This is a genomic window from Acinetobacter sp. UBA991, assembly GCF_002292065.1.
GTDB classification, from domain to species: domain Bacteria; phylum Pseudomonadota; class Gammaproteobacteria; order Pseudomonadales; family Moraxellaceae; genus Acinetobacter; species Acinetobacter higginsii.
The window spans coordinates 115,344-169,101 of the sequence record NZ_DBBF01000024.1 but is presented as its reverse complement, the minus strand read 5'-3'; the positions used below and the strand labels follow the sequence as shown (position 1 = coordinate 169,101).

General features: G+C 39.4%; 57 protein-coding genes and 2 pseudogenes (1 of these 59 running past the window's edge). 25 read left to right on the top strand and 34 right to left on the bottom strand.

Going from position 1 to position 53,758, the window contains the following annotated elements; genetic code table 11:
* Positions 1–156: 156 nt before the first annotated feature.
* The 6 genes from B2727_RS10415 to B2727_RS10390 are packed head-to-tail and all read left to right on the top strand — an operon-like array spanning position 157 to position 5,950.
* The gene (locus tag B2727_RS10415; RefSeq protein ID WP_033134510.1) at positions 157–792 is read left to right on the top strand and encodes a CDP-alcohol phosphatidyltransferase family protein; all 636 of its coding nucleotides are present in this window, start codon (positions 157–159) and stop codon (positions 790–792) included.
* 10 nt (positions 793–802) lie between these two features.
* On the top strand, positions 803–2,551 hold the full coding sequence (locus tag B2727_RS10410; protein ID WP_033134509.1) for a bifunctional alpha/beta hydrolase/class I SAM-dependent methyltransferase: 1,749 nt from the start codon (positions 803–805) through the stop codon (positions 2,549–2,551).
* A gap of 13 nt (positions 2,552–2,564) precedes the next feature.
* Positions 2,565–3,932, top strand: a complete 1,368-nt coding sequence (locus B2727_RS10405) for a phosphatase PAP2/dual specificity phosphatase family protein (protein WP_033134508.1) — start codon at positions 2,565–2,567, stop codon at positions 3,930–3,932.
* Positions 3,929–4,351, top strand: coding sequence for a hypothetical protein (locus B2727_RS10400; RefSeq protein ID WP_033134507.1), 423 nt, complete (start codon positions 3,929–3,931; stop codon positions 4,349–4,351). The genes B2727_RS10405 and B2727_RS10400 overlap by 4 nt, the downstream gene beginning before the upstream one ends.
* Positions 4,352–4,358: 7 nt before the next feature.
* Entirely contained in the window at positions 4,359–5,009 is a 651-nt protein-coding gene (locus tag B2727_RS10395) for a lysophospholipid acyltransferase family protein (protein ID WP_004807180.1), read from the top strand.
* Positions 5,006–5,950: a phosphatidate cytidylyltransferase gene (locus tag B2727_RS10390; protein ID WP_033134506.1), complete on the top strand. Its 945-nt coding sequence runs from the start codon at positions 5,006–5,008 to the stop codon at positions 5,948–5,950. Before B2727_RS10395 ends, B2727_RS10390 begins: the two co-directional genes overlap by 4 nt.
* A gap of 3 nt (positions 5,951–5,953) precedes the next feature.
* On the opposite strand, the gene B2727_RS10385 is transcribed toward B2727_RS10390, so the two are convergent.
* Positions 5,954–6,979, bottom strand: a complete 1,026-nt coding sequence (locus B2727_RS10385; protein ID WP_033134505.1) for an AraC family transcriptional regulator — start codon at positions 6,977–6,979, stop codon at positions 5,954–5,956.
* Positions 6,980–7,108: 129 nt separating this feature from the next.
* Between B2727_RS10385 and B2727_RS10380 the strand changes: the two genes are divergently transcribed.
* Positions 7,109–7,807, top strand: coding sequence for an NAD(P)H-dependent oxidoreductase (locus B2727_RS10380; protein ID WP_033134504.1), 699 nt, complete (start codon positions 7,109–7,111; stop codon positions 7,805–7,807).
* Between the two features lie 46 nt (positions 7,808–7,853).
* Here the strand turns inward: B2727_RS10380 and B2727_RS10375 are convergent, their stop codons facing one another.
* From B2727_RS10375 to B2727_RS10355, 5 genes are all read right to left on the bottom strand, one after another.
* On the bottom strand, positions 7,854–10,544 hold the full coding sequence (locus B2727_RS10375) for a TonB-dependent receptor (RefSeq protein WP_033134503.1): 2,691 nt from the start codon (positions 10,542–10,544) through the stop codon (positions 7,854–7,856).
* 71 nt (positions 10,545–10,615) lie between these two features.
* Entirely contained in the window at positions 10,616–11,086 is a 471-nt protein-coding gene (locus B2727_RS10370; protein WP_033134502.1) for a YbaN family protein, read from the bottom strand.
* A gap of 11 nt (positions 11,087–11,097) precedes the next feature.
* A complete protein-coding gene (locus B2727_RS10365) occupies positions 11,098–11,676 on the bottom strand; it encodes a biliverdin-producing heme oxygenase (protein WP_033134501.1) in 579 nt (192 codons plus the stop codon).
* Positions 11,677–11,747: 71 nt separating this feature from the next.
* Positions 11,748–12,716: a FecR domain-containing protein gene (locus B2727_RS10360; protein WP_033134500.1), complete on the bottom strand. Its 969-nt coding sequence runs from the start codon at positions 12,714–12,716 to the stop codon at positions 11,748–11,750.
* A 7-nt stretch (positions 12,717–12,723) separates the two neighbouring features.
* Positions 12,724–13,209 carry a sigma-70 family RNA polymerase sigma factor gene (locus B2727_RS10355; protein ID WP_033134499.1) on the bottom strand — a complete coding sequence of 162 codons (486 nt, stop codon included), beginning with the start codon at positions 13,207–13,209 and terminating at the stop codon, positions 12,724–12,726.
* Positions 13,210–13,498: 289 nt separating this feature from the next.
* On the opposite strand from B2727_RS10355, the gene B2727_RS10350 reads away from it, so the two are divergent.
* Positions 13,499–13,723, top strand: a complete 225-nt coding sequence (locus tag B2727_RS10350; RefSeq protein ID WP_033134498.1) for a hypothetical protein — start codon at positions 13,499–13,501, stop codon at positions 13,721–13,723.
* Positions 13,724–13,753: 30 nt separating this feature from the next.
* A complete protein-coding gene (locus B2727_RS10345) occupies positions 13,754–15,982 on the top strand; it encodes a phosphocholine-specific phospholipase C (protein ID WP_033134497.1) in 2,229 nt (742 codons plus the stop codon).
* Between the two features lie 103 nt (positions 15,983–16,085).
* On the opposite strand, the gene B2727_RS10340 is transcribed toward B2727_RS10345, so the two are convergent.
* Positions 16,086–16,832, bottom strand: a complete 747-nt coding sequence (locus tag B2727_RS10340) for a TenA family transcriptional regulator (RefSeq protein WP_033134496.1) — start codon at positions 16,830–16,832, stop codon at positions 16,086–16,088.
* A 294-nt stretch (positions 16,833–17,126) separates the two neighbouring features.
* On the opposite strand from B2727_RS10340, the gene B2727_RS10335 reads away from it, so the two are divergent.
* Positions 17,127–18,356 (top strand): GGDEF domain-containing protein, encoded by a 1,230-nt coding sequence (locus B2727_RS10335; RefSeq protein WP_005315547.1) that lies wholly within the window; start codon positions 17,127–17,129, stop codon positions 18,354–18,356.
* Between the two features lie 107 nt (positions 18,357–18,463).
* Here B2727_RS10335 and aroC read toward each other — a convergent pair whose 3' ends face one another.
* From aroC to B2727_RS10300, 7 genes are all read right to left on the bottom strand, one after another.
* Positions 18,464–19,555: a chorismate synthase gene (gene aroC, locus B2727_RS10330; protein WP_033134495.1), complete on the bottom strand. Its 1,092-nt coding sequence runs from the start codon at positions 19,553–19,555 to the stop codon at positions 18,464–18,466.
* 11 nt (positions 19,556–19,566) lie between these two features.
* Positions 19,567–20,577 (bottom strand): 50S ribosomal protein L3 N(5)-glutamine methyltransferase, encoded by a 1,011-nt coding sequence (gene prmB, locus B2727_RS10325; RefSeq protein WP_033134494.1) that lies wholly within the window; start codon positions 20,575–20,577, stop codon positions 19,567–19,569.
* Positions 20,578–20,703: 126 nt separating this feature from the next.
* Positions 20,704–21,909 carry a tryptophan synthase subunit beta gene (gene trpB / locus B2727_RS10320; protein WP_033134493.1) on the bottom strand — a complete coding sequence of 402 codons (1,206 nt, stop codon included), beginning with the start codon at positions 21,907–21,909 and terminating at the stop codon, positions 20,704–20,706.
* A gap of 37 nt (positions 21,910–21,946) precedes the next feature.
* On the bottom strand, positions 21,947–23,134 hold the full coding sequence (locus B2727_RS10315) for a vWA domain-containing protein (protein WP_004653418.1): 1,188 nt from the start codon (positions 23,132–23,134) through the stop codon (positions 21,947–21,949).
* A 12-nt stretch (positions 23,135–23,146) separates the two neighbouring features.
* Complete coding sequence (locus B2727_RS10310; RefSeq protein WP_033134492.1) at positions 23,147–23,998, bottom strand: AAA family ATPase; 852 nt, start codon at positions 23,996–23,998, stop codon at positions 23,147–23,149.
* A 35-nt stretch (positions 23,999–24,033) separates the two neighbouring features.
* The gene (locus B2727_RS10305; RefSeq protein WP_005203531.1) at positions 24,034–24,420 is read right to left on the bottom strand and encodes a hypothetical protein; all 387 of its coding nucleotides are present in this window, start codon (positions 24,418–24,420) and stop codon (positions 24,034–24,036) included.
* Complete coding sequence (locus tag B2727_RS10300) at positions 24,413–24,718, bottom strand: YcgL domain-containing protein (RefSeq protein WP_004653415.1); 306 nt, start codon at positions 24,716–24,718, stop codon at positions 24,413–24,415. Before B2727_RS10300 ends, B2727_RS10305 begins: the two co-directional genes overlap by 8 nt.
* 170 nt (positions 24,719–24,888) lie before the next feature.
* Between B2727_RS10300 and B2727_RS10295 the strand changes: the two genes are divergently transcribed.
* Positions 24,889–25,623, top strand: coding sequence for a class I SAM-dependent methyltransferase (locus tag B2727_RS10295; RefSeq protein WP_033134491.1), 735 nt, complete (start codon positions 24,889–24,891; stop codon positions 25,621–25,623).
* Between the two features lie 20 nt (positions 25,624–25,643).
* Here B2727_RS10295 and B2727_RS10290 read toward each other — a convergent pair whose 3' ends face one another.
* The 4 genes from B2727_RS10290 to B2727_RS10275 form a co-directional block, all read right to left on the bottom strand.
* The gene (locus B2727_RS10290; protein ID WP_005203529.1) at positions 25,644–26,786 is read right to left on the bottom strand and encodes a ribonuclease D; all 1,143 of its coding nucleotides are present in this window, start codon (positions 26,784–26,786) and stop codon (positions 25,644–25,646) included.
* A gap of 286 nt (positions 26,787–27,072) precedes the next feature.
* The gene (gene recR / locus B2727_RS10285; RefSeq protein WP_004653413.1) at positions 27,073–27,669 is read right to left on the bottom strand and encodes a recombination mediator RecR; all 597 of its coding nucleotides are present in this window, start codon (positions 27,667–27,669) and stop codon (positions 27,073–27,075) included.
* An 82-nt stretch (positions 27,670–27,751) separates the two neighbouring features.
* Positions 27,752–28,081: a YbaB/EbfC family nucleoid-associated protein gene (locus tag B2727_RS10280; protein WP_004653412.1), complete on the bottom strand. Its 330-nt coding sequence runs from the start codon at positions 28,079–28,081 to the stop codon at positions 27,752–27,754.
* A gap of 12 nt (positions 28,082–28,093) precedes the next feature.
* Positions 28,094–29,281: an O-succinylhomoserine sulfhydrylase gene (locus B2727_RS10275; protein WP_033134490.1), complete on the bottom strand. Its 1,188-nt coding sequence runs from the start codon at positions 29,279–29,281 to the stop codon at positions 28,094–28,096.
* A gap of 135 nt (positions 29,282–29,416) precedes the next feature.
* On the opposite strand from B2727_RS10275, the gene B2727_RS10270 reads away from it, so the two are divergent.
* Both B2727_RS10270 and B2727_RS10265 read left to right on the top strand, forming a co-directional pair.
* Complete coding sequence (locus B2727_RS10270; RefSeq protein ID WP_005315584.1) at positions 29,417–30,502, top strand: alpha/beta fold hydrolase; 1,086 nt, start codon at positions 29,417–29,419, stop codon at positions 30,500–30,502.
* A 3-nt stretch (positions 30,503–30,505) separates the two neighbouring features.
* Complete coding sequence (locus B2727_RS10265) at positions 30,506–31,378, top strand: NAD(P)-dependent oxidoreductase (RefSeq protein WP_033134489.1); 873 nt, start codon at positions 30,506–30,508, stop codon at positions 31,376–31,378.
* Between the two features lie 97 nt (positions 31,379–31,475).
* Here B2727_RS10265 and B2727_RS10260 read toward each other — a convergent pair whose 3' ends face one another.
* The 6 genes and pseudogenes from B2727_RS10260 to B2727_RS10240 form a co-directional block, all read right to left on the bottom strand.
* Positions 31,476–32,033 (bottom strand): isochorismatase family protein, encoded by a 558-nt coding sequence (locus B2727_RS10260; protein WP_033134488.1) that lies wholly within the window; start codon positions 32,031–32,033, stop codon positions 31,476–31,478.
* Positions 32,034–32,077: 44 nt separating this feature from the next.
* Positions 32,078–32,283: pseudogene (locus tag B2727_RS19990) on the bottom strand (hypothetical protein); the annotation flags it as partial.
* An 88-nt stretch (positions 32,284–32,371) separates the two neighbouring features.
* The gene (locus B2727_RS10255; RefSeq protein WP_005203520.1) at positions 32,372–32,674 is read right to left on the bottom strand and encodes a TM2 domain-containing protein; all 303 of its coding nucleotides are present in this window, start codon (positions 32,672–32,674) and stop codon (positions 32,372–32,374) included.
* A 177-nt stretch (positions 32,675–32,851) separates the two neighbouring features.
* Positions 32,852–33,640, bottom strand: coding sequence for a DUF4882 family protein (locus B2727_RS10250; RefSeq protein ID WP_033134487.1), 789 nt, complete (start codon positions 33,638–33,640; stop codon positions 32,852–32,854).
* Between the two features lie 163 nt (positions 33,641–33,803).
* Positions 33,804–34,013, bottom strand: coding sequence for a hypothetical protein (locus tag B2727_RS10245; RefSeq protein ID WP_033134486.1), 210 nt, complete (start codon positions 34,011–34,013; stop codon positions 33,804–33,806).
* A gap of 48 nt (positions 34,014–34,061) precedes the next feature.
* A complete protein-coding gene (locus B2727_RS10240; RefSeq protein WP_033134485.1) occupies positions 34,062–34,655 on the bottom strand; it encodes a LysE family translocator in 594 nt (197 codons plus the stop codon).
* A 365-nt stretch (positions 34,656–35,020) separates the two neighbouring features.
* Between B2727_RS10240 and B2727_RS10235 the strand changes: the two genes are divergently transcribed.
* On the top strand, positions 35,021–35,464 hold the full coding sequence (locus tag B2727_RS10235) for a BLUF domain-containing protein (RefSeq protein WP_026057554.1): 444 nt from the start codon (positions 35,021–35,023) through the stop codon (positions 35,462–35,464).
* Between the two features lie 199 nt (positions 35,465–35,663).
* The gene (locus tag B2727_RS10230) at positions 35,664–35,981 is read left to right on the top strand and encodes a DMT family transporter (protein ID WP_004807239.1); all 318 of its coding nucleotides are present in this window, start codon (positions 35,664–35,666) and stop codon (positions 35,979–35,981) included.
* A 307-nt stretch (positions 35,982–36,288) separates the two neighbouring features.
* On the opposite strand, the gene B2727_RS10225 is transcribed toward B2727_RS10230, so the two are convergent.
* The 3 genes from B2727_RS10225 to B2727_RS10215 form a co-directional block, all read right to left on the bottom strand.
* A complete protein-coding gene (locus B2727_RS10225) occupies positions 36,289–36,876 on the bottom strand; it encodes a lysozyme (protein WP_033134484.1) in 588 nt (195 codons plus the stop codon).
* A gap of 918 nt (positions 36,877–37,794) precedes the next feature.
* On the bottom strand, positions 37,795–38,256 hold the full coding sequence (locus tag B2727_RS10220) for a hypothetical protein (RefSeq protein WP_033134483.1): 462 nt from the start codon (positions 38,254–38,256) through the stop codon (positions 37,795–37,797).
* Between the two features lie 92 nt (positions 38,257–38,348).
* Complete coding sequence (locus B2727_RS10215) at positions 38,349–38,630, bottom strand: hypothetical protein (RefSeq protein WP_241345099.1); 282 nt, start codon at positions 38,628–38,630, stop codon at positions 38,349–38,351.
* A gap of 829 nt (positions 38,631–39,459) precedes the next feature.
* On the opposite strand from B2727_RS10215, the gene B2727_RS10210 reads away from it, so the two are divergent.
* The 3 genes from B2727_RS10210 to B2727_RS10200 all read left to right on the top strand — a co-directional run bounded on the left by B2727_RS10210 (position 39,460) and on the right by B2727_RS10200 (position 41,595).
* Complete coding sequence (locus B2727_RS10210) at positions 39,460–39,729, top strand: YARHG domain-containing protein (RefSeq protein ID WP_004807247.1); 270 nt, start codon at positions 39,460–39,462, stop codon at positions 39,727–39,729.
* 97 nt (positions 39,730–39,826) lie between these two features.
* Positions 39,827–40,240 carry an HIT family protein gene (locus B2727_RS10205; RefSeq protein ID WP_005203514.1) on the top strand — a complete coding sequence of 138 codons (414 nt, stop codon included), beginning with the start codon at positions 39,827–39,829 and terminating at the stop codon, positions 40,238–40,240.
* A 254-nt stretch (positions 40,241–40,494) separates the two neighbouring features.
* Positions 40,495–41,595 carry a porin gene (locus B2727_RS10200; RefSeq protein WP_005203512.1) on the top strand — a complete coding sequence of 367 codons (1,101 nt, stop codon included), beginning with the start codon at positions 40,495–40,497 and terminating at the stop codon, positions 41,593–41,595.
* A 107-nt stretch (positions 41,596–41,702) separates the two neighbouring features.
* On the opposite strand, the gene B2727_RS10195 is transcribed toward B2727_RS10200, so the two are convergent.
* Complete coding sequence (locus B2727_RS10195; protein WP_004807253.1) at positions 41,703–42,581, bottom strand: LysR family transcriptional regulator; 879 nt, start codon at positions 42,579–42,581, stop codon at positions 41,703–41,705.
* A 146-nt stretch (positions 42,582–42,727) separates the two neighbouring features.
* On the opposite strand from B2727_RS10195, the gene speB reads away from it, so the two are divergent.
* Genes speB through B2727_RS10180 form a run of 3 tightly spaced genes read left to right on the top strand, consistent with a single transcriptional unit; the run spans position 42,728 to position 46,628 of the window.
* Positions 42,728–43,690: an agmatinase gene (gene speB / locus B2727_RS10190; RefSeq protein ID WP_033133105.1), complete on the top strand. Its 963-nt coding sequence runs from the start codon at positions 42,728–42,730 to the stop codon at positions 43,688–43,690.
* 52 nt (positions 43,691–43,742) lie between these two features.
* On the top strand, positions 43,743–45,059 hold the full coding sequence (locus B2727_RS10185) for an MFS transporter (RefSeq protein ID WP_033133104.1): 1,317 nt from the start codon (positions 43,743–43,745) through the stop codon (positions 45,057–45,059).
* 57 nt (positions 45,060–45,116) lie between these two features.
* Positions 45,117–46,628, top strand: a complete 1,512-nt coding sequence (locus B2727_RS10180) for a purine-cytosine permease family protein (protein WP_033133103.1) — start codon at positions 45,117–45,119, stop codon at positions 46,626–46,628.
* A 62-nt stretch (positions 46,629–46,690) separates the two neighbouring features.
* Here B2727_RS10180 and B2727_RS10175 read toward each other — a convergent pair whose 3' ends face one another.
* On the bottom strand, positions 46,691–47,305 hold the full coding sequence (locus tag B2727_RS10175) for a YidB family protein (RefSeq protein WP_004653391.1): 615 nt from the start codon (positions 47,303–47,305) through the stop codon (positions 46,691–46,693).
* Between the two features lie 118 nt (positions 47,306–47,423).
* Positions 47,424–47,885: a DUF6231 family protein gene (locus tag B2727_RS10170; protein ID WP_016540206.1), complete on the bottom strand. Its 462-nt coding sequence runs from the start codon at positions 47,883–47,885 to the stop codon at positions 47,424–47,426.
* 37 nt (positions 47,886–47,922) lie between these two features.
* Here B2727_RS10170 and B2727_RS10165 point away from each other — a divergent pair, with 37 nt between their 5' ends.
* Complete coding sequence (locus tag B2727_RS10165; RefSeq protein WP_004653389.1) at positions 47,923–48,792, top strand: DUF2797 domain-containing protein; 870 nt, start codon at positions 47,923–47,925, stop codon at positions 48,790–48,792.
* Between the two features lie 43 nt (positions 48,793–48,835).
* Here B2727_RS10165 and lpxB read toward each other — a convergent pair whose 3' ends face one another.
* The gene (gene lpxB, locus B2727_RS10160; RefSeq protein WP_162180563.1) at positions 48,836–50,014 is read right to left on the bottom strand and encodes a lipid-A-disaccharide synthase; all 1,179 of its coding nucleotides are present in this window, start codon (positions 50,012–50,014) and stop codon (positions 48,836–48,838) included.
* A 248-nt stretch (positions 50,015–50,262) separates the two neighbouring features.
* Between lpxB and B2727_RS10155 the strand changes: the two genes are divergently transcribed.
* The 3 genes from B2727_RS10155 to B2727_RS10145 are packed head-to-tail and all read left to right on the top strand — an operon-like array spanning position 50,263 to position 52,387.
* Entirely contained in the window at positions 50,263–50,556 is a 294-nt protein-coding gene (locus B2727_RS10155) for a hypothetical protein (protein ID WP_033133101.1), read from the top strand.
* 2 nt (positions 50,557–50,558) lie between these two features.
* The gene (locus tag B2727_RS10150) at positions 50,559–52,118 is read left to right on the top strand and encodes a PepSY-associated TM helix domain-containing protein (RefSeq protein ID WP_033133100.1); all 1,560 of its coding nucleotides are present in this window, start codon (positions 50,559–50,561) and stop codon (positions 52,116–52,118) included.
* On the top strand, positions 52,115–52,387 hold the full coding sequence (locus tag B2727_RS10145; protein ID WP_033133099.1) for a hypothetical protein: 273 nt from the start codon (positions 52,115–52,117) through the stop codon (positions 52,385–52,387). The genes B2727_RS10150 and B2727_RS10145 overlap by 4 nt, the downstream gene beginning before the upstream one ends.
* Positions 52,388–52,435: 48 nt before the next feature.
* On the opposite strand, the gene B2727_RS10140 is transcribed toward B2727_RS10145, so the two are convergent.
* The 3 genes and pseudogenes from B2727_RS10140 to B2727_RS10130 form a co-directional block, all read right to left on the bottom strand.
* The gene (locus B2727_RS10140; RefSeq protein ID WP_033133098.1) at positions 52,436–52,825 is read right to left on the bottom strand and encodes a hypothetical protein; all 390 of its coding nucleotides are present in this window, start codon (positions 52,823–52,825) and stop codon (positions 52,436–52,438) included.
* Between the two features lie 412 nt (positions 52,826–53,237).
* Complete coding sequence (locus tag B2727_RS10135) at positions 53,238–53,429, bottom strand: hypothetical protein (protein WP_005188714.1); 192 nt, start codon at positions 53,427–53,429, stop codon at positions 53,238–53,240.
* A gap of 35 nt (positions 53,430–53,464) precedes the next feature.
* Positions 53,465–53,758 (bottom strand): annotated as a pseudogene (locus B2727_RS10130) (hypothetical protein) (it continues 80 nt past the right edge of the window).

The window sequence follows — 53,758 nt, the reverse complement described above, 5'->3', positions numbered from 1 at the left end:
AATCTAGAGATTATGCGAAATAATTTAATTATCAATAATATGATGCTTAGCAACTAATGTAATTACCATTTTCCAGCTATCCCAATGTCTGTTGACATACATTAGAAAGTTACACACAATGCTATTCACTATATAAATATGCATATATCAATAAAAATGCCTTCGATTTATCAGTTAAAACCAGCATTTCAGAATTTACTTCGCCCATTTGTACAATGGCTTTACTCTAAAAAGATTACAGCGAATCAAGTTACGCTTTTAGCAATGTTAATCTCTGTCGCTTTAGCAATTGCACTTTACAGTCTGCATCTTTACCAACAACCTTTAATCCTATTTTTATTCTTTCCTATATGGATGTTGGTTCGCATGGGTTTTAATGCAATTGATGGCATGCTCGCGCGTGAATTTAATCAACAATCAAAACTTGGCGCATATTTAAATGAAATCTGTGATGTCATCTCCGATTCAGCGCTTTATCTATGTTTTTTAGGTTTAGCTTTCATCAACCCATTCCTGTTGGGTTTAGTTGTCTTTCTAGCGATTCTGAGTGAATATGCTGGTGTTATGGCGCCATTAATTGGTCAGGAACGCCGTTATGATGGTCCTATGGGTAAAAGTGATCGTGCATTTTGGTTTAGTTTAATTGCTTTATGTGTCAGTTTCAGCCCTTATTTAATAGAAAATAATTACACAAATTCAATAATTTACTTCTGCAATGGGCTGCTTGTTCTTATTGCAACGCTATTGGTTTTGACAATTTATAACCGTATTAAAAATAGTATTCAACTTTAAGGAAAATTAGATGAAAAGCTCACAAAAACATGTATTTACCAGTCATGATGATACCCAATTAGCCTATCAACATTGGCCAGCAGCTACAGAAAAAGAGACAAAAAAAGCAATTATCTTATTTCATCGTGGTCATGAACACTCTGGACGTATGGCACATTTGGTCAATGAACTCAATCTACCAGAATTTGATTTCTTTGCATGGGATGCTCGTGGGCATGGCCAATCACCAGGTTTACGTGGCGATGCACCAAGTTTCTCTGCATGTGTGAAAGATATTCAATATTTTGTACAACATATTGAATCGACATATAACATCGTATCAACCAATATCGCCGTCATTGGTCAAAGCGTTGGCGCAGTTTTAGCAGCCACATGGGTACATGATTATGCACCAAAAATCAGAGCCTTATGCTTAGCTTCACCCGCGTTTGATATCAAACTTTATGTCCCATTTGCAAAAGCAGGTTTAACTGTTTTAAGCAAACTCAAAGGTAATTTCTTTATTACCAGTTATGTAAAAGCCAATATGCTGACACATGATGCTGAACGCGCGAAAACTTATGATACAGATCCTCAAATTGCCAAAGCCATTTCTGTACGAATGCTTTTGGGCTTATATGCAGCATCTGAACGTATCGTCAATGATGCACAAAATATCTTTGTTCCTACTCAAGTTTTAAGTTCTGGGTCGGACTTTGTGGTATTTCGAAAACCACAACAGCAGTTTTATGCAAAGCTTCCTCATCCACGAAAAGAGTTCCATGTACTAGATGGTTTTTATCACGATACTTTAGGTGAAAAAGACCGCTATATTGCAATCGAAAAAATCCGTCGTTTTATCTTACAAAGCTTTGCTGAAGATTATCAGGCACCAGATGTACTCAATGCCGATAAAATTGGTACAAGTTGTGCGACGGCTGAACAACTGAGTAGCCCACTTCCCGCTTCTTCCATCAAAAATCTATTCTGGAATTTAACCAAACGTAATTTAAAGCTCGGTAGTAAATTCTCACATGGCTTAAAAATTGGTGAAGATACGGGTTATGACTCAGGCAGCACTTTAGATTTTGTTTATCGAAATCAGGGTGAAAGTAAAAATATTCTTGGAAATATTATCGATCAGCAATATTTAAATGCGATTGGTTGGCGTGGAATTCGTGTGCGTAAACAACATATTGAGCAGTTATTGGCAAAATATGCGAAAGCACTGACCAAGCAACGAAAAGATGTTCGCATCCTTGATATTGCAGCGGGTCATGGCCGTTATATTCTAGATGCTGTAAGTGAACTTGCAACACCACCAAAATCAGTGCTCTTAAGAGATTATAGTCAATTAAATGTTGATTCTGGTTCTGCATTAATTCAGCAAAGAAATCTTGAAAACATTGCTCAGTTTGAATTAGGTGATGCCTTTGATACAGCATCACTAGCCAAAGTTAAACCAAAACCAAATTTAGTCATTGTTTCCGGGCTTTATGAACTATTTAGCGATAACGATTTATTAAGACAATCACTCTCTGGTATTCATCAAGCGATGCTACAAGGTGGCTTCCTGATTTACACGGGACAAATTTGGCATCCACAACAAGAGTTTATTGCACGTGCGCTTACCTCACATCGTCAAGGTGATGCTTGGGTGATGCGGTTACGCTCGCAAGCCGAAATGGATGCACTTGTTGAACAAGCAGGCTTTAAAAAAGTGGACCAATGTATTGATGAATTTGGAATTTTTACAGTTTCGGTTGCTCAAAAAATTTAAATAAAGACTTTGTATGCAAAATAATATTCTAGATCGTCAACCAGGTACTTGGAAATGGGGACTACTCTGCCTAGTCCTTTTAGCGCCCTTTTTCTTTTTAACCTATGGTTTTGCAAATCAATATGCATCCAGCCTCAGCAATGTTCCAAGTATAGTGTTTGCTTGGGAACATCATATCCCGCTTTGGGCATGGACCATTGTGCCGTATTGGTCGATTGACCTTTTTTATGGTTTGTCGTTATTGTTATGTTGGAATAGATTTGAATTAAAACAACATTCGCTTAGGCTATTTGCAGCCCAGATTATTTCGATCAGTTGTTTTTTAATCTTTCCGTTAAAATTCAGTTTTGAACGTGCTGAATTACATGGTTTCTTTGGATTATGGTTTGATGTATTGATGGGTTTTGATAAACCCTTTAATCAAGCACCTTCATTACACATTGTTTTATTAGTCATTCTCTGGGATTTTTACCGTCGGCATATCAAAGCAAACTACCGTTGGCTGGTAAATCTGTGGTCTTTTCTGATAGGACTCTCTGTCTTAACCACATGGCAACATCACTTTATTGATATTCCTTTGGGGCTATTGGTTGGTGCATTCTGTTTATGGCTATTTCCACTCACGGTTAAAGCACCTTATCAAAAAAATGGCTTACAACAATTGACGAGCAAACATTTAAAATTAGGGTGTTTTTATTTGATTGGAGCCTTAGTTTGTATAACCCCCGCATTTTTATTCAAAGGTACGTGGCTATGGATGTTATATCCAGCGATCAGTCTTTTCTTAGTCGCTTTAGCATACTTTTTGGTTAGACCACATTTTTTCCAAAAGCAAGAGAACGGTCAATTGACTGTCGCTGCATGGTTATTGTTTGCACCTTATTCTCTAGTCGCATGGATAAATAGTCGTGTTTGGACCTATCAACATCCTGAAGACTCATTGATTTTGCAACTCAACGGCGTTGATCTCTATCTCGGCCGTATCCCAACAACTGAGCATAGTAAGCAATATCATGGTGTATTTGATTGTTGCGCTGAACTGCCGGCAAACAACGTTCATCATTATGAAAAATATAGTACGCTTGATTTAATTCCGATCCAAAGCGCACAATTATTAGAAGCAACAAAAAAGTTTGATCACTTTATTCAACCTTTAATACAGGCAAATGAACCACAACAAGTATTGATTTTTTGTGCGCTTGGCTATTCACGCAGTTGTAGTGTATTGATTGCATGGCTATTACAACACGGCTATGTGAATACCTCAGAGGAAGCTGTTGGCTTGATTCAAAAGTCACGACCTTGGATCGTTTTGAGTGAGACACATATTGCTGAAATTAAACATTTCCAACAGCTGCTCACTCAGGAGAAGCAGCTATGAGAATGAATTTTGTCGTAGTGAGCCAATTGCTCAAGCAAAGTCAGAGTATTTTAAAGTCAGGATATTTAGCCTTTGTTTTATCAATCATTACCTTATCTTTATTTTCGAAAATGCAAATATTGATTCCTCTTTTACTTGTTACTGGGCTACTGGCGATTCACCATTATCTATTTATTCGGATTGAATTTGATCGTGGCCTGTTACAGCATATGGTTGACCAACCTGAGGACGTAGAAAGTCTTACTCAGCAATTGGATCAATCATTGTTAAATTTAAAGTTGATTCCATCTAGTAAAACGGGTCGTGATTGGTCGATACGCTTCAAAGGCTGTTTAAGACTGTTAAAAATACAGATCGTCATTGTCTTAATACAGTATTCTGTATTTATTGTACTTTTTTATAAATTAGCGCATAGATGAAGGTTGAATGAAAAAGAATATAATTACGCAATCCGTTGCTCGTTTTATCGCATTTCTTACCCGTCGTGGTGCACGCTTGTTAACTGGCGCACGAAGTTTATGGGTCGGCTGTGAACCTGAACTTAAGCAACGGATCTATTATGCCAACCATAATAGCCATATTGATTTCATTTTATTATGGTCTTCTTTACCCACTCACATCCGTCGCAAAACACGACCAATTGCAGCATCAGATTATTGGCTTAAAGATGGACTTAGACGCTTTTTGATTCAAGATACTTTTTCAGGTGTTACCATTCAACGTAACCGTAGTGATCAGCAAGATCCATTACAGCCAGTAAAAGATGTCTTGGCAGAAGGCTATTCCATTATTTTCTTCCCTGAAGGGACACGTAATTTAAATGATGATGTCGAAATGCTGCAATTTAAAAGTGGTCTTTATCATCTCAGCCAACAATTCCCTGACGTTGAAGTTGTGCCAGTTTGGATTTCTAATTTAAAACGAGTCATGCCTAAAGGCGCATTTATCCCCTTGCCTCTACTCTCGACGGTCATCTTTGGTGAACCCTTAGCACTTGATCAACTCACGGGCAAAGATCAATTCTTGCAGCATGCTCAGCAGCAATTATTGAAATTAAAAGAGGCCGAGAACCAATGAGTTTAGACAACCTACAACAAACTTATCTATTGTTTGGCATCTTTGCAGTCATTTTGATTATTGCCTCAAGTATTGGCTTTATCCTCAAACAAAAGGCAGGTGCAACCCCTTCTCCTGTTATTGATAACCTGAATGCGCGTATCAATGCGTGGTGGATCATGCTAATAGTCTTGGCAGCCGCCATTCTATTGGGAAAAACTGCTTTTATTGTCTTGTTTGGCCTTATTTCATTTTTTGCATTACGTGAATTTATTAGTTTACTACCAACACGGCGTGGCGACTATCTGCCATTGCTGATTGCGTTCTACTTTGTTATTCCCTATCAATACTATTTGGTCTATACCAATTGGTATGGGTTGTTTTCGATTTTCATTCCGCTGTATGTGTTCTTGCTCATCCCCATCGCCAGTTTAAAGCTGGAAGATACCACACACTTCTTGGAACGCAGTGCCAAAATCCAATGGGGGCTTATGGTGAGTGTGTTCTGTATCTCACATGTCCCAGCCCTGTTAAATCTGGATTTACCCCAATTTAAAGGGGAAAAAATTTGGTTGGCGATTTGGCTAATTATGGTGGTGCAAGCCTCGGATGTGCTGCAATATGTATGCGGCAAACTTTTTGGAAAGCATAAAGTAGCCCCTACGCTTTCCCCATCAAAAACCGTAGAAGGACTGATTGGCGGTATTGTTCTCGCAACCGCACTCGGTGTATTAATGTCATCCCTAACCCCATTTAATTACTGGCAAGCGGCTCTGATTGGCTTGATTGTTTGTATTTTTGGTTTCTTTGGTGGACTGGTCATGTCTGCGATCAAACGCGATCGTGGCGTGAAAGATTGGGGACAGCTTATTCAAGGTCACGGCGGTATGTTAGATCGTATCGACTCGATCTGTTTCTCTGCGCCAATTTTTTTCCATATCCTTCGATATTGGTGGAGCTAATCTCTATGAAGAAAGTCGACCAATGCTGACTTCACGGAAAAACTTAGGCGTTACATTGGTCCACTTTTTAAATGCCCGTGAAAAATGGGAAATATCGGCATAGCCTAAACGCTCTGCAATTTGCTCAATCGAAAGCTTGGGCTGTTTTAATAACTGCTCCGCCTGATTCCTGCGTACTTCGGCCACAAGACTCTGGAAAGACGTTTGTTTATTGCTTAACTGTCGCTGTAGGGTACGCTCCGAGAGATGGAGTTTTTCAGCAACCTGTTTCAGCGATAAGAAGCCAACATCTTCATCATATAGCAAGGCTTTGACCTGTGAATCCAAGCGATTTTTTTGATCCCTTTTCAGCGCAAGCTTATCAGCATCTTGCTCACATTGTTGTTTGCTGAGCCGAGCTAATAATGCATCTGCAGTTTTTAGTGGAAGTGATAGCAATGCCTTATGGAAGCTTAAACAATCTTTTTCACACTCAAAACTGATATTTGAATGATTGAATTTTTGAGTGTTCTTATAAAAATCTGGTTTGTCTTGTTGGAACTTAAAGAGGATTCCAAGTTTATTTTGGGCTAAATTTTCCAAAATTTGTGAAAAACCCAAGATCAAAAACATCATTCCATGTCGATTTAACTTGAATTTTTGCGAAGGTTGGTTGAAATACAAATAAGCCAAGTCACCTTCTATCTTTAATTTAGGTTTAAACACAGAACAATGTAAGCCAATAAATTGCTCTAGAATCTTGATTGCATCACCTAATGTTTCAGAAGCAGTTGCAGCAATGCCGACATGACCATAGCAAGAGACTCGCATTTCCTCTGCAAGATAAAGACTAATCGCAGGTTCATGCGTCAGTAAAGCTGCTTTATCCAATAAATGATTGAAGATATCGAAATCTACATACCAAAACGGCGCATTTAAAGTATGTGCAGAAATCCCTGTTCCAGACAAAAGTTGTTCTGAAGATACATTCCATTTTTGTATGACATCTACTAATAGATTGACATAAGTACCGGGTAATTCTGGATTCATGCAGTCTCCATGAAACAGTGAAAATTTGGCGTAAAATGGTAAATATTGGCGGTTAATGAACTATGACATCTTTCTCGGTTTAAGCATAGTAGCTCTATCAAAAAACTCAGATTTTAAACTGGTGAAATCATGCATATTTTGATCGTTCATGCACATCCTGAACAGCAGTCATTTACCTCTGCGCTTAAGAATACAGCACAGCAAACCTTTGAACAGCAAGGTCATACTGTCGAGGTTTCCGATCTCTATGAAATGAACTTTAACCCTGTTGCTTCTAAAGATGATTTTGGCAGCCTGAACCAACCGGATTATTTTAATTATGCTTTGGAACAGCGTCATGCATTTAAACAGCAGCAATTTTCAGCAGATATTCAAGCGGAAATTGAAAAAGTTCAACGTGCTGATCTGGTTATTTTTAGCTTTCCTTTGTATTGGACCTCTGTACCAGCCATTTTAAAGGGTTGGATTGACCGTGTATTTGTCTCTGGTCTCTTTTACGGCGGCAAACGTTTTTATAACCATGGTGGTATGACAGGAAAAAAAGCCATGTTATGTTTAACACTCGGTGGCCGTGAACATATGTTTGGTGAAGGTTCTGTACATGGGCCGATAGAGCATTATTTATCATCGTTGCAACGTGGCACACTTGCCTATGTCGGCTTTGAGGTACTGCCTCCATTTATTGCTTATCATGTGCCTTATATCAGCCAACAAGATAGACAAAAGATTGTGATTGATTTCGAACATTACTTGCAAAACATAGATGATTTACAAGCCTTAGCATTCCCGTTACTGGAAAATTTTGACGATAGAATGAATCCACTGTAATAAAAAACGATAAGGCTCTAGACTAAGAACCTTATCGTTTTATCTGTTAGAACTTCATTTCAATGCCTGCTTTGATGGTACGTCCTGGGATCGGCATACCAATTACCGTACCAGGATCAAAGTTATAGCGATTTGTTAAGTTATCGACATTAAATGACAAGGCAACATTTGGACTCCACTTATAGCTTGCAAACAGATCAATTAAAGTTTCAGAAGAAATTTCAGTCACAGCTCGTCCACTTACACCTGTACCGGCCAACCAACCTTTAGGGTTTGTCTTTTCCGAGTGGTACTTAGCACGAGCACCGACCACAAGTTTATTTTCAAATAGGTTTTTGCCTACCGTAATATTAAAAATCTTTCGCGGTGGCAGACGGGTAGAAATCAGACTCCAAGAATCACCCACTTCATTACACTCTGATTTATTTGCAGGACAGACTTTAGGTGCTTGATACAAGGTTCCATTCAAACTGGCAAAGAAACTCGGATGATTATAGGAAAGATCAAACTCCAAGCCCTTCATTACAACTTGATTGTAATTGACGAATGTATAAGAGCTTGTATAGGGAAGAATAAAGTCAGGTGTAATTGGGTTCGGAATATCCTTTCTTTGCACGCCCTGTGTCAGAAAATCTTTCGTCTGATTACGGAAATAATTCAGGTTAAATTTCAAATGGTCATCTTGAGCAAACACGTTGTCACGCTCACCGATAAATCCTAACTCAATAAGACGTGAATTTTCAGGTTTAACCGGCAGGTCTGGATCATAACTAAAGGTTTGACCTGAAACAGTTGATTCAAACAGACTTGGGCTACGATGTGTATTGGAGAGTTTTCCATAAAGATCAATACCGTCCCATAACTTATAGTTGAGTTGGGACATCCAATCGATATTTCCTCCAAAGTCACGTACAGCATAACCCTTGTTATTTAAATCTGAATGCGCCACAGGTGTCATTGGTCGATACTGATCACCATAGTCTTCCACTTTGGCTTTATGCCATTTACTCCCTAAACTTAAACTAAAGTCATTAAAAACATAGTCGCCATTGAGGAAAACTGAGGACTCTTTGCGTAATCCATCCCGTGCAATTTCATGATCAACTAGATGGCGCGGCTTCATACGCTGTTCATCGTAGGTTAAGCCATAATTCAATGTGACCTGATCAAATTTACTGGTATTTTCTAGATTCAGACCACTACGATAATCTTGGAAACTCCCCCAGTATTGATCTCCATAACTGGAATTCTTCATCCCAATCATGCCATTGTGCTGGCGATATTTAGCGTTGGTATGCCAAACACCTAATTCGAGATCTACCAAAGAGTTATGTTTCGGCTTATAAGTATAACTGGTACTGAATGCATTAACGGCTGCTGAACCTAAAGACCACTGCGGCATGGTATAAGCACCTTCTATATATTTAGGCTCAACATACTCGTCATCGATATATCCATATGGTGGTGAGTTAGGGTCAATCACTTTAGATCGATTCCAATAAAAAGCCATGACTTCACCCGCTTTTTGGACATGACGACGTAAATTTACTTCGACACGATGTTCATCAGTGATATTCATTCCAGCTTTAATAATGCCTGAATCACTTTGATAACTGGTATTCACCACCTCTTGACCTGGACCAACATCGACAATATCCCGCTTTTCGTAATACTCAATGCCATGTTTTCCAGCATAGTAATTACCAACTTCTCGCTTACTATAAGCAGCGACTAAGTCAAACATATCGTTCCGATAAGCCAGTGCCAATGTGCCAGCACCATTTTGAAAATTGTTAGATGAAATTTTATTGTGCAGCAAATAAGACATTTGCTCCTTTTCATTGTCTGAGGTTTGTGGTGTTCTGTTATTGTTATAAAAGCTTCCTTTGAGCATGACACCGGCATTTTGATTTGGCAATAAAATATCATTGGCACTTAGGGTTCGCATTTTTACAATCCCTCCAATTCCACCTACGCTAAACTTAGCCCGAGATGCACCTTTTTCAACCTCGATTTGGCTGATCAAATCCATATCGATATAAGTACGGTCACTCTCGCCCTGATAACCTCGGAAGGTATGACTGGACTGTAAACTACCGTCAATGATCACTGGAACACGCCCTTCACCCTGCATGCCACGGATTCCAATATCTATTGCACCTGCCTCATTACGTAAGCTGTTGACCTGTACACCTGCAATATCGGAAAACACATCCCCATTACCCGTTCCTCTAAATCGGCTAATCTGTTCTCGATCAAGATGAGTGGTATTTACCTTTTGGTTTTGTTGTTCGGCATTCACTTTTATTTCTGGCATGACCACAATAGCTTTAGCATCCTGCTCTAAGTGTGAATGCGTATTTGCATGAGAAGTCAGTGTTTCCGCATGGCTGAGCATGGAACTGTTTTTGGGAACTAAGAGATAGGTTTGCCCTTGTTTGATGACTTGATAAGGTTGATCCGCCAAGAGATAGTCAAAACCTTGCTGAACTGAATACTTTCCTGATATTCCCTTACTTTTCAGACCTTTTAACTGCTCAGAATCATAACTTAAGACGATACCAGACTGCGCTGCAAAACTTGACAGCACGTAGCCCAATGGGTTCTCTGCAATTTGATAGGTTCTCTCTACAGCTGGCTTGTCTAATACCTGAATAGAGGTATGTATTTCTGCATAAGCCCCACTGATACAAAAACAGTGTATGAGTATTGCTAATGTTTGCTTTTTAAATTTCATTGGAAGATCCACACTGAGTAATGATTTTCATTTTCAATAATCATTACCCAGTGATTTCCAAAAATATGACATTAAATTTCAATTTTTTCTGCTCGGCTCCATATCCACAGTACGAAAACAAATAAAATAAACATGAAAGTTAACTTGATGTGCAAATGCAAAGATGAAAGTATCAAGCTGATCAAAATTAAAACAATCGTTAATGTCATCATATATTTACGTAAACGGGAAATGGATTTAAATCCACCCGTATATTGGGTAAGCAGCAGATGGATGTAACGATTTTGATGAATCCAGCAATGCAATTTTGCAGAACCTTTAGCAGCAAAAAAGGTAGCGAGGAATAAGAAATCAAAAGTAGGCACGCCAGGTAATACGATACCCAGCACTGCCAAAATTAGACAAATAATGGTTAGAGCGATATACACTCCACGCATGATGATCGATGCATGGAGTTTTTCTTTTTGCGGTGCGTGTAAAGTATCTACATCACTGCAATCTGTACTTTTCGCCTTATACCTTATAGAAGCATTTTTTGGCATAGGGTTGCTGCTTAATCAATATTTTTCAGCAAGCTGCCAAAGTAATCAAATGCCTGTTTGGCTCCTAAAATAACTTGATCTTGTTCACTCTCACTCAATTGAGCAGTATCCAATTCAGTAATGAAGTGCTTCCATACCCTTGCTCGACCTTCTGGATATGCAGCCAAATTACGTGCCCCAAACTCAGCAGTTAGTCCTAAAAGCTGTTGTGCTTGTTTAAATAAAAATGCTGCACCTAAAGTTGAACCTTCCGAGACATAAATCCAGCCTAAAGCTTCAGGAAAGCCAACCTTTTCAGTAAGTAATTCTTGAGCTTCAGGTTTGAGCTGTAGGTCATAAAGATCCAATAAGGCTGCTTGAGATCGCCCTCTGATATCCAAATCTGAAATAAGCGCTGAAACCTCAGGGTGCCGGAATAAATATTCTACATTTTGCTGAAAATAATATTGAGCCAAGGTAAATTTTGCATAACGCTCTGTATCAGCAAATACTTGAGCTTTCTCCATCAAAAGATGCATCTGTTGATGCTGGCTGGCGGTTTCAATTTTTAACCGTGATGCAAGCTGATTGAGGACGAATGAAGTTGCCATAAGATTTCTCCAGTTATTTAGGTTTAACTGTATTACCCGTCCAAAGCCAAAAAGCTGACAGCAATTTTCAATTATTTTTCTGCTTTTTCATTTTTAGCCTGAATTGTAATGACATGATCGCCAAAATGTCGTTGCATACGAATCGGATAGCTTAATTCCAAAGCGGACTGCAACTGCGTCAAGTTATTGACAGGATAAGAACCAGAGACCTTTAATGATTTCAATTGAGGGTCGAGATCAACATATTGATGCTGATAACGCCCAATCTCTTGCAATAACTGCTCTATAGGCATTTCAAATGCCATAATCATCTGATTTTTCCAAACCAATACATTCGGATCAAGCTGCCCCAATGCTTTAAAGTCTGTTCTATCAAAACATAACTGCTCACCTGCCCGCACAACTGTCATTTTTTTAGATTGATTCAAAGTAACCTTGACCGCACTTTCAATCACAGCTAAACAGGTTTGCAGTTGTTTATTTTTGAGGTACTGCACATTAAAAATTGTTCCCAGTGCTTGTAAATGCGCATTTTCAGTCTCGACAAAAAAGGGACGATGGTTTTGAGTCTCTTTCGCAGTATGAATCTGTATTTCGCCATAGTGTAATTTTAGCGTCCGTTGATGTGGTGTATAGCGAACATCAAGTGCTGTATCTGTATTTAATTGAAGTTCTGTTCCATCCTCAAGTGTCACATTCTTCTGTTGACCAATGGCCGTACTGTAATCTGAAAACCACAAATATTTATAATCAGAATTCCATGCAATGATACTGCCCAGACACGCAATACAGGCCACGACAAGATGTTTGCTCCACTGAAACTGTGCAGCTTGATTGCCTTTTTTTATGATTTCATGGCCATTTTCAGGAAAATACTCAAAACTGCTCAGTAAATACTCAGCTTTAAGCCATGCGGTTTGATGTGCTTCGCTTTGATTTTTCCACGCTTCAAATTTGACCTGTTGAGCCTCGGTTAATGCTGATGCCTGAATCAGCACAATCCATTCAGCGGCCTCTTTTAAGATTTGTGTTTGAGACATGTCAATCTCAATCCATGATCGCTAAACATTGAGTCAGTACTGCAACCAAATCTCGCATAACCGTTCGTGTACAAATATTCAAACGATTCGCAATCTCTTGCTGGGTAAGCCCTTCAAGTTGTGACCAGATAAACACCTGCTGTTGACGTTCAGGCATTTGATTTAACAGTTGGTTGATCAAGCATAATGATTCAATTGCAGATATTTTTTGTTCAGGACTAATCTCATCATACTCAGGTCGACTACTTAGTGCTTCCAAATAAGCTTTTTCTATCGACTTGCGCTGGTACCAATTAATTAATATACCTTTGGCAACTGTGGTTAACAACGCACGCGGCTGATCAAAATACAATTGATCTTTACGTTTCAAAATACGAATAAATGTATCGTGAGCTAAATCTGCAGCATCTTCACTTTGATTGAGACGTCGTTTCAACCATTGATACAACCAAGAATGATGTTGACGATAGAGCGTATTGATTGGATCAGACATTTTCAAAGGATAATGAGAATCATTAATAATATGTTAACAAAAAATAAGAAAATGATCACCTCTGTTTTGCACCGTAATCTCTATACATCTGATGATTAATTGAATTTTTAAAACTAATTTTTACAATACTCAAAAGACAGCCACGCCGCTTCTTCTTCATCCTTAAAACCAGTCTCGCTTATCCTTCGACAATTACAGCATTTCCTCTAAGCGTTTCAGGCCTCAACAAAACACGGCTATGCAAACGTTTTCTTGCCTGCATTACGGCCCATTTTCATATGAAACGTCAATGAATCGTCATAAAGATGACACTGAGCTGTCACACGGTCTGTCTAGTGTGTTGACATCTTTGTTATGGATGAAGCAAATGTTGAAAAAAACCAAACGATGGTTGGCATGTGTTTATGTTTTCCCCTTTCTATTCGCACTCACCGCGTGTAATGACTCAAACAACGATCAGGTCGCAGCGAAACCTGATGACAGCAAAAAACCAGTCATGCGCTGTGCACCATAAGCATAAGAACAACTAGATAGGGAAAATATCGTGATTAATCGTCGTCAATTTTTAGCAAATACACTTAAAACAGGTTTTGGCGCTGCCGCTTTGACCACCTTTCCAGCCAGCATTCAAAAAGCTTTAGCCATTCCTGCCAATAATAAAACAGGTACTATTCAAGATGTAGAGCATGTCGTGATCCTCATGCAGGAAAACCGCTCATTTGACCATTATTTTGGGACCTTAAAAGGCGTTCGTGGTTTTGCCGATCGTTTCACCATTCCTTTGCAAAATGGACGTACCGTTTGGCAGCAACAACGCAGTAATGGCGCATTATTAACACCCTTCCATTTAGATGGCTCAAGCAATAATGCTCAACGCGCACCTGGTACCAATCACACTTGGGTAGATAGCCAAAAAGCATGGGACAATGGCCGTATGTCAAACTGGCCAACCTATAAAACTGACTATGCCATGGGCTATTTCAAGGAACAGGAAATCCCTTATCAATTTGCATTGGCCAATGCATTTACCATTTGTGATGCTTATCACTGCGCTATGCATACTGGTACAGATGCCAATCGTTCATTCCATCTAACAGGAACCAATGGTGCAGTGCCGACCAGTACCGCATTTGTGAATAATGAATGGGACTGGATTGATGGCGATCCTAAAACGGTGGATGTTGGTTATACATGGAAAACCTATGCTGAACGCCTAGAAGAAGCAGGAATCAATTGGATTTGTTATCAAAATATGCCCGATGAATGGGGCGATAACATGTTAGGTGCCTTCCGCAGCTTTAGAAAAGCTAATATCGATTCGGGTTATCCAGTCTCAAGTGGTGGAGCACCCAATAGTCCTTATAACAAGGCTGCGCAAAAGTTACCTTATAAAGCCTATGATGCCACCACGGACAATGCCAAGAATCCACTTTATAAAGGCATTGCCAATACCTTACCCGGTAATAAACCTGAAGAATTCCTAGATGCATTTAAAAATGATATCAAAACTGGCAAATTGCCACAGGTATCATGGATCAATGCACCTTCCATTTACTGTGAACATCCTGGACCATCAAGTCCCGTACAAGGCTCATGGTTTATTCAAGAAATCTTAGATGCATTAACAGCCGTGCCTGAAGTTTGGAGTAAAACTGTTTTTCTGATTAATTTTGATGAAAATGATGGTTATTTTGACCATGTTCCTTCCCCATCAGCACCAACATTGCAACCAGATAATACATATGCAGGTAAATCAACCCTCAGCCCAGCGGATATGCGTCATGAATACTATGTGCATGATGCACCGCTAGGTAGTACCAGCCAACCGAATAAGGATAATGGTGTTTATGGTCCTGGTCCCCGCGTTCCCTTATTTGTGATTTCACCTTGGAGTCGTGGGGGGATTGTCAACTCTCAAGTATTTGATCATACCTCGGTATTGATGTTCCTCGAAAAGCGTTTTGGCGTTAAAGAAAGTAATATCAGTCCTTATCGCCGTACTGTATGTGGAGATCTGACCTCTGCATTTAACTTTAAAACACCGAATGAAGATGTACTGCCAACACTAAATGGTAAACAAACCCGTGAGCAAGCGGATCAATTACGTAGCTCACAACAAAAGTTACCCAATGTTCCAATTCCAAGCAATTTGCAGATGCCAATCCAAGCCAGCGGTATCCGTCGTTCTAAAGCACTCCCGTATGAACTACATACCAGTGCACGCTGCCTAAATGACGGAACAGTCAAACTGCTGTTTTCAAATACAGGGACTCAAGGTGCGGTGTTTCATGTCTACGACAAATTAAATTTAAGTCGAGTTCCACGCCGTTACATTGTAGAGGCAGGAAAAGGCCTAGATGATGTCTGGAATGTACAGAAAGACAATCAAGGCTTATACGATCTTTGGGTGATGGGACCGAATGGCTTTCATCGACATTTCAAGGGTGATCTGAACCGAAATCAAGATCTGCAAATCAATCCTGAGATTCGTGTTTGCTATGATATAGCCAACGGCAATGTGTATGTCGATCTAAACAATACGGGCACTAAAGATATTGAGTTGGTGATCAGCCCTGTGGTTTATCAGACGGATGCTCCACTGAAACTAACTGTAAAAGCAGGACAAAGTGCCACTCAGCATTGGGAATTGAAAGATGCTTGGCAATGGTATGATTTTGCCGTGACCTGTACTCAAGATGCTAAGTTTTATCGCCGTTTTGCTGGGCGTGTAGAAACAGGTGAAGACTCTGTGAGTGACCCTGCGATGGTTTAAGATTTAAACAGCATAAGCAATTAAGCCTCCTTAGTTCCGAAAACCAAGGAGACTTTTATCACATATATAAATCAGATCTAATTCAGGCTGAATACCCGAATCCTTAATTTTTATGCTGTAGCTTATAGCACTCATCTAAGGCGAGTTCATAATATTCAAGCCCTTCCTTTGCCGCTAAGAAAGCTTTTCTTTGCTGCACAGGGTCTTTATCACATAAGCGCTTAATCAGCTCCATCGCTTCATAGGGATGTAGATCATCATAATGTGCATGTGCTCTTAACCATGCTAGAGAACGCTTGTTGATGTTTACTTCAGGATGTTGAGTATAGGTTTGAATCCCTTTATAGACCTGAATGGTCCAATCACCTGTCGCCCACTCTATCGCAAGATTAGTCGCTGCAATACTCTCTGCTAGACTTCCACGAAAATTAACATCCCACAAGAAGTGATTCACCGCATTCATTGCAACAGGTGGCTTCACGTTATTCAACATTTCAACTGTTAGACCAAAGCCCCCCGCCCAGTCCTGATACCAGTTCAAATGCCGCTCCTCAACTTTGATGTTTTGAATCAGCCAGTCTCGAGTTTCCGTTACCCCTTCCAGTGAAAAAGCAGTCGCTTTCGCTAGCGATCCCGCCATATAGGAAGGAAAATGTGCGACCAGTGGATAAAAATTCAGTAAGGCTGAACGAAAGCATTCAAGGCTTAAACAGCCATTGGCCATATCTAAGAATAACGGATGTTTACTCACTCGTTCTTTTGAGGGTAATAATTCATCCCAGAATCGTTGCGCCCAACCCGAATGGGGTGTAATTTCTAATTTTGTTCCATATTGATTCATAGCAGTCATTGCGATGCATCCTATTTCGTATGACTTAATCCAATCATCTTCGATGATTGCTGCTTTTTTATAAATTGTATCCTAATACCGTAAAGATACAATCGTTTGTGATTTAGTTTGTAACAGTTTTTATTTCTTGAATCTAATTTAAACTTGAATCATTATATTAGGCAATGACCCTTATATAAAAATTAATATTTTTTTATAATCTAATACACATTCTATTTAAATCAGTGTAACGTAGTAAAAAAATAATCCCTATTTTGACATTTATAACAACATTTGGGAGTGGTGAGAGATAAGATGAAGTTGAAAGCTTCCAATATTTTGGGACAAGAACAAATCGACTTGTTAATTTCTCGCGGGCTAAATTTAGTTTGGTTTCCTAAAGAATTAGAAGTGATCTATCGAGATCAGTACAGAAATGAGGCTGCGCATGAGTTCCGCTATCGCGCCCCTATTATTTTAGGTTTATATCTATTTCTAAGCTTCGGTATTTATCAGGTTTTACCCACAGACCTACGTATTACTTGGATGGCAACCTACGGTTGGGTGGGTATCATCATTACATTGGCATGGTTACTTTCGTTCCTGCCAAGCATGAATAAGTGGTTCGATTACTATGTTTGTATCGGCTCAACAGGTGCCGTTGCAATCTCTTTCACCATCATTAACGTATTGGAGCAAGGTCAAAATAATGTCCTGTTCCATGCTGCGATGATGTATGCAGTTGTCATCATCTATGCCTTTGTAGGAATGCGTTTCTACACAGCCATCATTGCTGGTTGGGTCGGCGGATTGATTGGTATTGCAGCGAGTACATGGTTTAGCGGGGCAATTGATTGGACCTTCCTCAACCGTACTTACACCTTCAGTAGTTTTCTGGGTATGGCACTTGCTTATGCAACTGATCGCCAGCACCGTGAGAATTATTTGCAGAACTGTATGATTGAACTTAACCGTTTAGAATTGATGCGACAAGCACAACAGTTGTCTATTTTATCCCAGCAAGATGCTTTAACTGGTCTTGCCAACCGACGCTACCTAGATGAAGTATTGGAAAATGAGTGGAAAAGAGCAACACGCCATGAAATGCCGATTACCATCATGATGATTGATATCGACTTCTTTAAGCTCTACAACGATACTTTAGGACATATTCAAGGCGATCAATGCCTGAGACGTATTGCGATTATGTTGGGCTCTATCGCCTCGCGTAGTGGTGATCTGGCTGCACGTTATGGTGGAGAAGAGTTTCTACTACTCTTCTCAATGACTGACCGTGATCAAGCCATTACTCAGGTACAAAGACTGATGGAGTTAGTACGTAATATTGGAATTTTGCACCCACGTAGCAATGTTTCAAAACATGTGACCATTAGCGTAGGTGTTGCAACAATGGTTCCCTGTGTAGGTGACAGTCTTTCTGAGTTTGTTGCACAAGCGGATCATGCATTATATATCGCAAAAAGTAATGGTCGAAATCAATATCACATTGCAACATCAGATAATATGATTTCTGAAGCATTATAATTCATTAATGATTATTAAATGAATATTAAACTAATTTAATATAAGTATTTTAAAACGTGACACAAGCCGCAGATATAATAAATTATATGTGCGGCTTAATATTTTTATTATGGTTCGATTGGTTTAAATGGAGCAACAACATCTGCATTTTGTGCACGATGTCTTAAAAAATGATCCATTAACACGATCGCAAGCATTGCTTCAGCAATTGGTGTTGCACGTACACCGACACACGGATCATGACGACCTTTGGTCAATACATCAGTATTTTCACGTTCAATCGTAATGGTTTTACCTGGTGTGGTAATACTTGCAGTCGGTTTCAATGCAATCGCAACACGAATGCTCTGACCGCTTGAGATTCCACCTAAGATACCGCCTGCATGATTAGCAAGGAATCCGTCTGTTGTCAGCTCATCACGAGTCTCGTGACCAAACTGCCCAGCAACCGCAAAACCATCACCAATTTCTACACCTTTAACCGCATTGATGCTCATCATGGCATGGGCAATATCTGCATCTAAACGATCAAATACAGGCTCGCCCCAACCCACAGGTACTTTTTCAGCAACGATTTCAAGTTTTGCGCCACAACTGGTCCCTTGCTCACGTAAAGCAGTGACCAACTGTTCAAAACGCGGAACCGCATCAACGTCACCGCAGAAGAATGGATTATTTGGCACTTCTGCCCAATCCAGTTTTTCAGCGACTTCATTACCGATTTGTGTGACATGTCCACGAATATCAATACCAAATTTTTCAGCAAGATATTTCTTGGCAATTGCGCCTGCCGCGACACGCATCGCCGTTTCACGGGCGCTGGAACGACCGCCACCACGATAGTCACGGAAGCCGTACTTTTGCGTATACGTGTAATCTGCATGGCCTGGACGGAAAGTTTGAGCAATATTGCCGTAGTCTTTTGATTTCTGATCCGTGTTACGGATCAATAAACCAATCGATGTTCCTGTGGTTTTACCTTCGAAAACACCCGAGATAATCTCAACTTGATCTGGTTCTTTACGTTGCGTTGCAAACTTCGATGTTCCCGGTTTACGGCGGTCTAAATCTTTTTGCAAATCTGCTTCACAAAGCTCAAGATCAGGCGGCACGCCATCGACAATCGCCATCAAGCCCGCACCATGTGACTCGCCACAGGTTGTTACTCGAAACAGTTGCCCAATACTATTCCCTGCCATGCTTTAACCCCTTAGTTTTGAACTGATTGCTGAAAGACTTCTTTATAACGGCGGCATTGTTCAGCAGTTAAAGCAAAAATACCAGTACCGCCTTTTTGGAAAGTGAGCCAATGGAAGTCAACTGTATTGAAGTTCTGACGCATTGCCCATTCAGAGTTACCCACTTCAATCACAATCAGGCCATCTTCCGTTAAGTAATCAGCAGCTTGGGCTAACATTTTACGGACTAAATCTAAGCCATCTTGCCCCGCAGCCAGTGCAAGCTCAGGCTCATGTAAGAATTCTTCTGGTAAATCCGCCATATCTTCTGCATCCACATACGGTGGATTGCTGACGATCAGGTCATATTGGTTTTCAGCAGGGATTTTTGAGAACAAGTCAGATTCAAGTAAAGCCACTTGATACTGTTTATCATGGTGCTCAGTGTTGATTGAAGCCACTTCCAGTGCTTCTTTTGAAATATCAGTCGCATCGACTTCTGATTCTGGAAAAGCATAAGCTAACGCAATCGCAATACAACCTGAACCCGTACACATATCCAAGATACGTTGTGGTGTTTTCGGATTGTTATTTTCAGGCAAGTTGTTTAACGCTTCCAACATACGGCCATTTTCATCTAGGCAGTATGGTGCGAAACGTTGTTCAATCAACTCAGCAATCGGTGAACGCGGAATCAAAACACGCTCATCTACATAGAATGGCTTATTGAAGAAATAGGCTAAGTTCAATAAATATGAGGTCGGAATACGATCATTGATACGACGTTCTAACAAGCTGAGGAATTCTGCTTTTTCGCTTGGTAAAAGTTTGGCATCCAGAATTTCAGCGTCCGCTTTCCACTCAAGTGATAGTGTTTGTAGTACCAATGCAGAACTCTCTGCAAAATAATCTTGAGTACCTTGACCTAAGTGCGCGTCATATTGACGTAGTGCGGTTACCCCAAAACGAACAAAATCTCGAATGGTTACTAGGTTTTCAGCCGCTTCTTGTAAATGTTCAGGGCTGATTGTCGGTCGCTCCACTTAGGCGTCTCCAAAAGTGCTAATTGCAAAACGCTTTATTCTAACGGGATTAAGGTTGATTTAACAATAAAAAAACCGCCTCTCTACAAGAAGCGGTCTATTCACAATGAGATATTCAGTCAGAACTTATAAGCCTAGCTTTTCTGCCACATAATCCGAGTCTTTATCGCCTCGTCCAGAAAGATTGACCACAATGTTAATGTGCTTATCCAACTTAGGCGCTTCACGTAAAGCCCAAGCCACCGCATGCGAACTTTCCAAGGCTGGAACAATACCTTCAACACGTGAAAGTGTCATAAATGCGTCCAAACATTCCTGATCCGTCGCTGTTTCGTATTGCACACGGCCAAGCTCTTTCAGGAAACTATGTTGTGGCCCAACACCCGGATAATCCAAGCCTGATGCAATCGAATGTACTGGCAATGGCTCACCGTTATCATCTTCCAGTACATAGCACGCCATACCATGAATCTGCCCCGGCTTGCCCAAGGTCAAAGTGGCTGAGTGTTTGTCGGTATCCAGACCATGACCCGCAGGTTCTACACCGACTAATTGAACTTCAGGCATATTTAAAAATGCGGTGAATGCGCCAATCGCATTAGAACCGCCACCAACACAGGCAACCACATAATCTGGATTCTGACCAAAACGGTCATTAGACTGGGTTTTGATTTCATTGCCAATAATCGATTGAAAATCACGAACCATTTTTGGGAATGGATGTGGACCAACCACCGAACCAATGGCATAGATATAGTTTTGAGGATCTTTTAAATACTCTTCAAATGCGCTATCCACTGCATCTTTTAAGGTCGCAGTCCCTTGAGTCACAGCAACCAGTTTCGCACCCAAGATTTTCATCTTCACAACATTCGGATGTTCTTTTTCGATATCAACCTGACCCATATGGATTTCACATGGAATACCAACCAATGCACAAGCCGTTGCCAAAGCCACGCCGTGTTGCCCCGCACCTGTCTCGGCAATGACTTTTCTTTTGCCCATATATTTGGCAAGCAACGCTTCACCCAAACAATGGTTAATCTTATGCGCACCGGTATGGTTCAGATCTTCACGCTTTAGATAAATCTGCGCCCCGCCTAATTGATCAGACAAACGCTTGGCATGGAACAATGGGCTTGGACGGCCAACATAGTTTTTAAATAAGTCGTTTAACTCATCCTGAAACTCAGCGGTATGACGAATCTCTTCATAAGCCGTGTTAATTTCATCCATGGCTTCTTTTAAATGCGGTGGAATGAACTGACCACCAAAGTTGCCAAAGAAACCTGCTTCATTTGGCAAAGCAACGCCATTAATTTGATGTTCCATGTTTTTTCCTGTTCTTATAAAGTCTTAATATAAAGTTTTAACGCGATAGATAGCGTGTCATGTCCTCAAGCCCCTTCAAGGTCATTGGAAACATATGATTCTCAAAAATTTCTTTAATCCAGTTAATGGTTTGGGTGTAATGCCAGTAACCTTCCATTTCAGGGTTCAACCAAGCGGTTTTGTCAAAGTGCTGACGTAAACGTCTAAGCCACACTTCACCCGACTCTTCATTCATATATTCAACTGAGCCACCCGCAGATTTTAATTCATACGGTGCCATACTGGCATCACCGACCACGATGACCCGATAATCACGTCCATAGGTATGGAACAGATCCCAAGTATTCATACGGGTTGAACTACGGCGATGGTTATCCTTCCACACATGATCATACAGACAGTTATGGAAATAGAAATATTCTAAGGTTTTAAACTCTGATTTGGCCGCACTGAATAGCTTTTCACACTCAGCAATATAAGCATCCATCGAACCACCAACATCAAACAGCATTAACACTTTAATGCGGTTACGACGCTCTGGAACCAGCTGTACATCCAAAATGCCTTGTTTTGCTGTCTCACGAATAGTGCCATCGACATCCAGCTCTTCAGCAGCACCTTGACGTGCAAATTTACGCAAACGACGTAAGGCAATTTGCATTTGACGGGTTCCCAAAACCTGATCATCATCCAGATTTTGGTATTTACGTTGTTCCCAAACTTTAACCGCCGAACGTTTACGCCCTGGCCCACCAATACGCACACCTTCAGGATGATCACCAAACGCACCAAAAGGTGAAGTTCCCCCAGTGCCAATCATACGATTGCCACCCTGATGCTTTTTATGCTGTTCACGTAAGCGCTCTTCCAGCATTTTCATCAATTCTTCGAGAGAACCCGCTTTTTGCAATTCTGCACGTTGCTCAGGCGTAAGATGCTTCTCTAACAGCTCAAGATCAAACCAGTCTTTGGGTAACTTATGAACTTGTTTCAGCAACTCATCTAAATCAAAAGTTTCGATGCCATCAAAATAATCTTTCATGGCACGATCGAACTTATCAAAAAAGCGCTCATCTTTGACTAAAACCGTTTTAGCCAATTGATAGAACTGTTCCTGATCTGCAAACACAAGACCTGAAGCTACCGCCTGATTAAGATCAATGAGCTCACGTGTTGTTACAGGTACGCCATATTTGCGTAAGGTGTAAAACAGTCGCACAAACATTTTTAAACACTCTTAGCGGCGTGACATAAAGGCTAAACGTTCAAGCAATTGCACATCTTGTTCATTCTTAATCAAGGCACCATACAATGGTGGAATCGCTTTGGATTTATCATGATTACGCAACACATCTTCTGGCATATCATCTGCCATCAGCAGGCTTAACCAGTCAATGAGTTCTGATGTTGAAGGTGGTTTCTTCAAATTCGGGATTTCACGTAATTTAAAGAACACCTGTAAGGCTTCACTCACCAAGGTATTTGAAATATTCGGGAAATGGACCGCAATGATGTCACGCATGGTTGCATCATCAGGGAATTCGATATAATGGAAGAAACAACGACGCAAGAACGCATCTGGCAGTTCCTTCTCATTATTCGAGGTAATGATCATGATCGGGCGTTGTGTTGCAGTAATGGTCTCACCAGTCTCATAAACATAAAACGACATTTTGTCGAGTTCATGCAATAAGTCATTTGGAAATTCAATATCCGCCTTGTCGATTTCATCAATCAACAATACACAACGCTCTTCACTGGTAAATGCTTCCCACAATTTACCGGGTTTAATATAGTTCTTAATGTCATAGACACGATCATCACCTAACTGGCTATCACGCAAACGTGAAACAGCATCATATTCATACAAACCTTGCTGGGCTTTGGTGGTTGATTTGATATGCCACGTAATCAGCTTCAAACCCAAACTTTCAGCCACTTGCTCTGCAAGTAATGTTTTACCAGTACCGGGCTCACCTTTCACCAATAATGGTTTTTGTAAAGCACGAGCAGCTTTCACTGCAAGTTTCAGGCTATCGGTCGCAATATATTGATCTGTACCAGTGAAGTGTTGTGTATCAGCAGACATTTTAAAACCTTATTTTTCTATATGTAACGTTGTATCTAAACTGAACGTGCAGTTTTATTTGCAGTGTATTTTGACCAGCAGAAGCCGATCAGTAACCCCGTACCAATGACAAATAAAATCAATGATAAGTTAGACCAGACTAAGACATGTTCTTTGGTGAGGACACCAAAAAGCAAACCAAAAATTGCTGGTGCTAAGGCCGAGTTTGGGCCTTCTGAAATTGTTGGAGTCGCAAGAACTGCAAAGGCAATAATCCAAAGGATGCCACCAATTGGATTGGGTAGGCGTGACATCAAACGATACCAACACCACAATGCAATGAGCGTCCCTGTAACATAAACAATGATCGCAACATTTTCTTCAGGGAACTGATCCAGTACTGAAAGAATGTTTGACCAAATCGCTGTTAGAGTCTCAAGCACCGCGTAAACCCTCTGGTTCTACCGCATTCGGATTGATTAATCCCTCTGGCGGCATCTGAATAAAAAAGCCTTTGGTATTTAATGAATCTAACACATGTAAAACGTTAGCACGTGCAAGTTTACGCTCATTATGAAGTTCTAAATGCATGACAAAAGTGGCTTTGCCAAATGCTTGTAGAACTGTTTCTGGAACACCTTCAAATGGGTTTTCTTGTTCCTTGTCATCAGGATAATTTGGACGAGCAATATACATATACATTTCATCTTTTTTACTCGATCTATAAATATCGCAGTGCATGTTTACTCACATCTATTAACAATCAAAGACAGCATACATGAAAATAAAAATGGATACATTAACGATTGTTAACGCTAGAGTCGTCTTTTTTCCAGATTCACAATACAACCTATTTCCGAGTATTCGCGCAGAGTGTCATAATCAAGCCATGATTTTTCAATGGCACAGCTATGCAACAAAACAAATATGATGATCCACACTTCTTTACTGAATACTCAAAAATGCCTCGCTCAGTGCATGGCCTAAATGCTGCTGGTGAGTGGTCCGCATTTAAAACACATATACCCCAGTTAAAGAACAAAAAGGTTTTAGACTTAGGTTGTGGCTATGGCTGGCATTGTCAGTTTGCTGCTGAACAAGGTGCTCGTTCAGTGATCGGAATTGATTTATCCATTAAAATGCTTGAAAAAGCACGTCTCTTAACATCAGCCCAAAACGTGGACTATCAACATACCGCAATTGAGGACTTTACAGCAGATAAAGCGAGCTTTGACGTCATAATCAGTTCTCTTGCTTTGCATTACATCGAAGATATTGAGCCTGTGTTTGCCAAGGCTGCATCCTTATTAACTTCTCAAGGCGAACTGTACTATTCGGTTGAGCATCCTATTTTCACAGCCTGTGAACAACAAGATTGGTACTATGATGCAGAGCAACAGCCGATGCACTGGCCTGTTGACCACTATTTCGAACAAGGCAAAAGAGAAACCCATTTTTTAGATGCAAAAGTTGTGAAATATCACAGAACGCTTGAAACCCATATTACAGCCTTATTAACTGCAGGTTTTGAAATTACAGCAGTGATTGAACCAACACCACCTAAAGAAATGGTGGAAAGGTTAAGTTGGCAGAATGAATTAAGACGCCCCATGATGCTCATCATCAAAGCCAAAAAAAAGAGCTAATAAATTAGCTCTTTGATTTTCTAACGTGCTATTTTCATTTGCATCGCTAAATATTCAATATCTTCTTTTAACAACGCAATCAATGGTTGCGTCAGAATGTCATAGCGCCAGCCCATTAAATAACTCGGTAAGGACTGCTCATCTAAATGAAATACCACATGTTCATAGATCGCATTCATCCATTTCTTACGTAGTAATACTTCTTTTGGTATCCCAGTTTTTAAGACTACACTTTCAATCAACGCATCAATTTTGGGTGCAACTTCTTTAGAATTACTCTTGATCGGTTTAGCCATGCGCAATGGCCATTCATCCTCTGGCGGTAAGAACTTGAGTAAATCAAGAATCATTTTGCCATGTTCGCGTACAATGTGCGGACGAATATCTTTAATTCGTGCCAACTGAAAATTATTGCGAGGATTCTTTTCCACCAAATCAATCATGGTGGAGTTTCTCAGAATAAAGCTACGCGGCTGATTCAGCGCCTTGGTAATCTGCTCTCGCCAAATGCTGAGTTGTTGCAATTGCATCAACTCACGGCGCGAATGGCGATAATTACCAATATCAGTGTACAACTCTGCCAATGGTGTTTCCATCGCAATCTCTTTGGTGAGATTCTGACAATCTTCCAATACGTATTGATACAGCCCTTTTGCTTTTAGATCTGTTTTCAATGCATCTGCAAGTTTGCTTAAATAGATTACATCATTTGCCGCATAGCACATCTGCTCTTGCGTTAATGGTCTAGCAAGCCAATCCGAACGAGTCTGATCTTTTTCAATCTCAATATTCAAACAGGTTTTAAGCGCATTTTGATAACTAACTTGAAGCCCATGGCCTAGAAATGCCAACGCAACTTGCGTATCGAATACATTATTTAATGGTTTTTGGTCAGCATAATGATAGATCAGATCTATATCTTCGCCACAGGCATGAAAAATATTCTGTTGTGCAGCAAAAATTTTCGGCCAAAAATTGCTGAGATCCAATGCGGTGCCATCAAGCAATAGAATTTGACCATTCAAATTGATTTGGCAGACACCAAGTTTAGGATATAAGGTATCGACCTTAATAAACTCGGTATCAAGGGCGTAGACAGAACACTGTTCCATCTGCTTGAGGAGAACAGCTAAATCTTGTTGCTGTTGGATAAACTGAAACATGTGTGCTCAAGTAAAATAATAAAGAACCATGTGCAATAAAACTGCCCAATGTCAGTCATTGCTCAACTGAAAAATACAAAAAAATTAATTGGTATTCCACATGCAAGACATGAAATTACTCCTCTTCCATTCATCAAAAAACGAAAATCCTTTTCGCCCGTCAATAGTGCCACAAATCACAATAAATAGATCTACGATAATGTTAGACAATATGTAAAATTTAATTATTTGTTTAAATTAACAGCATGAATTTAATATAAATATATAAAAATGCGAATGAACCCAGTTATTTCATTCGCATACGGTTATGTACAGCTTGACTTAAGGTATGACTATCTACATATTCCAGTTCACCACCTTGTGGCACACCTTGCGCAATTCGAGTCATGTGAATTGGTAAATGTTTTGTAGCTTCAACCAGATAATGTGCGGTTGCTTGACCTTCTACTGTGGCATTGGTTGCCAAAATCACCTCTTGAATCTGCCCTGCACTGAGCCGCTGAATCAAGTATGGAATTCCGATTTCTTCAGGGCCAATACCATCTAAAGGTGACAAATGTCCGCCTAGAACATGATATTTACCGCGGAAACTGCCACTTTGCTCAATCGCCATCACATCTGCTGGTGATTCAACTACACAAAGCAATTGTTCATCTCGCTCTACTGAAGCACAAATATCACAGATTTCATTTTCTGTTAATGAATGACAAATATGACACTCATGAATATGGCTAGATGCTTCATGTAAAGCATGAGAAAGCGCAAATGCACCTTCACGGTTTTTCATTAACAAATGTAATGCCATACGCTGTGCTGATTTGGGACCAACACTTGGCAATATACGTAATGCTTGAACTAATTGTTCAAATCGTTCACTAAACACAAATCAACTCTCATAATCGCCCCTAACCCCTCTTTAATAAAGAGGGGTACTCCTCCCTTTTTAAAGGGAGGCTGGGAGGGATTTAAAATAAACCAGATAAGCCAGGTGGCAAGCCCATACCAGTGTTCGCACCTTTTAATTTCTCTTCAGAAATGGCTTCTGCTTGACGTGCAGCATCATTCATCGCAGCAGCAATCAAATCTTCAATCATATCTGCTTCGTCTTGTAATAAATCAGGACTAATTTCGATACGCTTAACCACATTACGGCAAGTCATGGTAACTTTAACTAAACCACCGCCAGCTTCCGCATGAACTTCAGTTTTTGCAAGCTCTTCTTTGGCTTTTTTAAGATTTGATTCCATATCTTTTTGCATGCGCTGAGCTTGCTGCATGAGCATATTAATGTTCATAAGTTTCTCTCGTTAAATTAAATCTAAACCGCGTGATATGTCGCGAATAATATCATCAATGTCTTCTAAACCAACAGACACACGAATCAAACCTTCTTCAATTCCTGCAGCTTGTTTAGCTTCGGCCGACATTCTACCATGCGAGGTCGTTGCTGGATGCGTAATTGTTGACTTAACATCACCTAGATTACTGGTAATCGACAAGAAACGAGTGTTATCGATCACAGTCCAAGCACCTTCACGCTGGCCTTTCACCACAAAAGATACAACACCACCAAAACCTTTTTGTTGTTTTTTCGCCAACTCATGCCCAGGATGATCAGCTAAACCAGCGTAATACACCTTTTCAACTTTTTCATGTTGATGCAGCCATTCCGCTAATTTTTGTGCGCTCTCGCAATGGGCTTTCATACGAATGCTCAGTGTTTCCAAGCCTTTCAAGAAAATCCATGCATTGAATGGACTCATTGAATTACCCAAAGTACGAATCACACCATTTACTTCTTCAAGCAAGTCATTTTTACCAACAACTGCACCACCAAGCGCACGACCTTGGCCATCAATATATTTTGTTGCTGAATAAAGTACTAAATCCGCACCAAACTTAATCGGTTGCTGTAATACTGGCGTACAGAAGCAGTTATCGACCGCAAATAAAGCGCCATTGGCATGGGCGATATCTGCAATGGCCTGCATATCACCCACTTGTGCCAATGGATTTGACGGCGTTTCAATAAAGAGAATACGCGTGTTTGGACGAATCGCCTGTTTCCAGCCTTCAAGATCATCTAAATCGACAAAAGTCACTTCAACGGCAAATTTCGCGACATATTTTTCAAATAATGCAATGATTGAACCGAATACCGCACGAGAACAAATGACATGGTCGCCCGCTTTTAAATAGGCCATACACATTGCATGTACCGCAGCCATACCAGAACTGGTCGCGACTGCACGTTCTGCGCCATCCAGTACCGCTAAACGCTTTTCAAAAGCCTGTACGGTTGGATTGGTATAACGTGAATAGGTATTACCAGCGATTTGCCCAGAGAATTTTGCTGCAGCATCAGCCGCACTTTCGCACACAAATGATGAGGTCAGGAAAATTGGCTCACTATGCTCACCTTCAGAGGTACGATCATGCCCTGTGCGAATTGCCAGTGTCTCTAGTTGGTATTCTAAATCATCGCTTGGATTCATCGTTCTGTATGCCTTATGATCATAATGAAGAAATATGCCAATATTTTGAGCGCCTAAGGTATTTAAGGTCAAGGCGTAAGATGAAATTATCGCTTAGACTTCGTGCAATCTTGACTCATGATGAGACTTTCTAAGATGAAATCGCTTGTGGAACAGCAAAAAATAAATTTTAAACATCTGGCTATGCGTGTCTTCGATGCCGACAAACTGGTTTTGTCTCAATCGACACCCTATCAAGTGATTGCACAATTCAAACAAACCCGTGTCCGTTTCTATGCTTCAGAGAAAAAACTCTATAAAGAACCACTGGTGTTCGTTGCACCTTTAGCAATCAATATGGATATCTATGACCTGTATCCTTACCGTTCATTGGTCAAACACTTTCAGGAAAGCGGTTTTGATGTGTATCTAATTGATTGGGGTAAACTGACTTATAAAAATTATCAGATTAACTTTCTATCTTTTATTGATAACTTTATTCCTAAATGTATTGAAGCCATTCAACAACATTCTAAATCTGAAAAAATTTCACTACATGGTTGGAGTATGGCGGGGATTTTCGTCACGCTTTATACCGCACGCCATCAACCGAGTGTAGTGAAAAATCTTGTGGTCTTAGGTAGTCCGATCGACAGCTATGCTTCGGGTTATATTGGCAAGTTATATAAAACTTTGGCTTATCTGACTAACCGTAACCCCACCATTAAAGATTACATCTATAACCGTTTACCGAAGTTAATGATTCATTCACCAGGCTTCCTAAACTCGCTTGGATTCAAACTGTTAGATCCTAAAGGCTGGATTGATGGCAATATCCAGTTATTGAAAAACTTGGATAATCTAAAGTTGGTACAAGAAGATGCGACGCTTAGCCACTTCTTAAATAACATGATTGATTATCCGGGTGGTGTGAATCAGGACATGCTATTTAATGTCTGGTTGCAGAATCCTTTAAAAAATGGCGCAATTCAGCTCAAGAACAAAACTATTGAACTCAAAAACATCAATTGTTCTCTATTCGTGGGTGCAGGTAAAGGCGATCAACTGGTGACTTCTGAGTCCGCATTCCCGCTGACCCAGTTGACAAGCAGCCAAGATGTCACGTTTACTCTTATCCCTGGCGGGCACTTAGGTTTAATGTCCAGTCAAAACAGTTCCATTGAGTTCTGGCCAACACTGGCGACATGGTTAGCCGAACGATCAACACAAATAAAAAGGTAAAGTATGACTCAATCTGTTGCATTCATTGGTTTAGGCGCTATGGGCTATCGTATGGCGGCGCATCTTCCTAAATATTTCGAAAACGTTTATGTCTGGAATCGAAATTTTAGTAAAGCAGAACAGCATGCAACAGAATATGGAACTCAAGCCGTTGAACTTGCTCAAGCGGTTCAGGCCGATATTATCTTTTCTTGTTTACCGACCAGCGATGACGTTGAAGCATTAATCGAAGGTATTGAAATTAAGTCGGGCTCGATCTGGATTGACTGCACCAGTGGAGTGCCCGAAGCAGCACGCCGTCTGGCTGAGAAATTAAAAGCTCAAAATGTGGACTTTTTGGATGCACCCGTCAGTGGGCAAACGGTTGGCGCTGAAAATGCAACCTTAACCGTCATGGTGGGCGGCGATGTCAATGCTTTTGAACGTGCTTACCCAGCAATGGCAGCCGTCGGAAAATTAATTCAACATGTCGGTGAATCTGGTGCTGGCTTTGCGGTAAAAGCCATTAACAATATGTTGCTCGCTGTGAATTTATGGTCTGTTGCCGAAGGATTTAGTACCTTAAAAGCACATGGTGTCAATCTGGATGCCGCACTGAACTGTATTAATGCTTCTAGCGGAAAAAGTCTAGTTACCGAAACCATTTTCCCGCAGCGTGTATTAAGTCGTGAGTTTCCTGTGACGTTTGGATTACCTTTACTGGCGAAAGATACAGGCATCGCGCTTGATCTCGTCAAGGATGCCAAGCTCCCTGCTCCGATTTTGTCGTTAACGCAAAGTTTGATTCAAGCAGCGAATTTAACTGCTGAGCCCAATAGTGACTTCTCTGCAGCCGTTAAATTGTATGAGTCGTGGAGTAAAATTACCCTGAAATAAGAGAATTTTAGTGTAAAAGTCTTTTTAAAACATCAAAACCGCTCTATTGAGCGGTTTTTTAAAACATATAAAAATTGTTATTTATAAACTTTATATATCAGACTCTCTTAAAAACCACCTCATTCACCGATGCACAAATCCTAATTTCATCACCAAGCGACCACTCTGCTGCTCTCGCCGCCATCGCAGCAGGTACACCATGCGATCCTGGTCCTGCTGGCACATCATATGTTGCATGGGCGTCATGTGGTAACAATACGTCATAACCAAGCTCTAATGCAGCACGTGCAGTTGCTACAACACACATCTCGGATAGAACACCACATATTGCGAAAGACTTGATCTCGTGATCGTCCAATATCTGTTGAAGTAGGGTTCCACTAAAACCATTATCTTGATTTTTTCTTATGATAAATTCATGAGATTGTGGTGGAAAAAATAGCTCCCAACCAGCTTGATATGGTTCATCTAAAGCCCCTATATCTCCATCATTTTGCAAGAAGATCACGGGAGTCTTAGTAAAGCGAGCTTTAGCAAGTAAAATACTGATCGATGAAGTGAGTTGTTTAGAGTCAGGCACAGCACCACGTCCTAATACAAAAGCATTTTGCATATCTACAATAACCAATGCATCGACGATATTTTCTAGAATCAAAATAGTTATCTCCTATTGATCCATGAACATGTTATTTATGGCTTTTATTTATTATTTACATCAATTTTGAAAACCTTGCCATTACATACTGAAACTGTATATATCTGCATATCTATTTCATATACATATTCAGTCGCTTCACATAAGCGACGACCTTCTTTATGTATAAAGTATCTTGGAGAGGTTTTACCCATTTTTTAGACAAATCGCTTTCACCCACGTGAATAAATTCGTAGGATGAATGCGTTGAATAAATCCAGTCGTGCTAGAAATTCTATAACTTAAAATAAGAAAACCCTCATATAAAATGAGGGCTTTCTTGATAATTCTGATCTAAATTATCCGTATTTTTTTGCAAACTCTTCATCACTTGAGCATAGATAAATGATGAATTCAATAAATGCGATAAGTGAAGGAATAAAAGTCCAACAAAAGATTAGATATAAAAATCCTTGCCCGATTCGCCCTAAATAGAATTTGTGTACACCAAAGCCACCTAAAAAGAATGCAAGTAATGCTGCGGCAACTCTACTTTTTTTACCTATCGTGACTGTTTGTTGTCTAACCCCACATTTCGGACAGATCTCAGCTCGACTATCAATTCCTTGCCCACACGCAAAGCAAAATTTCGTTTGACTCATTAATTTATTCCAATCTTTTATTTATTGCGCCGAGATTCTCTCACTCTACTCACCAATATTCAATATAAGGTTATTATTTATATAAAGTTATTAATCTGAATTATATTTGATTATTATATAAATTTCTTTTTTTTAAGACGTCATAGCGTAATCAATTACCTCCCGAAGGAGGTCTCTTTAAAGTGTTGTTCCACAAATATCTTTTGTTCCTGTAGGGTAAGTATTTGCAAGTTTTGTATGGTCAGTAATAAACTCTATAGATAAATTTTGCCCAATAACAGATGCTGATGTCGCAATAGCTCCAGTACCCCCACCTGCCATAAACGATAAAGTAGAACCATTGCTATCATAACCTGAGATATAACCTTTGTTTACTCCATTAAAAATATATCCAATCTGTTTACTATTTTGATTCACATAAAAACCGAAAGTCTGATAACCATCAGCAGTATTTTCAGGTTTTAAGGTCAACACACCAGATGACTGTGTACCACCATTAATTAAAAGCAGAATATTATTGTTTGTGTTTGTGGACTGACCATTCATATGAATTAAAGCGATATTAAAGGCATTATGATTACCATTCGTTGCAGCAATCAGAATTGGGAAAAAAGTTATTGTTTCACCTGCGGGTAGAACATAAGTTGGAATTTTTAACTTGATTTCAAACGCAACTGTACCACCAGCAGAAATTACCTTATCTCCAGGCACATCTTGAAAGGCAAGATTTGGATAACTAATTTTATTATTCGCGAAAGCATTACTCATGGCCATATAAGATTTCACACTGCTACTAGCCTCTACGTTAAAACTTGCTTTTGCACCTAGTAGGTTAGGAAACCTAGCCATAGTTGAATCAATTTGTGATAGCTGAGCTTGTGTGGCATCTAAATTATAAGTACAAGCAGCAAAGCTACTCCCCATAATCATCACACTAATAAAGGTCCCTAAAATTATCTTTTTCATATACTAATCCTTTTTATAGTAGAACATTCAGTATACATTTTTTATTAAATTAGTGAGTAAAAACAGATAAATGGGTGTAGCTAGCGTTTCTCTATTGAAAAATAGAGCATTAAAAACCCACGTCTAAGCGTGGGTCAATGTCTTCGAACCATAGCCAATCAATCTACGCGGCCCCAACATATCGATAAATACTGCCGTCTTTGGGATTTTCAAAGAGTAAATCCATATTTGGCAGAAGAATCTCCCCTTCAACTTCAATGTGCTCAATTCGTTTAAAGAAGGGAATTTCTTGATCATTGACAGCTTTTACTTTGGCTGTCGCGATCTTCTCGGCCTCAAATTGATCCTTTACCTTAATTTTTATAGTGTTCATTAAAAACTCCAATTTTTTAAATTTTAAATACAACAGCGAAACGAAAATTTAGAACGATGAAATAGCTGAGTAAGCCAACGGCATCGCAAAGAAAGTTAAAACAAATGCTGCTGAACGTTGTAAGTTGCGTTGATTCAGCCAAGAGATTTTGTTGGAAATTAAAATAGATCCAAATGCAATCCATAAAAAAGCAATTGGAGTGATCAGTGCTAAGAACGTTCCCATATGAACAACATATTCATGTAGGTTGAGCCAAGCAGTGTGTGGAAAAATAGCTGAAGCAAATAATAAAGCTTTAGGATTAAGTAAGGTTGCTACAAACAAAGCCTTAGAGGTAATCAAAGGTTGATCCAAATCAAACTGTTTTGTTGAAGTAATCCATAACTTAATTGCCAAATAGATAATAAAAGTCGCACTCAGTAACTTAATGAGCGGTGGTAGCCAAGGCACAACGTGTGAAACAGACTCAAGTAAAAAGCCCCATGTCGTAATGGCAATAAAATAACCAATAACCTCTGCGGGGATCAATTTCAGTGAAGCTTTAATACCCGTTTGGATTCCAGACGAAGCCAATAATGTATTCGTTGGACCTGGTGTTAGTAAGATCGTAATGATCAAACCAATAAATAGAAATGACACCATAGACAAATACCTTTGCTAAGTTTCGCAAACGCAATATGGCAAACTAAATCTAGTCTTGTCGACAAATTGGTTGTAACCAAAAATATTGTTTTCATTTTTTTACATTATAAATCAGTGTCTTATTTTATTAAAAATTAAATTCAGAACTTAATCAACTTCGCATAAAAACGAGATTAAAATCACATTTTCTTAATAATTCCATGTAGATAGCCCAGCTCTAGTTCACATAATATTTCAATTCTCAATAAAAGTTCATAGATAAAATAAAAGGATGAAGTCTGCGTACTTGGTTACAGACTAAAGTATACAAAGTATTGTTTTTTCTATATAACATGAGTTCAACCTTCAAAATGAGCGTACCCATGATGAAGTCTGTAAGGCTTTTATACGTAAGTAAAATTAAGAATATTGACTCGAACTTAAAAAAAGATTTGATTAAAATCCTCGATGAAGCTGTAGACTTTAATTATCGTAATGATATTAGAGGTGTTTTATATTATGGTCATGGCTATTTTGTACAATGCTTAGAAGGTCAAAAGAGCATCGTTGATGATTTATTTTATAACAAAATTGTGAAAGATAAACGCCATATCAATTGTGAAATTCTTTATTACACTGAGTGTGAGAATCAATTTTTTTCACAATGGTCTATGAAGTTTTCACCAGTCAACCAGAACATTTCAGACTTTTTCATGAAGTACCATTTAGAAGAATTCAACCCTTACCTGCTAACGGCTGAAACCGTTGAGAAATTTGTTTCTGTTTTAGCTGGTGAACCTGAATATGATGTACAAGCATATGTTTCGTGAGTGAATAAATTATTCATTGAAATTAAATGTCTAAAAGTACCCTTACCAGATAAATTTTACCAATCGGAATAAAATTTAACAAAAAAAAATTGAATGAATTGCCCATTAGTGCTTATATATGTTGTGAAGAGGACGACCTCTTTGTTCAATTTTTCAAGCTTTGGGACGACCTAAAAAATATTATTAATGAGGTGTCGAAATGGCTTGGGCTTATTTAATTTTAGCTGGTATTTTTGAAATCGTATGGGCATATTCTATGAAAATGTCTGATGGTTTTACCAAGCTCACCCCTAGCATCATTACCATTGTATTCATGATTTTGAGTTTCGGTTTACTGGCTGTCGCTATGAAGACCTTGCCTTTAGGCACTGCTTATACGATTTGGGTCGGAATCGGAGCTGTTGGTGCCTTCCTGATTGGAATATTCTTCTTACATGAACCTATGGGTTTTTTACGCCTATTAGCAGCAGCATCTATTGTATTCGGTGTGGTATTGATGAAAGTGACAACACCTTAGTTTTCAATTGTATAAGGCCCTCAATTGAGGGCTTTATACTACAGAATTCAATGCTAATTTTTATTTATTTTAATAGATATAAAATAAGCAATATCCAAATTAGAAAACCAACTGTAAGAATGTAAAGTGCTGTTGTATCAAATTTAGGATTCCTATCTGCGGGCATACATAGATTTGAGCTAGTAATGAATTCGGAAGCACAATTAGAACACGCCCTTAATCCAATGGAACGCCAAACTTCGTAAACCCTAGCTGGTATTTCGAACCCAGAACATTCTTCAAATATCTATTCTTGCTTTATATGGCCTTAACCTCTTCTTAGAAACAGCTTTCTCTCAGCCTCCCGACGGCGAACTAATCCTTTTAAAACCTTACCACCACCCTTATTCCAAACCAAAAACTGGTCTGCCGCATCTTGGTACGCTAGTGCATTCAAATACTTTAGCAATGTCGAATTCTTAAAAGCATTGCTACCAATGTTATATGCTAATGAAACCAGAGCATCAAATTGATTCTGAGAAAGTGGAACAGTGACAGCTTCATTTATAGCCTTTTGAAAGTACTTTAAATCATGTTGAAAAAAAGACTTTGCTTGCTCTAATGTACAATAATCCCCTTGCTTAACTCGAACACCTGTTGGATAAACTGTGGTACCAAATCCAATAGACCACACACCAACCCCATCGTCATAGGCATGTAGCTTTAAATCCTCAAAGCTTGTGATAAGATTGATACCATGAGCACTTATAGACATTTCAAAATCAAAGGCTGCACCTAACATATCGCCAGTATCATAAGCCGTTGCAACATTCATTTGCTTATCTTTAGCATCATTCCGTTTTTGAGGGGGCCTAACATCAATGAGCTTGCGGAAATAATCCAAGATAGTCTTCATGATTCCTCACTTACCATTTTCACATCATTCGATCTAACCAAATAAATCCACAATATCATTCATAAAGACTAAAAACCGTATATTAACGCTAAATATATCAAAGCACTGACAACCCTTAACGTTCAATATTTGCATTACATCATCTCTAACCAACCGATCAAAACCTATTGAATGTAACAATATGCTGAATAATCACAATATCTCTTTAATCAACATTACTCATAGCCTACCAATTAATCTTCATTCAATTGCCTTCAGTCAACATACTAGCTAAAATTATGCTTGCAGGAGCAAGGACTTCCCGATGGATGTATTCGTACTTCACAGGGTTCCTGCCGTTGGGCCAATTTTAACCGGGTCTGCTTCCGCAAAGGTAACGCCTTGGGAAGCCTAAAGAACGAAGGACGCCGCCCCTAACAGTTTCCTTTGAAGCTGAGTAGGATAAAAGAATCATGGTCACAGTGAAGTCTTTATTAAGAGCCCGAATTATGGGCTTCTATTTTGTAATCCTTAACAATTTTGTTTTATCATTCAATTTGAAGCAACAGACTCACCCTTCTAACTCCACTTTCCATACTTTAAGCTGCATAGTAAATTCAGGGTTATATACAATTAAAAAGCCCACTCAATGAGTGGGCTTCCCCTTAATTCTTTTTGCGCTGAATGAAGGTTATTGTTGTTTAGTTATTATCAAACAACAAGGCAAATATAGATAAAAGTGTGATGCAAATCAACAAATTTATACTTATTTTAAGAAAATTTTAAAGCTGAGCTACATAATGAGTGATTTTAGCTCAGTTTAGGCAAAACTTATTTCTTCTTGTTGAACTTGGCTATCAGCACAAGAGAAGCATTAGCTAATCATAAGCACTAGAGCTAAAAAGCCCACCTTTCGATGAGCATTTAAACGAACTGAATTTATTCTCCAACTGGAACTGATAATTTAAGCTGATTATTTTTTTGCTCTAAAGGCATATGATTTTTCTGGGTAATTTTTTGTTGATAATCTCGGTCTGATATGACGCCTCTATTTCGAGCCTTCTGCAGTGAATTTAATTGTTGCTCATATTCATACGCATTTAAAGCACGAGTATCATTGTTTTTTAGAAGATATTGAGATCGTTCAAATGGGCTCATATTAGATGTATTTGACCGAGTTTCATACATCTTCGCCGCATTTACATCACGCTGATTTAGACGATCTTGCTCTTGTTGCTTTGCTGACTCAAAAAAATCAACATGCTCACGACTTTTGATCTCATATTCAGGTATGTCATTTTTTAAGATTAAAAGTGATGGAGGCTTATTAAACAAATCATCAGCACTATACACAGAAACAGTCACAACTGAATTTATTAGAAATATTAATATTTTTTTCATTAAGTATACTCAATATAAAATAAATAAAGACAAGGATATATTTTATAATTTCTACACAATTCTTTCAAATTTAAACACTAAAGACCAACACATCAAGAATCTTGTCGGTAAGTAATTTTATCCATTCTATTGGTACAATACTTGTATTTCTCCTCTTTATTTTCAATACCGACCGTATGAACACATGAACAAAAAAGTAGTACTTTGTTATACTCAATGTTGCTTGGTACATCTACCCCATAACATTTACTGTCAATTTCGCTTAGTCGGGGCGCCATAATCCATTTACCTGAGTAAAAGGGATAGCCGAGTCCCTCTATAACAATAATGATCAAGATAAGGATAGCAAGGTTAGTTTTAATATATTTCAGCATTTTTCATATTCTTGTTAAAAAACTTAGCTTTCAATGGCGTTTAGATAATAAATCAAAAAATTAATTTAAAAAACCACATAAATATCAATCAATTATATTTAAATCTAAGACGCTTCGCAATCAAAAGATTAGAATTACTTCCAATGCAAGTCCTGTATTCACTATAATAGCCGTGCAGGAGCAAGGACTTCCCGATGGTTGTATTGATACTTCACAGGGTTCCTGCCGTTGGGTCAGTAATTTTACTCCCATTGACACAAGCGGTAATTAACAATTATTTAAATTGATTAAGATAAGCCCGTAGTCAATCGAAAGAACGAAGGACGCCACCCCAAAGGCTCACTATTTAGTGAGCCTTTATTTTTTAATCCGCGTTGACTCTTATTCATTCTAAATATTTTGAATAAAGCATTCACGATCCAATTTTTATGATTTCAAATCCATTTACAATCTTCATTGTTTATTCTGCAATTGAACAAAATACAACCCAGAATATCATGTACATTTTATTTTGTTAAAACATATATGGCAGCAATCAATATATAAATAAACCTTTAAAAAGAGCGAAATACTATAAAACAAGCAATTTAATGCACAATAAAAATCATCTTAATCATTTGTTTTATATAAAATTATAATAAAGCTCTTGATATATAAGGCTTTTCCATATTATAAGGATAAATTATGGAGTAAACTTACACTCGTACCATACAGTTTCATTGAAATTTCATTAATAAACCTTATATTGGTATATGCGTAGCGATCAAGCGCCATATGGATCTATTTCATACAGCATTGATTTATACTTTTTTGATTAGAGGAACACCTCATGAATAAGTTAATGGTTGCGGTTTTTGCTGGCTTAATTACCCTCACAGGTTTTAGTGTACAAGCTGCAACACCAGAACAAGAATGTAAAAAGTTACAGGATGACTCGAACCTGATCTATGCATCTAAAGGATTCTGTTTTAAAGACGCGGATGCTAAAGCGAAGTTTGGTAACGAAAATTGCCATACGACTAAGCCAAAGTTTTCTGATAAAGAACAACAACGTCTTGATGAAATCAAAGCTCGTCAAAAAGAGCTTAACTGCAAATAAGCAGCCAAATATCGTGTTTTAAACGCCCCAATTCACTCTCTGATCACGGAGAGTGAATGCTATTATTGAAAAAATAAGCCTATCTAAAGGATGAATCATGGCATACGATGACCAAAATATTTTTGCACGAATCCTTCGTGGTGAATTACCTGCAATCAAAATCTATGAAGATGATCAGGTTCTCGCGTTTATGGATATTATGCCCCAAGCAGATGGTCATGCTTTAGTGATTCCAAAGACACCAGCAGTTACCTTATTGGACCTCCCTGCCGATGCGGCTGCATATACCATCCAGATCGTGCAGAAAATTGCCAAAGCAATGGAAACTGCCTTAGATGCCAAAGGTATCGTACTTATGCAGCTTTCTGGTGCAGCAGCGGGACAAACTGTCCCTCATGTGCATTTCCATCTGATCCCTAGTTCAGTGCATGAACTTGGTCGCCATGCGGCAAAAATGGGTGATCAGGAAAAAATTACAGCACTCGCTGGAAAAATCAAAGCTGCACTTTAAGTTCTTATTTTTATAAAGACGGAGTTTTTACTCCGTTTTTTATTGTTTGCTAATTATATAAAAAATAATAAGAAATATAATTATTACTAAATATGAATCGTCATCAAACTGTCATTTTTCTTTCACTTCTCTGTCACAAAGTTTACCGATACTGCATACAAGTCAGTGAGCTATGTAACTTTATGTACATAAGCAAGCTCATAACAGTAACTAAGGCATCAGCCATTTACAAAAAGTGTTTTGGAGAAATCTCAATGAAAAAATTGCTTCTTGCTGCTACTGTAGCAACTTTAGCCATGAATGCAGCGCAAGCAGCACCAACATTGTATGGTAAGCTCAATGTGACTTTAGATCAAATTGATAAGAATGGCTTTAAAGACGAAAGCGTAACTAAAGTAAACTCAAACGCTTCTCGTATCGGGGTAAAAGGTGAAGAAAAGCTGACTGATAACCTTTCAGCAGTTTACTTAATTGAATGGCAAATCAGTGCAGATGGTGACGGTGATGTATTTAGTAACCGTAACCGTTATGTCGGTATTAAGTCAGATGGTATCGGTACTTTAAAAGTAGGCCAATATGACTCTTACTTTAAAACTGCTGCGGGTAACAACCAAGATATTTTCAACGATCACAACGAACTGGATATGACCGCTGTTTTGGCTGGTGAAGATCGTTTAAAAAACGTGATCGGTTTTGAAACTGATAAAAAATTACTTGGTGGCCTAGCATTCAACATCATGTTCCAACAAGGTGAAGAATCATCTACTGTATCGAACAATGCAAAAGGCCAAAAAGGCAGCCGTGATAGCTTTGGTGATGGTGTTTCAACCTCAATCACTTATGAAAACAAAGACTTCGGTTTAGCTGCAGCAGTTGCAGGTAACTTTGGTGTTGCATCTAAATACAATGCTTATAACAGCGAATTAGGTGGAAACATTTACTCTGATGCAATCCGTGTAACAGGTTCTTTAGACTTAACACCTGCAGGTGTTGATGGCCTAGTGTTTGGTGCATTATGGCAAACAACTCAACCAACTGATGACACAGTAATTACGACAAGCGGTACTCCAGCTGTTGTAACGTCTTATAAAGGCTTGCAAGAAGATGCTTACGGCGTAACTGCTGCATACGTAATTCCATCAACGCCAATTAAGTTAAAAGCAGAATATATCTCTGCAACAACTGAAGTAAATGGTCGTGATGATCGTAAACAAGACCTTTATGGTGTAGGCGCTGATTACCAAATCAATAAACAAACACGTTTCTACGGTGTTGTAGGTCAACAAAAACGTGATTGGTTAGTGAAAGATGATAAGAAAACAACCATCGGTTTAGGTATGGAATATAACTTCTAATTTGAAGCTACCTCCTATCTTATAAGAAAAAGGGCGATCTTGATCAGCCCTTTTTCTTTTGTATTACACTCACAATACTTTGATATTTCCTAACTCGGGAGCTCCCATCAAAAAAAGCCTTTGATAATTTTACGGAAACTCTGAATAACAGGATCTTTAGTTCTGCCTCGTCTAAAAATAAGCGAAAATGGTGCTGTATAACCAAATGTTGCTGGAAGTAGCACTTTTAAGCGTTGTTGTTCCACCCAATATTGAGCAAAATGCTCTGGCAAATAACCAATATATTGCCCTGATAAAATAAGTACCAATTGTGCTTCCATCGAATCAACTGTAGCAAAAGAATGCTTAAATCCTTGTTTGGCCAATTCGGTATGACTCCAATAACCACGACTGACCATTTTTTCACGTCGAATAATTTCTGCCGTTAGACCTTGCTGTTTATATAAGGGGTGCGTATCACTACAAAATAACCATTGCTGTTCTTTGTGCAAAGCTTGATACATCACGCCATTCATTTTCAGAAAAAAAGATCCAATCGCAACATCAAAACGATTTTCCAAAATCCCCATCTGCAACTCATAGGGAGATTGCACCTGCAATTTAATATAAACATTTGGATTCTGTTCTGAAAACTGTTGGATGATTTGATCTAAAGGGATATTTCGATCTGTCACCATGGAATCCAGCATCCCTATTTTAATGGTACCTGTCAGTTCGCCCTTGATCTGTGCAGTGTGCCTAGAAAAATTTTCTAACTCATTCAGTATGCGCTTGGCTTCCTGAAAAAACATTTCACCTTTTTGAGTGATTGCAAAACCACCACGTCCACGTTCACATAACTTGAAACCGACCATATGTTCCAATTGATTCATATAGGTACTAATGGCCGAGGTTGATAGGTTGAGCTCTTGCTGTGCATTGGCAAACCCTTGATTCTTTACAATACTGACAAAAATTCGAACTAACTTGATATCCATATGCGTCATGGCTTTTATCTCAATTTTCCCTCTGCCTCACTTCATCTTAAAACATTCTTGTAAAACTTAGTTTAGAAAAATCAAAACTAAGTTTTTAAAAAATAGGATTTAACCCTGTTCCGAGCTGATCAATAAATAAGAAAAAGGAGAAGCAAATGAACAAGCGCTTAAATCAACCGCTCGGTGGCAACGAAATGCCGCGTTTTGGTGGCATTGCCTCAATGTTACGCCTACCAGTTGTCGATAATGATGCAGGTTTGGCCGAACTGGATGCGGCTTTTATTGGGATCCCTCTAGATATTGGTACATCTTTGCGCTCAGGCACGCGTTTTGGCCCGCGGCAAATTCGTGCCGAATCGGTCATGATTCGCCCATATAACATGGCAACTGGCGCAGCACCATTTGATTCACTCAATGTGGCTGATATTGGTGATGTCCCGATCAACACCTTTAATTTGACAGAAGCGGTACGCATTATTGAAGAACATTATGATCGCGTACTGGCCCATCCGATTATTCCGCTCACGATTGGTGGTGATCACACGCTGACTCTTCCAATCCTACGTGCGATCCATAAAAAACATGGGCCTGTTGGTTTAGTTCATATCGATGCGCATGCAGACGTCAATGATGAGATGTTTGGTGAAAAAGTCGCACATGGCACCACCTTTCGACGTGCTGCTGAAGAAGGACTACTTGATTGTCAACGCGTTGTGCAAATTGGTTTACGGGCTCAAGGCTATAGTGCAGATGACTTCAATTGGAGTCGACGACAAGGCTTTCGGGTCGTTCAAGCTGAAGAATGCTGGCATAAATCGCTCGCTCCCTTAATGGAGGAAGTGAGAGCGCAAGTTGCTGGCGGGCCTGTGTATTTATCCTTTGATATCGATGGGATTGATCCTGCTTGGGCGCCAGGTACAGGAACACCAGAGATTGGTGGTTTGACCACCATTCAAGCCATGGAAATTATCCGCGGCTGTCAGGGCCTAGATCTGATTGGCTGTGATTTGGTTGAAGTCTCACCGCCTTATGACACGACAGGCAATACCTCATTGCTTAGCGCGAATCTGCTGTATGAAATGTTGTGCGTCCTCCCAGGAGTGAAAATACGTAAATAACATCCCACGATAAAACAAGAAAAATACATGGATAAAAATAGGTCGAGATGGAATGAAAAAAGATCAATCAAAACGGGCTGCCGCCGCGGCCTTCGTTGGAACAACAATCGAGTTTTATGACTTCTATGTTTATGCCACAGCTGCAGCTCTCGTGCTCGGCTTGGTATTTTTCCCTGAAACCGATCCTGTAACAGGGACATTAGCGGCTTTTGCAACCTTTGCTGTCGGTTTTATTGCCAGACCAATCGCTGCCGTTATTTTCGGGCATTTAGGCGATAAATTAGGTCGCAAAAAAATGTTGTTATTTACCATGCTGCTGATGGGACTGGCCACCACTGGGATTGGCTTGATTCCCAGCTATGCGCATATTGGGATTTGGGCCCCTGTTCTTCTCATCGTACTACGCTTTTTGCAAGGCTTGTCAGTCGGTGGTGAATGGGGTGGCGCAGTACTCATGGCCAGCGAACATGCTCCTGCCCATAAAAAAACTTTTTTCGCCTCTTTTGCCCAAATGGGCAGCCCAGCGGGTCTGATTCTGTGCCTTTTAGTCTTTAAAGGTATTACGTCTTTGGATGAACAAGCCTTACTGAGTTGGGGCTGGCGTATACCCTTTTTACTCAGCTTTGTATTTATGCTTATTGGCCTAGCCATCCGTCTAGGCGTAGAAGAATCCCCTGAATTTAAACAGATGCAAGCCAAACAAGAAATAGCCAAATACCCAGTAAAAGAGTTGCTTAAAAACTATTGGCCTCAAGTGGTTTTTGCTGGGCTGGCGATTACCATTGGGACAGCGGGTTTCTTTTTCACCAATACCTTCATGATTAGCTATGTCACCCAATATATGGGGATCAGCCGCCCCACGATTTTAGATGCTTTGTTTTGGGTCACCCTATTTGAATTTTTAGCCATGCCAATTGCGGCTTGGTATGCCAGTAAAGTCGGGACACATCGTTTTCTGTTCTGGGCTGCAATCCTCTGTATCGCCATTCCATATCCAATGTTTATGCTGGTGAGTACCCAAAATATCTATTACATCGTGTTGGGGATTACGCTTGCGGTCATTGCGCTGTCTTCTTTATATGCCGTTGTCGCTGGCTTTATGGCGGAAGCTTTTCCTACACATGTCCGTTATTCAGGGATTTCCATTTCCTATCAAATGATTGCGGCAATCACCAGTGGAACCACCCCCATCATTGGCACTTTTTTGGCTCAACATTATGCAGGCCAATGGTTACCTTTGGCGTTCTTATTTAGTTTTCTCTCGCTGCTGTCCCTCATTGGCATTTGTGGCATTACCCGATTAAGACAAAAGCAACTTTCTCAGGAACAGGCTGAACAAAAGCACGTCAGCCCCAAACAAGCCGCTTAATGGATGAGCAAACAAGCAAACCTGAACTTGATAAATGGATATTAAGAGTAGCGCATTATGCATAGAGATCGTTCTAAACAGATTACAACAATCGAAAGTTATGGTATCGAAGAAATACCTGCACATGCCCGTACAGCAAGCCCTTTTGATCTATTTCGTTTAAGTTTTGGTGGTGCTAATACCTTTTCGACCTGTGTCTTAGGTAGCTTCCCGATTGTCTTTGGTCTTTCTTTTCAAGCTGGATTCTGGGCAATCTTGTGTGGGGTTATCTTGGGGGCCTGTATCTTAGCGCCAATGGGAATTTTTGGTGCACGTACGGGAACCAACAACGCCGTGGCTTCTGGCGCTCATTTTGGTGTACATGGCAGAGTTGTCGGCTCATTTTTATCCTTACTTACCGCCATCGCATTTTTTTCGCTCTCCGTGTGGAGTTCTGGCGATGCACTGATTGGTGCAACCCAACGTCTATTTGACAGTTCTTATCAAAGTAACTGGCTATATGGATTGGTTTATAGTGGCTTTGCCTTATTGGTACTTACGATTTGTATCTATGGCTTTCGCTTTATGCTACTGGTGAACCGAGTGGCCGTGATTGCATCAAGTCTATTATTCTTTTTAGGTCTGTTTGCTTTTTCCAAGCAATTTGATTCAACTTACGCAGGACAAATTCAACTCGGACAAGCTGGATTTTGGGCAGCTTTCACAGGTGCAGCCTTGATTGCATTCAGTAACCCAATTTCCTTTGGTACTTTCCTTGGTGGCTGGTCGCGCTATATTCCGAAAGAAACAGCCTCCCATAAAATCATGGTAGCCGTATTTGCTTCACAGCTTGCAACCTTAATTCCCTTTCTGTTTGGTCTAGTCACCGCCAGCATTGTTGCTCGCAGTGCTCCCGTGTTTATTGAACAAAATAATTACATCGCAGGACTAATTCAAATTGCGCCAGCTTGGTACTTTATTCCATTGTGTTTAATTGCACTGATTGGTGGTTTATCTACTGGAACTACAGCCTTGTACGGTACGGGTTTGGACATGTCGAGTCTTTTTCCAAAATCACTCACACGTGTTAAAGCCACGATCTGGGTTGGCCTATTGTCCATCCTGTTTATTTTTCTAGGTCGTTTTGCAGCGAATCTGACTCAAAGCGTCATGACTTTTGCCACTCTAATAGTGGTGTGTACCAGTCCTTGGATCATCATTATGATTATCGGATTTATCACACGGAAAGGTTACTATAAAAATGATGATTTACAGGTGTTTGCAAATGGCCTAAAGGGTGGCATTTACTGGTTTCATCATGGTTGGAATTGGCGTGGCATCATCGCATGGATACCCAGTGCGCTTATCGGTTTATGCTTTGTTCATTTACCAGATCAGTTCATTGGTATTTGGGGACATTTATTCAACGGTCTTGATCTGAGTTTACCGATCAGTATTACACTCGCAGCACTGCTTTATATTTCACTGCTCAAACTGTTCCCTGAACCAAGTACTGTATACAAAGCAACATCTAGGGCGAAAAAGACCAAGCAGCAATGTAATAGATCATTGCTGTCAGAATCGCAATGATGTAGATATATAACTTAGAAAAAAGCCTGCTCAAGAGAACAGGCTTTTTCGCATCGGATTTTTTACTTTTTAAGGAAGCCACTCACCAAATTCAAAACTTGCTGAATATCTTGGTTGGCTTCTTGTGGATTGGTACTGCTACCTTGCGGTGTTAAAGAATCAATCACTTGCGGTAAAACTGAAGCAATTGCACCATAAATCGCTTGTTTCGGTGCTTGAGTTTGTTGTGCAACTTGTTCTACATCTTGGTCATCAAATAAACTTTGAATATTTTGCTCTGGCACATCTTGTGCATTTTGTTGCTGTGGATCTACCCAGCTTTGCACTTGATTCGATAAACCGGCATTTTTTAGTTTATCCAATGCACCTTGTAAACCGCCTTGTTTTTGAATCCAAGCTAACACCAATGGTAAAACTGCAATCAATAAAGTTTGTGCGGTATTACCACCAGTTGCATTACTTTGGGTTGAAGTATTTCCACCACCCAATTGTCCTAAAACTGAACCCAAAATACCACCCAAGCCACCTTGCTGGCTTTGGGTATTTTGCTGTTGCCCACCAAGTTGACCTAAAACAGAACCTAAAATTCCACCTAAACCACCCGCTTGGCCTGATTGTTGCTGACCGCCTAAAGCTTGCTTTGCTAAAATTTCAACAATGTTGGTTAAATCAGTCATGACTTAAACTTTCCTTTGGAATTATTTATCCAAAAAGCATACGCTGCTTTGAAAGCACAAAACAAAGTTAAATTGTTAAATTTTGCAAGAACTTGCAACTCTTTCCAGCCTGATTATTTTACCAGCGGAATTTATTCCAATTCTCAGGATTCGCCCAGAACTTGGAGTTAAACCAGTCAGGTACATGCTTATAAGTCAAAATATTAAATTGCCATAAAGCAAAATCACTGCCGTGTGTGGTTTTATCAATCAATTGAGTAAAGCCAAGCGAACGCAATAATTTTTCATCGCCCAGTTTACTGACCACGACAATTCGTTTGGCCATCAGGTCACGTAACTTCACCAACAGCTGTGATTTTTGCGTTTCGGTGATGTTTTGCATTTCTTCTGTATCAAATAATACAAAACCTAAATCATAACGCTGCGTAAATGGCAGACTTAAAAAGTCAGTTACGCTAAAATAATGCCATTGAATTGAAGCATTTTGGTCAATCTGCTGACCTATACAAAGTGCAGTATGAATGGGCTGTTCTTGAGATAAATCGTCTAGCATAGAAGTGATGACATTTTGTTCAGCCATAACTGCAACCCTTGATTGAAAAGATGAGAGTTTATTAATGGAACTACAAGGCATTTGTCATAAAATGCATGCAGCGCTCAAAACGCATAGTGTAACTGATCAATCAACAAGCAAGGCAAATGTTGAATATAAATTTATATTAGATCGTTCAGAAACTGACCTTCCTTTTGTTTTAGGTCAAGAAATTGAGATCGAATGGACTGGCAATATCTTTTGTACCTCTTGTGGCGCAAAAACACCGAAGTCTTATTCGCAGGGTCATTGTTTTAAATGTTTTAAAACCAAGGCCGAATGTGACCTGTGCATCATGAAACCTGAAACCTGCCATTATCACTTGGGAACCTGTCGTGAAGACCAGTTCGCACATGATGTTTGTTTCCAGCCACATATTGTGTATTTAGCCAACTCAAGTGCCTTAAAGATCGGGATTACCCGTATCGTCAATATGCCAACCCGTTGGTTAGATCAAGGGGCAACGCAAGCTTTACCGATTATGAAAGTCGGTTCACGTCGTTTGTCTGGGCATTTGGAAACGTTAATTGGTACACAAATCGCAGATAAAACCGACTGGCGCAAATTGCTGAAAGGTGAAGCTGAACCTTTAAATCTGCTTGAACAACGTGATCAAATTCTTGAAGAATTCGCTCCGAAAATTCAAAGCATCCGTGAAGAATTCAATCAGAACCTTGAATTTAACGAAAGCTTGGAATTCTTGGAAGATGAAACGCCACGTGAATTTATTTATCCCGTTGAACATTATCCTGAAAAGATTAAATCACTGAATTTGGATAAAACCCCAAAAATTCGCGGTGTGTTGCAAGGAATCAAAGGCCAATACTTATTATTCGATATTGGTGTGATCAATATCCGTAAATATACAGGTTACGAACTAATCCTTCGTGCCTGAAGCATATGCATAAAAAAGGTGGCTTAATCGCCACCTTTTTTATTTAGCCTGCATTTAAACAATTGAGAATCGCTTGTACTGGATCTTCGGTATTACCCGAGATCAACTGTTTATGCATGCTCAAATGTTGCATCATTTGAATATGCGCCGTTTCATGATCCATTAATTTTTCGATTTCAGTGGCTAAATGCTGAGGCGTTGCATCGGCCTGAATCAGTTCCTCAATTACTTTCTTGCCTGCAATGATATTCGGCAATGAGTAGTATGGAATTTTGACCATGAATTTCGCAATCAGATAGGTCAGCCAGTTCAATTTATAAAAAGTCACCATTGGACGGTGCAGTAACATTGCTTCAAGAGTCGCGGTACCAGAAGCCAAAGCCACAATATCACTGGCATTCATCACCATACGGCCAATTTTTGACTCGGCATCGCTATTTTCCAGAACATGAATTTTAGATTTCAGGCTGGTATCTAGATTTTGAATGCCCTTTTCAATCTGATGCTTGCGTGCATCATTAATTGCAGGGATTAAAAACTCCAGATCAGGATGCTTCCGATGAAGAATTTCAGCAGCACCCGTGAGCAGTGGTAACAATCGTTCAATTTCACCACGGCGACTTCCTGGTAATAAAGCAATATGGGTTTTATGCGCAGACAAGCCTAATTGATGCTTGGCTTCAGTAATTGGATTTTTTAACGGCAGTTGCTTTGCCAATGGATGCCCAACAAAGGCAGCGGCAACCTCATAATTTTCATAAAAGGTTTTTTCAAATGGAAATAAACATAGAACCAAATCGATACTGCGTTTAATGCCATGAACACGACCTTGACGCCATGCCCATACCGATGGGCTGACATATTGCACGGTTTTTATCGGTAACTGTTTTTCTTTAATAGTTTTAGAGAGGCGTAAATTAAAATCGGGTGCATCAATACCAATAAAGATATCAACGGGATGCTCTGTCCAGCGTTCAACTAAACCGTCACGCACAGCAAACAGTTTTTTTAAATCTTTAAGGACTTCAACAATTCCCATCACTGAAAGAATTTCCATCGGATAATAACTGTGAAATCCTTCAGCAATCATTTGTGGACCACCAATCCCTTCAAATTCAGCATCGATGCCTTGTTCGCGAAAACTGCGCATGAGTTTCACTCCTAGAGTATCTCCAGAAACTTCTCCCACCACGATACCAATTTTTAGTTTTTGCTTTAACAAGACCCACGCCCCACAGAAATGTTTAAATGATTCTAACAGAATGATTTTACATCGAATCACCCTATACCGCGCAAATTGTTCATGATTGGTGAACATTAGTTCTGATCTAAGATGACATTTATTATTCAAAATACAATCTAGATTTACGATGAATGAAGAATTGATTGAGATTCCGCTAAGATTTAATATAAACAAGAATCATTTCCATATGTGATTCATTTCCCCCTTCTTTCGCTTCAAGACCCTTTATGGCTAAATCTGCATCTATTTCGCTTGTCTATCGACTGAGCATTTTTTATCGCTTTGTGCTGAGTTTTGTTGTTGGCTATGTGTGCATGATGTATTTGAGCCTTGGACTCGGTTCATTGTTTAGCCATCTATTAGACAAGGCAGAGGCAATCTATCTTGCGGCATTTATTTCAATTCTATTTTATCTAGCCTTTATCATTTTGAGTTTTTGCGCACATTCACTGTGGAAACTCAGCTTGACTAGTCTGGTTTTGACAGGCGCTTTGTTTGGCTTATCTGTGGGTTTAAATTAAAAATGCAAAATAAAGGCGTTCGCCAATCAATGGCATGGTTGCATGCGTGGACAGGTTTAATTTTTGGCTGGCTTTTATTTGCCATTTTTTTAATGGGTACCAGCTCCTATTATCGACATCAGATTAATCTATGGATGCAACCACAGCTGGCGCAATATCAAGTTAATCAAGATACTGCTATTCGTACAGCAACGGATTATTTAGCTAAAAATGCGACTGATGCCAAATCTTGGTATCTCAACATTGCCAATCATGAAGAACCTGTCAACAAAATGTACTGGCAACAAGCCAGCGGCGGCTATGAAAGCCGTAGTTTAGATGCCAATACGGGGCAAGAGCTAAAACTCTCAGCGACCCAAGGTGGAGATTTCTTTTATAACTTCCACTTTCAGCTCTATGGTGTTCCCATCATGGTCGGACGGCTAATCGCCTGTCTCGCTGCCTTTATTATGCTGATTGCTTTGGTCTCTGGGATTATCACGCATAAGAAGATCTTTACCGATTTCTTTACCCTTAGAACCTTTAAATCACAGCGTTCTTGGTTAGATTTTCATAATGTCTCCTCTGTACTGGCATTGCCCTTTTTCCTGACCATTACTTTTACAGGATTGGCAATTTTCTTCTATCTGTACTTGCCTTGGGGCATGCAGAAACTCTATCCAGAGAATCCATTTCAATATTTTACTGAGATCAGAACCACTGAAAAAAGCACAACGCATCAAGCTGAACCTAAAAAAGCAGAAATGTTGCCCATGAGCAGCTTATTAGAAAAAGTAAAACAACAATGGGGAGATCAAGCCTTAGCATCGATTGAGGTCAAAAAACCAAATACAGACCAAGCCATCATTACCTTTAAGCAATTAGAAGATCGTTCGATTACCTTAAATCAGGCACAAATCACCTTTGATGGACAAGGTCAGGTATTGGCTAATACCCGAAATGAAAGTACTGTTGCGACCTTAAATGCGGGTGTTTATGGCCTACATATGGCGACTTTTGCACAGCCGATACTGCGCTTCGCTTTCTTTTGCTCAGGCATTTTGGGATGTTTGATGATTGCGTCTGGCCTCTTGCTCTGGAGCTTAAAACGCCAGATTCAAAATAAATCGAATCAATTTCATTTTGGCTATTATTTGGTGGATCGTTTAAATGTTGCAGCCTTTGTCGGCCTTCCTATGGCAATGCTCGGCTATCTATTCGCCAATCGATTGGTCCATATCACTGAAACCACACCCAACTATGAAATTTATACCTTTTTCAGCGTATGGGGACTGAGCTTTATCATCGCTTTATTGACCAAAAAACACTATTTATGGAAATCACAGATTTGTATTTTCGGGTTGATTGCTTTGATTCTACCTGTCTATAACTTGGTGTACTTGATTCAACATCAGCTCATCACTGATTTACACAGCTATTGGATATTCTTGCGAATTGATTTGTTCCTGCTGATCTGTGCCCTATTTGCTGTGTTTATTTTTAGAAATATCCAGCCGATTCAAGCGAAATCCGTTCAAAAAATTAAAACTAAGTTAGCGAAACAACTGGAGGTCAACGCATGATTCTGTTGAGCCTTGTATTGACCCTCATCGGGATGTTGTTGCTGTATAAATGTAGCGCCAAGCAAATCAGTAAAGCCAAACAACAAGTTTTCATTCGCTATAAAGCCCAGTTGAGAGTTTTAGCTTATATCTGCTTTTTGATTGCAGGTAGTTTACTCTGCTTCACCTTTGGCAGTTCAATTGGCTTTATCAGTTGGTGGATCTTCGCCACACCCGTGACCTTTGTGTTGGTGTTATCAGTGAATGAGCTGAAGCCTACAAAGAAATAAAGATGCAGCGTCTCAAAGGCTAAATTTTATCTATGTCATTAATGCGAGTTAACGTCGAGATATAGACTCGTCAGCTAATACTGTTAATTCAGATGCGTCTATAAGTAACTTACGTAGCAAATCTAGAATTGGATCAGCTTCTATTATTTCGCCCTTAATTTGTGCAATCTGTACAGAATGCCACTCCGTTGAAAGTTCCTCATCTTCAAACTCACAAGAACATACGATGAGATAACTTCTGCCAACGACGTTAAGCACAAAGTCCCATCCATGATCTTCAGCATAAATATCTTTGCAGGAAATTTGTTGTAGAATTAACCTTTCACGCAGCCAAACTGCGAATTCATCCCCTCCTATGAGTTCATTAATCGCATCAGGACGGGGTGCCACACCTTTAAAAATATCTGTTTCTATCTCAAATAGATGATGGAAATACATAAATTAACGCTCTTTATATACTTATTGTATGATTGCTTAATATCGGTGACCTAAGCCCTATTAAGGAATTATGAATAACTAAGCGACATTCCCTTTGTTCAATAATTTTAGTCTAGTCATGTATAAAAACAATTTTTATATTTTATTTAATTGATTCGCACCTTTTGAAAAAACGACTTATCTTTAAATATATTCATACAAAACAAAAAATTGATTAAATAATCCTAAATTAATCTACATTTTCCATTTTATTTTTTGGCATTATCCGTTAACAATTAAGTTCTTATATGTATTAGTTTTATTTTTCTAGACCTACACGATAAACACAGACTAAAAAACTTAATCACTTTCTTTATATTTTTCACAACAGCTACCCTTAGCTTCTGCCAAGGATAGCTTGATTACTTAGAAATTAATGCCCGTGATGGCTATGATCTTCCTGAGCAGCCGTTTTGTCCTTGTCATCACAACATTTCATCTTTTTTTCACAGCACTCTTTTTTATTAGCAGCCTCTTTTTCCTTACAGCAATCACTCGCAGCAAAAGCAGGTACAGTCGTGGCCAATAAGAGTGTTGAAAGCAATACGGTTTTAATATTAAACATCATCATGTCCTTGAAATAAAAAAAGAAATTTGAATTTATAAAAACAGAACATGATTTGGGGGCGATAAGGTAACTGATAGATCCCTAAAGTCAGTTGATCTAAATAAGCTGAATTTGCTGTTTTAATTGATTGTATGCTTCGCTCAATGGAATGATGGCTGTGTTCAAAAGTTGCAGCAACACAGCACAGACTCTTTTGACAGTGTGATGTATCCATTTTGCCACTGTCCATACGGTCATGCTTCGTCATCATAGACATTCTACAATCAGACATCGCATCGTGATTTGTCATGACTTGTTCTACGACAGGTTGATTTACTTCATTCATA

Coding starts and splice junctions, on each gene's coding strand:
- B2727_RS10295 (WP_033134491.1), top strand. CDS start 24,889: ATGCAACAAAACAAATATGATGATCCACACTTCTTTACTGAATACTCA.
- B2727_RS10385 (WP_033134505.1), bottom strand. CDS start 6,979: ATGAATCCAGAATTACCCGGTACTTATGTCAATCTATTAGTAGATGTC.
- B2727_RS10350 (WP_033134498.1), top strand. CDS start 13,499: ATGAATCGTCATAAAGATGACACTGAGCTGTCACACGGTCTGTCTAGT.
- B2727_RS10230 (WP_004807239.1), top strand. CDS start 35,664: ATGGCTTGGGCTTATTTAATTTTAGCTGGTATTTTTGAAATCGTATGG.
- B2727_RS10370 (WP_033134502.1), bottom strand. CDS start 11,086: ATGCCAAAAAATGCTTCTATAAGGTATAAGGCGAAAAGTACAGATTGC.
- aroC (WP_033134495.1), bottom strand. CDS start 19,555: ATGGCAGGGAATAGTATTGGGCAACTGTTTCGAGTAACAACCTGTGGC.
- B2727_RS10165 (WP_004653389.1), top strand. CDS start 47,923: ATGGAACTACAAGGCATTTGTCATAAAATGCATGCAGCGCTCAAAACG.
- B2727_RS10395 (WP_004807180.1), top strand. CDS start 4,359: ATGAAAAAGAATATAATTACGCAATCCGTTGCTCGTTTTATCGCATTT.
- B2727_RS10410 (WP_033134509.1), top strand. CDS start 803: ATGAAAAGCTCACAAAAACATGTATTTACCAGTCATGATGATACCCAA.
- B2727_RS10270 (WP_005315584.1), top strand. CDS start 29,417: ATGAAATCGCTTGTGGAACAGCAAAAAATAAATTTTAAACATCTGGCT.
- B2727_RS10375 (WP_033134503.1), bottom strand. CDS start 10,544: ATGAAATTTAAAAAGCAAACATTAGCAATACTCATACACTGTTTTTGT.
- B2727_RS10275 (WP_033134490.1), bottom strand. CDS start 29,281: ATGAATCCAAGCGATGATTTAGAATACCAACTAGAGACACTGGCAATT.
- B2727_RS10195 (WP_004807253.1), bottom strand. CDS start 42,581: ATGACGCATATGGATATCAAGTTAGTTCGAATTTTTGTCAGTATTGTA.
- B2727_RS10225 (WP_033134484.1), bottom strand. CDS start 36,876: ATGAAGACTATCTTGGATTATTTCCGCAAGCTCATTGATGTTAGGCCC.
- B2727_RS10175 (WP_004653391.1), bottom strand. CDS start 47,305: ATGACTGATTTAACCAACATTGTTGAAATTTTAGCAAAGCAAGCTTTA.
- B2727_RS10380 (WP_033134504.1), top strand. CDS start 7,109: ATGCATATTTTGATCGTTCATGCACATCCTGAACAGCAGTCATTTACC.
- B2727_RS10155 (WP_033133101.1), top strand. CDS start 50,263: ATGGCTAAATCTGCATCTATTTCGCTTGTCTATCGACTGAGCATTTTT.
- B2727_RS10360 (WP_033134500.1), bottom strand. CDS start 12,716: ATGTCTCAAACACAAATCTTAAAAGAGGCCGCTGAATGGATTGTGCTG.
- B2727_RS10185 (WP_033133104.1), top strand. CDS start 43,743: ATGAAAAAAGATCAATCAAAACGGGCTGCCGCCGCGGCCTTCGTTGGA.
- B2727_RS10415 (WP_033134510.1), top strand. CDS start 157: ATGCCTTCGATTTATCAGTTAAAACCAGCATTTCAGAATTTACTTCGC.
- trpB (WP_033134493.1), bottom strand. CDS start 21,909: ATGGAACATCAAATTAATGGCGTTGCTTTGCCAAATGAAGCAGGTTTC.
- B2727_RS10150 (WP_033133100.1), top strand. CDS start 50,559: ATGCAAAATAAAGGCGTTCGCCAATCAATGGCATGGTTGCATGCGTGG.
- B2727_RS10210 (WP_004807247.1), top strand. CDS start 39,460: ATGAATAAGTTAATGGTTGCGGTTTTTGCTGGCTTAATTACCCTCACA.
- B2727_RS10400 (WP_033134507.1), top strand. CDS start 3,929: ATGAGAATGAATTTTGTCGTAGTGAGCCAATTGCTCAAGCAAAGTCAG.
- B2727_RS10405 (WP_033134508.1), top strand. CDS start 2,565: ATGCAAAATAATATTCTAGATCGTCAACCAGGTACTTGGAAATGGGGA.
- B2727_RS10180 (WP_033133103.1), top strand. CDS start 45,117: ATGCATAGAGATCGTTCTAAACAGATTACAACAATCGAAAGTTATGGT.
- B2727_RS10245 (WP_033134486.1), bottom strand. CDS start 34,013: ATGAACACTATAAAAATTAAGGTAAAGGATCAATTTGAGGCCGAGAAG.
- B2727_RS10135 (WP_005188714.1), bottom strand. CDS start 53,429: ATGTTTAATATTAAAACCGTATTGCTTTCAACACTCTTATTGGCCACG.
- B2727_RS10240 (WP_033134485.1), bottom strand. CDS start 34,655: ATGGTGTCATTTCTATTTATTGGTTTGATCATTACGATCTTACTAACA.
- B2727_RS10315 (WP_004653418.1), bottom strand. CDS start 23,134: ATGTTTGTGCGACTGTTTTACACCTTACGCAAATATGGCGTACCTGTA.
- speB (WP_033133105.1), top strand. CDS start 42,728: ATGAACAAGCGCTTAAATCAACCGCTCGGTGGCAACGAAATGCCGCGT.
- B2727_RS10140 (WP_033133098.1), bottom strand. CDS start 52,825: ATGTATTTCCATCATCTATTTGAGATAGAAACAGATATTTTTAAAGGT.
- B2727_RS10310 (WP_033134492.1), bottom strand. CDS start 23,998: ATGTCTGCTGATACACAACACTTCACTGGTACAGATCAATATATTGCG.
- B2727_RS10220 (WP_033134483.1), bottom strand. CDS start 38,256: ATGAAAAAAATATTAATATTTCTAATAAATTCAGTTGTGACTGTTTCT.
- B2727_RS10335 (WP_005315547.1), top strand. CDS start 17,127: ATGAAGTTGAAAGCTTCCAATATTTTGGGACAAGAACAAATCGACTTG.
- B2727_RS10250 (WP_033134487.1), bottom strand. CDS start 33,640: ATGAAAAAGATAATTTTAGGGACCTTTATTAGTGTGATGATTATGGGG.
- B2727_RS10300 (WP_004653415.1), bottom strand. CDS start 24,718: ATGCACTGCGATATTTATAGATCGAGTAAAAAAGATGAAATGTATATG.
- B2727_RS10215 (WP_241345099.1), bottom strand. CDS start 38,630: ATGCTGAAATATATTAAAACTAACCTTGCTATCCTTATCTTGATCATT.
- B2727_RS10255 (WP_005203520.1), bottom strand. CDS start 32,674: ATGAGTCAAACGAAATTTTGCTTTGCGTGTGGGCAAGGAATTGATAGT.
- B2727_RS10365 (WP_033134501.1), bottom strand. CDS start 11,676: ATGGCAACTTCATTCGTCCTCAATCAGCTTGCATCACGGTTAAAAATT.
- B2727_RS10265 (WP_033134489.1), top strand. CDS start 30,506: ATGACTCAATCTGTTGCATTCATTGGTTTAGGCGCTATGGGCTATCGT.
- B2727_RS10205 (WP_005203514.1), top strand. CDS start 39,827: ATGGCATACGATGACCAAAATATTTTTGCACGAATCCTTCGTGGTGAA.
- B2727_RS10290 (WP_005203529.1), bottom strand. CDS start 26,786: ATGTTTCAGTTTATCCAACAGCAACAAGATTTAGCTGTTCTCCTCAAG.
- B2727_RS10355 (WP_033134499.1), bottom strand. CDS start 13,209: ATGTCTGATCCAATCAATACGCTCTATCGTCAACATCATTCTTGGTTG.
- B2727_RS10235 (WP_026057554.1), top strand. CDS start 35,021: ATGAAGTCTGTAAGGCTTTTATACGTAAGTAAAATTAAGAATATTGAC.
- B2727_RS10280 (WP_004653412.1), bottom strand. CDS start 28,081: ATGAACATTAATATGCTCATGCAGCAAGCTCAGCGCATGCAAAAAGAT.
- B2727_RS10145 (WP_033133099.1), top strand. CDS start 52,115: ATGATTCTGTTGAGCCTTGTATTGACCCTCATCGGGATGTTGTTGCTG.
- B2727_RS10390 (WP_033134506.1), top strand. CDS start 5,006: ATGAGTTTAGACAACCTACAACAAACTTATCTATTGTTTGGCATCTTT.
- B2727_RS10170 (WP_016540206.1), bottom strand. CDS start 47,885: ATGGCTGAACAAAATGTCATCACTTCTATGCTAGACGATTTATCTCAA.
- B2727_RS10200 (WP_005203512.1), top strand. CDS start 40,495: ATGAAAAAATTGCTTCTTGCTGCTACTGTAGCAACTTTAGCCATGAAT.
- B2727_RS10340 (WP_033134496.1), bottom strand. CDS start 16,832: ATGACTGCTATGAATCAATATGGAACAAAATTAGAAATTACACCCCAT.